The sequence below is a fragment of the Pseudonocardia adelaidensis genome, assembly GCF_039543345.1.
GTDB lineage: Bacteria > Actinomycetota > Actinomycetes > Mycobacteriales > Pseudonocardiaceae > Pseudonocardia > Pseudonocardia adelaidensis.
In genome coordinates this window covers 1-57,131 of sequence record NZ_BAABJO010000003.1, presented here as the reverse complement: position 1 = coordinate 57,131, position 57,131 = coordinate 1, and the positions used below count along the sequence as shown (strand labels likewise).

52 protein-coding genes and 1 pseudogene (1 of these 53 running past the window's edge) are annotated in these 57,131 nt (G+C 70.4%); 22 read left to right on the top strand and 31 right to left on the bottom strand.

What is annotated here, in order from left to right; genetic code table 11:
• Positions 1-927, top strand: the 3' portion of a protein-coding gene (locus tag ABEA81_RS03990; RefSeq protein WP_345603376.1) for a calcium/sodium antiporter. 126 nt of this gene lie to the left of the window's left edge; only the last 927 of its 1,053 coding nucleotides appear in the window; the start codon falls outside the window, past its left edge; its stop codon occupies positions 925-927.
• Here the strand turns inward: ABEA81_RS03990 and ABEA81_RS03985 are convergent.
• From ABEA81_RS03985 to ABEA81_RS03940, 10 genes are all read right to left on the bottom strand, one after another.
• On the bottom strand, positions 885-1,553 hold the full coding sequence (locus tag ABEA81_RS03985) for a copper chaperone PCu(A)C (protein ID WP_345603375.1): 669 nt from the start codon (positions 1,551-1,553) through the stop codon (positions 885-887). The genes ABEA81_RS03990 and ABEA81_RS03985 overlap by 43 nt on opposite strands.
• Before the next feature lie 64 nt (positions 1,554-1,617).
• Positions 1,618-3,114 (bottom strand): basic amino acid/polyamine antiporter, encoded by a 1,497-nt coding sequence (locus ABEA81_RS03980; protein WP_345603373.1) that lies wholly within the window; start codon positions 3,112-3,114, stop codon positions 1,618-1,620.
• A gap of 166 nt (positions 3,115-3,280) precedes the next feature.
• A complete protein-coding gene (locus ABEA81_RS03975; protein ID WP_345603372.1) occupies positions 3,281-3,460 on the bottom strand; it encodes a hypothetical protein in 180 nt (59 codons plus the stop codon).
• A 523-nt stretch (positions 3,461-3,983) separates the two neighbouring features.
• A complete protein-coding gene (locus ABEA81_RS03970) occupies positions 3,984-4,448 on the bottom strand; it encodes a copper chaperone PCu(A)C (protein ID WP_345603371.1) in 465 nt (154 codons plus the stop codon).
• A 482-nt stretch (positions 4,449-4,930) separates the two neighbouring features.
• Positions 4,931-6,058: a YhjD/YihY/BrkB family envelope integrity protein gene (locus ABEA81_RS03965; protein WP_345603370.1), complete on the bottom strand. Its 1,128-nt coding sequence runs from the start codon at positions 6,056-6,058 to the stop codon at positions 4,931-4,933.
• 324 nt (positions 6,059-6,382) lie between these two features.
• Positions 6,383-6,802: a hypothetical protein gene (locus tag ABEA81_RS03960; RefSeq protein ID WP_345603369.1), complete on the bottom strand. Its 420-nt coding sequence runs from the start codon at positions 6,800-6,802 to the stop codon at positions 6,383-6,385.
• 92 nt (positions 6,803-6,894) lie between these two features.
• Positions 6,895-7,932: a S1C family serine protease gene (locus ABEA81_RS03955; protein WP_345603368.1), complete on the bottom strand. Its 1,038-nt coding sequence runs from the start codon at positions 7,930-7,932 to the stop codon at positions 6,895-6,897.
• Entirely contained in the window at positions 7,916-9,178 is a 1,263-nt protein-coding gene (arcA, locus tag ABEA81_RS03950) for an arginine deiminase (protein ID WP_345603367.1), read from the bottom strand. The genes ABEA81_RS03955 and arcA overlap by 17 nt, the downstream gene beginning before the upstream one ends.
• 22 nt (positions 9,179-9,200) lie before the next feature.
• The gene (locus tag ABEA81_RS03945; RefSeq protein ID WP_345603366.1) at positions 9,201-9,551 is read right to left on the bottom strand and encodes a hypothetical protein; all 351 of its coding nucleotides are present in this window, start codon (positions 9,549-9,551) and stop codon (positions 9,201-9,203) included.
• A complete protein-coding gene (locus ABEA81_RS03940) occupies positions 9,548-9,886 on the bottom strand; it encodes a DUF308 domain-containing protein (RefSeq protein WP_345603365.1) in 339 nt (112 codons plus the stop codon). Before ABEA81_RS03940 ends, ABEA81_RS03945 begins: the two co-directional genes overlap by 4 nt.
• Before the next feature lie 737 nt (positions 9,887-10,623).
• Here ABEA81_RS03940 and ABEA81_RS03935 point away from each other — a divergent pair.
• Both ABEA81_RS03935 and ABEA81_RS03930 read left to right on the top strand, forming a co-directional pair.
• Positions 10,624-10,830, top strand: coding sequence for a hypothetical protein (locus ABEA81_RS03935; RefSeq protein ID WP_345603364.1), 207 nt, complete (start codon positions 10,624-10,626; stop codon positions 10,828-10,830).
• A gap of 1,117 nt (positions 10,831-11,947) precedes the next feature.
• Positions 11,948-13,069, top strand: coding sequence for a baeRF11 domain-containing protein (locus ABEA81_RS03930; protein ID WP_345603363.1), 1,122 nt, complete (start codon positions 11,948-11,950; stop codon positions 13,067-13,069).
• 5 nt (positions 13,070-13,074) lie between these two features.
• On the opposite strand, the gene ABEA81_RS03925 is transcribed toward ABEA81_RS03930, so the two are convergent.
• Positions 13,075-13,263 (bottom strand): hypothetical protein, encoded by a 189-nt coding sequence (locus ABEA81_RS03925; RefSeq protein ID WP_345603362.1) that lies wholly within the window; start codon positions 13,261-13,263, stop codon positions 13,075-13,077.
• A gap of 138 nt (positions 13,264-13,401) precedes the next feature.
• On the opposite strand from ABEA81_RS03925, the gene ABEA81_RS03920 reads away from it, so the two are divergent.
• From ABEA81_RS03920 to ABEA81_RS03905, 4 genes are all read left to right on the top strand, one after another.
• Positions 13,402-14,994, top strand: coding sequence for an L-lactate permease (locus ABEA81_RS03920; protein ID WP_345603714.1), 1,593 nt, complete (start codon positions 13,402-13,404; stop codon positions 14,992-14,994).
• Positions 14,995-15,008: 14 nt separating this feature from the next.
• Entirely contained in the window at positions 15,009-15,230 is a 222-nt protein-coding gene (locus tag ABEA81_RS03915) for a hypothetical protein (RefSeq protein WP_345603361.1), read from the top strand.
• 50 nt (positions 15,231-15,280) lie between these two features.
• Positions 15,281-16,939 carry a gamma-glutamyltransferase gene (gene ggt / locus ABEA81_RS03910; RefSeq protein WP_345603360.1) on the top strand — a complete coding sequence of 553 codons (1,659 nt, stop codon included), beginning with the start codon at positions 15,281-15,283 and terminating at the stop codon, positions 16,937-16,939.
• A gap of 74 nt (positions 16,940-17,013) precedes the next feature.
• Positions 17,014-18,819 (top strand): SLC13 family permease, encoded by a 1,806-nt coding sequence (locus tag ABEA81_RS03905; protein WP_345603359.1) that lies wholly within the window; start codon positions 17,014-17,016, stop codon positions 18,817-18,819.
• A 754-nt stretch (positions 18,820-19,573) separates the two neighbouring features.
• Here the strand turns inward: ABEA81_RS03905 and ABEA81_RS03900 are convergent.
• Complete coding sequence (locus ABEA81_RS03900; protein ID WP_345603357.1) at positions 19,574-19,771, bottom strand: hypothetical protein; 198 nt, start codon at positions 19,769-19,771, stop codon at positions 19,574-19,576.
• Positions 19,772-19,983: 212 nt separating this feature from the next.
• Between ABEA81_RS03900 and ABEA81_RS03895 the strand changes: the two genes are divergently transcribed.
• The 12 genes from ABEA81_RS03895 (at position 19,984) to ABEA81_RS03840 (ending at position 33,305) form a co-directional block, all read left to right on the top strand.
• Complete coding sequence (locus ABEA81_RS03895) at positions 19,984-20,838, top strand: IclR family transcriptional regulator (RefSeq protein WP_345603356.1); 855 nt, start codon at positions 19,984-19,986, stop codon at positions 20,836-20,838.
• A 43-nt stretch (positions 20,839-20,881) separates the two neighbouring features.
• Complete coding sequence (locus ABEA81_RS03890) at positions 20,882-21,238, top strand: DUF485 domain-containing protein (RefSeq protein ID WP_345603355.1); 357 nt, start codon at positions 20,882-20,884, stop codon at positions 21,236-21,238.
• The gene (locus ABEA81_RS03885; protein WP_345603354.1) at positions 21,238-22,845 is read left to right on the top strand and encodes a solute symporter family protein; all 1,608 of its coding nucleotides are present in this window, start codon (positions 21,238-21,240) and stop codon (positions 22,843-22,845) included. The genes ABEA81_RS03890 and ABEA81_RS03885 overlap by 1 nt, the downstream gene beginning before the upstream one ends.
• Before the next feature lie 30 nt (positions 22,846-22,875).
• On the top strand, positions 22,876-24,564 hold the full coding sequence (locus tag ABEA81_RS03880; RefSeq protein WP_345603353.1) for an amidohydrolase: 1,689 nt from the start codon (positions 22,876-22,878) through the stop codon (positions 24,562-24,564).
• Positions 24,554-25,735 carry an amidohydrolase gene (locus tag ABEA81_RS03875; RefSeq protein WP_345603352.1) on the top strand — a complete coding sequence of 394 codons (1,182 nt, stop codon included), beginning with the start codon at positions 24,554-24,556 and terminating at the stop codon, positions 25,733-25,735. Before ABEA81_RS03880 ends, ABEA81_RS03875 begins: the two co-directional genes overlap by 11 nt.
• A complete protein-coding gene (locus tag ABEA81_RS03870; RefSeq protein ID WP_345603351.1) occupies positions 25,732-26,652 on the top strand; it encodes a CobW family GTP-binding protein in 921 nt (306 codons plus the stop codon). Before ABEA81_RS03875 ends, ABEA81_RS03870 begins: the two co-directional genes overlap by 4 nt.
• Positions 26,640-27,161, top strand: coding sequence for a (2Fe-2S)-binding protein (locus ABEA81_RS03865; protein WP_345603350.1), 522 nt, complete (start codon positions 26,640-26,642; stop codon positions 27,159-27,161). The genes ABEA81_RS03870 and ABEA81_RS03865 overlap by 13 nt, the downstream gene beginning before the upstream one ends.
• Positions 27,158-30,505, top strand: coding sequence for a molybdopterin cofactor-binding domain-containing protein (locus ABEA81_RS03860; RefSeq protein WP_345603349.1), 3,348 nt, complete (start codon positions 27,158-27,160; stop codon positions 30,503-30,505). The genes ABEA81_RS03865 and ABEA81_RS03860 overlap by 4 nt, the downstream gene beginning before the upstream one ends.
• A 473-nt stretch (positions 30,506-30,978) precedes the next feature.
• Positions 30,979-31,587 carry a sulfite oxidase-like oxidoreductase gene (locus ABEA81_RS03855; protein WP_345603348.1) on the top strand — a complete coding sequence of 203 codons (609 nt, stop codon included), beginning with the start codon at positions 30,979-30,981 and terminating at the stop codon, positions 31,585-31,587.
• A complete protein-coding gene (locus tag ABEA81_RS03850) occupies positions 31,557-32,339 on the top strand; it encodes a ferredoxin reductase (RefSeq protein ID WP_345603346.1) in 783 nt (260 codons plus the stop codon). The genes ABEA81_RS03855 and ABEA81_RS03850 overlap by 31 nt, the downstream gene beginning before the upstream one ends.
• Positions 32,290-32,574, top strand: a complete 285-nt coding sequence (locus ABEA81_RS03845) for a DUF6510 family protein (protein ID WP_345603344.1) — start codon at positions 32,290-32,292, stop codon at positions 32,572-32,574. Before ABEA81_RS03850 ends, ABEA81_RS03845 begins: the two co-directional genes overlap by 50 nt.
• 80 nt (positions 32,575-32,654) lie before the next feature.
• Entirely contained in the window at positions 32,655-33,305 is a 651-nt protein-coding gene (locus tag ABEA81_RS03840; protein ID WP_345603342.1) for a hypothetical protein, read from the top strand.
• 137 nt (positions 33,306-33,442) lie between these two features.
• On the opposite strand, the gene ABEA81_RS03835 is transcribed toward ABEA81_RS03840, so the two are convergent.
• The 9 genes from ABEA81_RS03835 to ABEA81_RS03795 all read right to left on the bottom strand — a co-directional run bounded on the left by ABEA81_RS03835 (position 33,443) and on the right by ABEA81_RS03795 (position 40,165).
• Positions 33,443-33,595 carry a hypothetical protein gene (locus ABEA81_RS03835; RefSeq protein WP_345603340.1) on the bottom strand — a complete coding sequence of 51 codons (153 nt, stop codon included), beginning with the start codon at positions 33,593-33,595 and terminating at the stop codon, positions 33,443-33,445.
• Between the two features lie 147 nt (positions 33,596-33,742).
• Entirely contained in the window at positions 33,743-34,261 is a 519-nt protein-coding gene (locus ABEA81_RS03830) for a YkgB family protein (protein WP_345603338.1), read from the bottom strand.
• Between the two features lie 78 nt (positions 34,262-34,339).
• Entirely contained in the window at positions 34,340-34,561 is a 222-nt protein-coding gene (locus ABEA81_RS03825) for a hypothetical protein (RefSeq protein ID WP_345603336.1), read from the bottom strand.
• An 80-nt stretch (positions 34,562-34,641) separates the two neighbouring features.
• Positions 34,642-35,601, bottom strand: a complete 960-nt coding sequence (locus ABEA81_RS03820) for an alpha/beta hydrolase (protein ID WP_345603334.1) — start codon at positions 35,599-35,601, stop codon at positions 34,642-34,644.
• Complete coding sequence (locus ABEA81_RS03815) at positions 35,594-35,812, bottom strand: hypothetical protein (RefSeq protein WP_345603332.1); 219 nt, start codon at positions 35,810-35,812, stop codon at positions 35,594-35,596. The genes ABEA81_RS03820 and ABEA81_RS03815 overlap by 8 nt, the downstream gene beginning before the upstream one ends.
• A gap of 61 nt (positions 35,813-35,873) precedes the next feature.
• Positions 35,874-36,575, bottom strand: coding sequence for an alpha/beta fold hydrolase (locus tag ABEA81_RS03810; protein ID WP_345603330.1), 702 nt, complete (start codon positions 36,573-36,575; stop codon positions 35,874-35,876).
• Positions 36,576-36,753: 178 nt separating this feature from the next.
• A complete protein-coding gene (locus ABEA81_RS03805) occupies positions 36,754-37,740 on the bottom strand; it encodes a thioredoxin family protein (protein WP_345603328.1) in 987 nt (328 codons plus the stop codon).
• Positions 37,737-38,939: an epoxide hydrolase family protein gene (locus ABEA81_RS03800; RefSeq protein ID WP_345603326.1), complete on the bottom strand. Its 1,203-nt coding sequence runs from the start codon at positions 38,937-38,939 to the stop codon at positions 37,737-37,739. The genes ABEA81_RS03805 and ABEA81_RS03800 overlap by 4 nt, the downstream gene beginning before the upstream one ends.
• Positions 38,940-39,334: 395 nt before the next feature.
• The gene (locus ABEA81_RS03795; RefSeq protein WP_345603324.1) at positions 39,335-40,165 is read right to left on the bottom strand and encodes a class II glutamine amidotransferase; all 831 of its coding nucleotides are present in this window, start codon (positions 40,163-40,165) and stop codon (positions 39,335-39,337) included.
• A 321-nt stretch (positions 40,166-40,486) separates the two neighbouring features.
• On the opposite strand from ABEA81_RS03795, the gene ABEA81_RS03790 reads away from it, so the two are divergent.
• A complete protein-coding gene (locus tag ABEA81_RS03790; protein WP_345603322.1) occupies positions 40,487-40,735 on the top strand; it encodes a universal stress protein in 249 nt (82 codons plus the stop codon).
• A gap of 10 nt (positions 40,736-40,745) precedes the next feature.
• Here the strand turns inward: ABEA81_RS03790 and ABEA81_RS03785 are convergent, their stop codons facing one another.
• Together ABEA81_RS03785 and ABEA81_RS03780 are read right to left on the bottom strand one after the other, a co-directional pair.
• Positions 40,746-42,383, bottom strand: coding sequence for an MFS transporter (locus tag ABEA81_RS03785; protein WP_345603320.1), 1,638 nt, complete (start codon positions 42,381-42,383; stop codon positions 40,746-40,748).
• Positions 42,380-44,845, bottom strand: coding sequence for a Lon protease family protein (locus ABEA81_RS03780; protein ID WP_345603318.1), 2,466 nt, complete (start codon positions 44,843-44,845; stop codon positions 42,380-42,382). The genes ABEA81_RS03785 and ABEA81_RS03780 overlap by 4 nt, the downstream gene beginning before the upstream one ends.
• A gap of 1,169 nt (positions 44,846-46,014) precedes the next feature.
• Here ABEA81_RS03780 and ABEA81_RS03775 point away from each other — a divergent pair.
• Entirely contained in the window at positions 46,015-46,302 is a 288-nt protein-coding gene (locus ABEA81_RS03775; protein ID WP_345603316.1) for a hypothetical protein, read from the top strand.
• Between the two features lie 100 nt (positions 46,303-46,402).
• The gene (locus ABEA81_RS03770; protein WP_345603314.1) at positions 46,403-46,897 is read left to right on the top strand and encodes a hypothetical protein; all 495 of its coding nucleotides are present in this window, start codon (positions 46,403-46,405) and stop codon (positions 46,895-46,897) included.
• An 80-nt stretch (positions 46,898-46,977) separates the two neighbouring features.
• Here the strand turns inward: ABEA81_RS03770 and ABEA81_RS03765 are convergent, their stop codons facing one another.
• The 8 genes and pseudogenes from ABEA81_RS03765 to ABEA81_RS03730 form a co-directional block, all read right to left on the bottom strand.
• On the bottom strand, positions 46,978-47,835 hold the full coding sequence (locus tag ABEA81_RS03765) for a universal stress protein (protein ID WP_345603312.1): 858 nt from the start codon (positions 47,833-47,835) through the stop codon (positions 46,978-46,980).
• Between the two features lie 49 nt (positions 47,836-47,884).
• Positions 47,885-48,898 (bottom strand): C-terminal binding protein, encoded by a 1,014-nt coding sequence (locus tag ABEA81_RS03760; RefSeq protein WP_345603311.1) that lies wholly within the window; start codon positions 48,896-48,898, stop codon positions 47,885-47,887.
• 39 nt (positions 48,899-48,937) lie between these two features.
• Complete coding sequence (locus ABEA81_RS03755) at positions 48,938-49,243, bottom strand: hypothetical protein (RefSeq protein ID WP_345603310.1); 306 nt, start codon at positions 49,241-49,243, stop codon at positions 48,938-48,940.
• A gap of 55 nt (positions 49,244-49,298) precedes the next feature.
• Entirely contained in the window at positions 49,299-50,678 is a 1,380-nt protein-coding gene (locus ABEA81_RS03750) for a glucose-6-phosphate dehydrogenase (RefSeq protein ID WP_345603308.1), read from the bottom strand.
• Positions 50,675-52,504, bottom strand: a complete 1,830-nt coding sequence (locus ABEA81_RS03745; protein WP_345603306.1) for a glycoside hydrolase family 15 protein — start codon at positions 52,502-52,504, stop codon at positions 50,675-50,677. The genes ABEA81_RS03750 and ABEA81_RS03745 overlap by 4 nt, the downstream gene beginning before the upstream one ends.
• Positions 52,491-52,835 (bottom strand): DUF1269 domain-containing protein, encoded by a 345-nt coding sequence (locus tag ABEA81_RS03740; RefSeq protein ID WP_345603304.1) that lies wholly within the window; start codon positions 52,833-52,835, stop codon positions 52,491-52,493. Before ABEA81_RS03740 ends, ABEA81_RS03745 begins: the two co-directional genes overlap by 14 nt.
• A 372-nt stretch (positions 52,836-53,207) precedes the next feature.
• A complete protein-coding gene (locus ABEA81_RS03735) occupies positions 53,208-56,105 on the bottom strand; it encodes an arabinosyltransferase domain-containing protein (RefSeq protein ID WP_345603302.1) in 2,898 nt (965 codons plus the stop codon).
• A gap of 760 nt (positions 56,106-56,865) precedes the next feature.
• A pseudogene (locus ABEA81_RS03730) lies at positions 56,866-57,131 on the bottom strand (hypothetical protein); the annotation flags it as partial.

Here is a 57,131-nt window from a genome sequence, read left to right as displayed (position 1 = left end):
GTGGTCGGCGCCGAGATGGTGGTGCGTGAAGGATCCGCCCTCGCGGGCAGGTTCAACGTCAGCCCGCTCGTGGTGGGCATGACGATCGTCTCGCTCGGCACCAGCCTCCCCGAGCTGGCCATCGGCCTCAACGCCGCTCGACAGGGCAACGCCGGCCTGGCGGTCGGGAACATCGTGGGCACCAACCTGGTCAACATCCTGCTGATACTGGGCCTGAGCGCGCTCATCCGGCCGATCGCGTTCGAGGCCAGGACCGTGCGGCTGGACCTTCCGGCGATGACCGGCGCGGCGCTGCTGCTCTTCGTCCTGGCCGTCGACGGCGGTCTCGACACCGTCGACGGTGTCTGGTTGTGCCTGTACGGCGCCGGGTACCTGGCGCTGCTGGCCGTGCTCGCCCGCCGCGAGTCGCGACGCCCGGCCGTCCCCGCCGCCGGCGCCGACACCACCGATGCTCCGGTCCGGGACCGTCCGGTCGCGGTCCGGGCGCTGCTGCTCGTCCTCGGCCTCGCCGTCGTCGTCGTCGGATCGGAGTACCTGGTCGACGGGGCGGTGGAGATCGCTCGCGACCTCGGTGCCAGTGACGCGGTGATCGGCCTGACCATCGTGGCCGTCGGCACGTCGGCGCCGGAGCTCGTCACCACCATGGTCGCCACCGCGCGGGGCGACAGATCCATCGCCCTGGGGAACCTGATCGGCTCCAGCGTGTTCAACATCGCCCTCATCCTCGGGCCCACCGTGCTGGTCACGCCGGGGCCGGTGCCGGTGCCCGAGGACGTGCTGGCGCTGGACCTCGTCCTCATGGTGGCCGCCGCGGTCGTGTGCGTGCCCGTCTTCATCACCCGCCGACGACTGGGTCGGTTCGAGGGAGCGGTGTTCCTGACGACCTATGTCGCGTACATGGTCTGGCTGCTCGGCACCCGGCTGTGAGCCGGTCGGAGCGAGTCGCGCCGGGTCGGTACCAGGACGCAGCTCGACCGGCGGCACTCGGTGAGCGACTGCATGCCCGGGCCGACGAGTCGGGCAGGCTCCAGGTACTTGTCCGGTCGGACGTCGGTGTAGGTGCGGACCGGCACCTCGAGGGTCACCGAGCCGGCGTCGCGGAACTCGAAGGTGACCGGGATGCTGACGCCGCTGCGCAGCGGCTCTCGCAGTCCGGACAGCTCCAGGTGCGGTCCGGTCACCTCGCTGAGGACCGCGACCGAACCGGGGGGCACGGGCACGTCCACGCGAGGAACCGGCGAGGCATCGCCGTTCCGGAGGACGACCTGCTCGGCGAGATCCGCCCTGGTCCCGGTGAGCGCGTCCTCGGCCTTGCCATTGTTCGCGATGGTGAGGAGGAGTGCGGCGCTGTCTCCGGACATGTGCATGCTGCCTCGTCCACCGTGGGATGCGACGGCCACGCCGAGCAGCTGGAGCTGGCCCACCTGCCCGTCGACGCCGTCGAGCTCGATCCCGGCCCGTTCGGGGCTCGGTGAGCCTGCCTGCCCCGAGTCGCAGCCGGCGAGCACCAGCAGCGTGAGCATGATCGTCCCAACGACTCCGGTGCGGTTCATCTCGACTCCAAGGATCGGGCTCGAGTCAGGCTCGAGTCGGACACGGTGGGCTCCGGGAGCTGGCTCAGATGGCGATGAAGCCGGTCCACAGGCCGACGACGCCGGTGATCCCGCCGCCCACGATCAGGGCGCAGAGCGCGATCTCGGTCGGGGTGAACAGCCGGTGGCCTCGTTCGCTGCGTGCCTTGACGTACAGCAGGGTGGCGGGGGCGAGGATCACCGTGGACAGCAGCAGGAACTGCAGGCCTGCGGCGTCGAAGAGGAACAGCGTGTAGGCGGTCGCGATCCCCGCGATGATCACCTCCTTTCGGCGTGTCCTGGCGGCCACGTTCGCGTAGGACTCGCCCGTGAGGCCGAGCTTCAGCGCGTACGCGGCGGCGAGGAAGTAGGGGATCAGCGCAAGGCTGGTGCACAGATCGAGCATGAAGTTCAGTGCGTCGGTCAGGACGAGGGTCGCGGCGAGGAGTCCCTGGACCGCCAGCGAGGTGACGACGAGAGCGGTGATCGGCGTTGCCTTGTCGTTCTCCCTGCCGAGGAAGGCCGGGAAGTCCTCGTTGCGGGCCGGGATGTACATCACCTCGGCGGCCATCAGGGTCCAGGCGAGGTAGGCGCCGAGGACGGAGATGATGACGGCGGCGCTGATGAACCAGCGGCCCCAGTCGCCCACGACGTGCTCGAAGAGGCCGATCATCGAGGGTTGGCGGGTCGCGGCGATCTGCGGCTGGGTCATCACCGAGTAGCTCGACAGCGTCACCAGGGCGAAGAGCGACAGCACGCTCAGGAAGCCCAGGACGGTCGCCTTGCCGACGTCCTGGCGCTTCGTGGCGTAGCGGGAGTAGACGCTGGCGCCCTCGATACCGAGGAAGACGAACGTCGTGATGATCATGGTGTTGCGAACCTGCTCGTTGAGCGAGCCGAGGTCGCCGTAGCCCGTGGCGATCCAGTTGTCGGAGAAAACGCCTGCGTCGAAGGCGACGAACAGCACGACGATGAAGACGAGGATCGGAAGGATCTTGAAGACCGTCACGATCCGGTTGATCACGGCTGCGTCGCGGACTCCCCGCGCGATCAGGTAGTGGAACAGCCACACACCGACTGAGGAGAGCGCCACCGCGAGGACGGTGTCGCCGTCACCGAAGGCGGGGACGAACGCGCCGATCGTCGCGGTGATGAACACCCAGTAGAAGGTGTTCCCGGCGACCGCGCTGGCCCAGAAGCCGAACGCGGAGTTGAAGCCGACGTAGTCACCGAAGCCGGCCTTGGCGTAGATGAAGACCCCGGAGTCCAGGTCGGGCTTGCGGATGGCGAGGTTCTGGAACACGAAAGCGAGCATCAGCATCCCCGTCCCCGCCACCGCCCAGGCGATCAGCGACCCGAGGATGCCGGTCGCCACGCCGAACCGCGCCGGCAACGAGAACACGCCCGCGCCGACCATGCTGCCGACCACCATGGCGGTCAGGGTGGGCAGGCTCAACTTGCCCGGCGCCGAAACCGAGGTGTCGGCGCCCGAGGTGGTGGGCCCGACCGAGGTGTCGGCAACCGAGGGGACCGTGTCGGCCATGGTCAGCTCACTCCCGTCCTGGTGGCTGGTGGGGCCGCCACCCGCTCGACCTCCTCGATCTTGCGGTGACTCCGTGCAGCAGGCTCAGTGCCGGACTCATGACGCAGGAGACGGCGAACGGCGCGCGCCGACACGATGCAGAACGGCGCGGTGTCCTTTCCACGGTTCACCCTGACCAGTGGTTCTGGATCAGCGCCAACACCCCGAGCGGGCGGGATTCGCCGACGACGTCGCCGCAGATGGGTGGCTCGGCGGGAACGTCGATCATTTTCACGTCCGCGAACGCCGCCCGGGTCTCGTCGGACAGCCGCCCGGCCACCCGGAGCCCGTGGCGTCGAGCAGGCACGTCGCGACTCCTTTCCCCGGGGCCGCGTTCTGCGGTGCCGGATCGGGCGAGGTCACCGTGCCCAGTGGATGCTGCTGCGGGATCCTCCGTAGGGGATGAGTTCGGCGGCGAGCCCAGTCGTCTCGGACCGCTGGGTCCGGGCCTGGTGTCGCGGCGGGTTCGACGTGCTGGTGCCAACGCCGCGCCAGGCCGAGCTGCGGGTCCCGGTCGAGGTCATCGAGATGGCGATCGCGGCAGAGCGGGAGAACCCCGCCGGAGTCGGCACCAGGTCCGGCGCATCCTGCGCCAAGCTCGGCTGGGCGCCTGGCGAGCGCGATGGGCCGAGGGTCGCAGTCAGGCCCGGCTCGTGAGCGACGCTGGGCACATCTCACCCCATTCGGAGGAAGCCGCGCGGTGGCCGAGCACGGACGACGGTGGGGTGCCTGCCGGACGGATGCGGAGGACGCCGCTCGGGATCGTCCGCAGGGGAGCAATTCGGCCGTGCCTCCGGTCGGCTGGCTTTCCGGATCCGTAGCGCGCCTGCTCAGCGCGGTTCATTGGAGGTCTGGGCCGGCACCGAGAGCGTCACGCTCTCGCCCGTGTCGAGGGTGAACGTGACTGGGATGGTGAGCCCACCCCTGAGTCGCTCCGTGAGCCCCACGAGCGCCAGCTGTTCGGGGTCGTTCTCCTGCAACGACGCGGTCTGGCCCGGCTCCACCTGGATGCTGATCACGTCAGTTGTGCTGCCTGCGGCCTCGTGCACTACTCGGGTCGCGCGTGGGCTGCGGATTCCGGTCAGCGTGACCACCGAGGCGCCGTCGTTGGCGATCGTCATGTGCAACGGAACCGTGTCTCCCGGTTGCCAACCTTCCCGCGGCGGACTCGCCACATGCACGTGCAGCAGGCGCACGTCACCGATCTGGCCGTAGTTGCTGTCGCGGGTCTTGACGAACTCCGGCCGATCGGGCGATCCGCAGCCGACGAGCACGACGACGGCCGCGAGCAGCACGGGCAGCCATCGCGACCCGGCGGGAGGCGGGTGGATCGCCGTTGTGGGCGGTCGCGTTGTGCGGCATGTCGGCCTCCGCCATGTCATGGCTCCCCGCCTTCCGGTCGTCTGCCCGGCCGAGTGGTTCTCCGGCGAGACGCCTCGGCTCGGTCCACCGGGAATCGATGTCGACGAGGACCGCCGTCACGACCAGCGGGGGCGGACCCCGGAAGGCTCACTCTGTCTGCTCGGCGCATGAATCGAGTCGTCCGCGCGGGATGAGTTCGCGCTGTCCGTCGGGACTGGTGCACCGGCCCGACCGACGGGGCCGATCGTTGCGCACGGGCTGGGACCGGTGAGCGCCGTGCGCCACCGTCACCTGTCGCGGGCGAAGCCGGGCGGGCCCGGCAATGCGTCGGCCGCGGCAGGAACGGGACCCGCCAGGCCTTCGCACGCGTGGTCGACGGCGCTCGCCGCGGGACACCGGCGCACATGCTGGCGTCTCAGGTGGAACCGCGGCGGTTCCGGCGTAGCCGAGCACCCACCAGGACACCGACGAGCAACGATCCGATCATCGCGACTGCTGTGCCCATGCCCGGCTCAGAGCGTGGCGGAGCTGTTGATGGTGCTGTGATCGGAACGACGACCGGGACCGAAGCCACTGCGGGCTCCCGGTTGCCACGCGACGTGGCGGCCCACGCCGTCACGAGAAGTACGAACCGGGAGACGAGATAGGCGAACACCAAGAGCCCGAGCAACGAGCCGAAGATCGTCCCGCCCGGGGATCCGGTGATCCGTCCCAGGTAGATCGTCAGCCCTTGCTTCAGCACCTCGAGACCGATCGCACCGAGTAGAGCCGCCCGCCCGGCGCCGTGGATGTGTCGTCGCGTCCGGGGCAGACGGCTGATTATCCAGAAGAAGATCAGCCAGTCGGCCACGAGGCTCAGGAACAGACCCAAGCCCATGCGGGTGAGCTGTGACCAGCCGGCGCCCGGCCACCCGAGCGATCTGAGGATGTTCTCTCCCAGCTTCGTGCCCACAGCGCTCACCGTGAGTGAGCCGATCACAGCGATCCACAGGCCGGCGAGAGCGGCGACGTCGGAGAGCATGCGCCGCAGCGACGCCGGATTGCGCGGCGGTATCGCCCACTGCGCGGAGACTGCTTCGCGAAGGTTGAACATCCACCAGGTACCGGCCCACAGAGCGGCGAGCAGACCGATGCCCGCAACGGTGTTGCGTTGCTCGATCGCGGCATCGACGACCGGTTCGATGGTGCCGGACAACTCGGGTGGCACAGCGCGGGCGATGGCCGCATCGAGAGCGGCGAGCAGCGAGGGGTTGAGGGCGAGCACGTACCCGGCCGTTGCGTAGGCGATCATCAGCAGTGGAACCGAGTTGAGGATGCTGAAGAACGTGATCGCGGCAGCGAAGTGGTTCCCGCGCCGCTCGTGGTACCGGACGCCTGCGCACAGCAGGTGGTCGATCCACTCGTGCCGGGCTCGTAGCTCCATGACTACTGCCTGTAGCGACGCCGCGGCAGAAGAGCGGCTCGTCATGCTCCCGCCCCCATCTCGTTCACGCCGTTCGGTCGGCAGCGCGTTCAGGCACACCGATCGACGGTCCAGGTTCATGACCCGGGCGTTCCCGCTGCCGGCCCCCCTGCGGGCGTCGAAGGGCCGGTGACGACGTCGAGGGATTCTCGGCGACCCGGGAAAGGTGCCGCAAGGTGGATGCGGGTGGACCGGCCGGAGGAGTCGCCTCGGCGACGGTCCGGACCTGGAACCGGTGGACCTAGTGTCCCGAGTCGAAAGTCCACCACGTATCTCGACGGCCCAGCTCCACGCTGAGCGCACCGGCGAGCCGGCCGAGTACGCCCGGTACGAGGCCGGCTCGCCAGCGCACTCAGCGAGAACCTGGATCCGCCGATATACGCACCGAACTTCCGACTCGGGACACTAGCTGGTTTCGACGGGATCGGGCGTTCGTCGCCCGCGCCCGCGGCGGCGCCGCAGCAGGAGATAGCCCGACGCGGCCGCTGATGCGGTCACTCCGATTGCGAGCCCGCGGTGCTCCTGCACCGCTCCCTTCACCGCTGGAGCCTTGTCCGAGGCGAACTCCCGGGTGTACGTGGCACCGGCGTGGACGCTCTCGGTGGCGGCGGTGCGTCCGTCCCGCAGCGTGGCAGCAGCGCCCTTCTCGCGCAGTCGAGTCGGCACGGCGCTGCGGCGGGCCGGCTCCTCGGCCGAACCGGCCGCCCCGTCTGACGTCGCGGCCCCGTCTGGCGTCGCCGCCGTCGCCGGTGTCGCAGCCGTGGAGGTACCAGGTGGGGTGCGCTGTTGTGCAGAGGTTGCCTTGCTGGGTTTCGGGTCGGTCATCGGGACACCCCGCCTTTCGATTCGTGAGTGCGAGGTCGGGGGTCGGCCTACCCCCGGCGCTGTTGGAACCAACACCGACCGCCCGGTGGGGCTCACTGGCTGAAGGCGGGCCGGTCGGTGAGAGTGAGCTGGGTCGAGCGTTCACGGCCGTCAGGGCTGCGGACGGAAACGGCGATCGTGTCGCCTGGGGCACGGCGGCGCAGAGCGCCGAGGAAATCTTCGGGGCGTCGGGTCGGTTGGCCGTCGACGGCGAGGATGAGATCGCCGGGTTGCAGGCCGGCGATCGCGGCTGGACCGCCGGGGACGGTTGCCGCGACGATGACCCCGTCGGTGCCGGGGAGGTCGAGCTGGGCGGCGATCTGCGGAGTGATCTGGGTCGGTTCGAGCCCGGCGAAGGCGTGGCGGGCGCGACCGGTGGTGCGCAGCTGTTCGGCGACGTCGATGGCGGTGGCGGCGGGGATCGCGAAGCCGATGGAGACGGCACCGGCCTGTGGTGGGATGTAGGCCTCGCTGATCCCGATCACCTCGCCGCGAGCGTTGACGAGGGTGCCCCCGCTGTTACCCGGGCTGATCGGCGCGTCGGTCTGGATCAGGTCGACCAGAGCCTGGGTTTCCGCGGCGGTGCCGGGGATCTCGCGGTGGAGGCCGGACACGACTCCGGCGGTGACACTGTTCTCGAAGCCCAATGGGCTCCCGATGGCAATCGCGAGCTCGCCGATCACGGGTAACCCGGGTTGGAACCGGGCCACCGGCAGGTCGCGGCGCTCGGCCTGCACGAGCGCCAGATCGGTGACGACGTCGACTGCTTGGACCGTGCCGGCGTGGCGCTGGCCGTCGGCGAATCCGATCTGCACGGTCGGCGACCCGCGTACGACGTGTTCGTTGGTGAGGATGAGACCGTCGCCGGTGTAGATGACGCCGCTGCCGTTGCCACCGGTGGTGAGGATCTTGACGACGCTGGGTAGCAGCTGGGCCGACACCGTGGGCACGTCGGCCAGGCTGCCGCCCGGCGCGGCTGCCGAGGTGGGCGGCGGGGCTGGCGCCGGTGCCGTCGTCGGAGCCGCGGTGCAGGCGGCGACGAGGAGCAGCGTCACCAGCCCGGCGGCCCGGGCCTCAGTAGTCGACAGCATCACGCTGCAGTGGGCAGGTCATGCAGTGGCCGCCGCCGCGGCCGCGGCCGAGCTCGGCGCCGACGATGGTGATGACCTCGATGCCGGCCTTGCGCAGCAGTGAGTTGGTGTAGGTGTTGCGGTCGTAGGCGACCACGACGCCGGGTTCGAGGGCGACGAGGTTGTTGCCGCTGTCCCACTGGCCCCGCTCGGCGGCGTAGGCGTCGCCGCCGGTCTCGACCACCCGCAGCTTCGTCAGGTTGAGCGCGTCGGTCACGACGTTGATGAAGGAGAGCTTCTCCTCGGTGACCTCGACCGTCTCCTTGTCCCCTGGCCGGAGCGAGAACGTGTGGATGCCGTCGACGATGTCCGGGTAGACGGTGACGCAGTCGCGGTCGGCGAAGGTGAAGACCGTGTCCAGGTGCATGGCCGCGCGCAGCTTCGGCATGCCGGCCACGATCACCCGCTCCGCCGCGTTGTCGGCGAACAACCGGGCGGCGAGCTGCGTGATCGCCTGGCGGGAGGTGCGCTCGCTCATCCCGACCAGGACGAGCCCGTTGCCGGCGGGCATCACGTCGCCGCCCTCGAGCGTGGCCAGCCCCCATTCGCGCTCCGGATCACCCCACCAGATACGGGCCCCTGCGAAGTCGGGGTGGAACGTGTAGATCGCCTTCATCAGCAGCGTCTCGTCGTGACGAGCGGGCCAGTAGAGGGGGTTGAGCGTGACGCCGCCGTAGATCCAGCACGTCGTGTCGCGGGTGTAGAGCATGTTGGGCAGTGGCGGCATCAGGTACTCCGGAACGCCGCTGGACTCCCGGGCGAGCGCGACGTAGCCGGGCCGGAAGTCCCCGGGCAGGTCGGCGGTGGACAGCCCCCCGATCAAGTGCTCGGCCAGCTTCCGGTCGTCCAGGCTCTCGAGGTAGGCGCGGGTGTCCTCCACCAAGCCGAGCCCGACCTCGTTCGCCACGATCTTGCGATCGAGCAGCCACGCTTTGGCCTCCGGGATGGCGAGCGTCTCGGTCAGCACGTTGTGCAGCTCGACGACCTCGACCCCGCGCTCGCGCATCTTGCTCATGAAGTCGAAGTGGTCCCGGCGTGCGTTCTGCACCCACATCACGTCGTCGAACAGCAGCTTGTCGCAGTTCGATGGGGTCAGCCGCATGTGAGCGAGCCCCGGCGCGCAGACGAGCACCTTCCGCAGCGGGCCGACCTCGGAGTGCACCCCGTAGGCCGCGGCGGGGTTCGGGGTCGCGATCGGGTCGGTCATGGCGGTTCCTCCTAGACGACGATCAAGCCGGTGGCCGGCCCGACGATGCCCAGCTCGACGAGAACCACGGCAAGGACGAACAGGACCTGGACGTCCCGATCGGTGCGCCGACCGCGAGCAGGATGAAGACGGCGCTGGTGATCGACGACGAGGACCGCTGACCGCTGACCTGGAGCTCGTCCCACGGTTGCCGGTTCTTCAGCGCGACCAGCGCCGCCACCATCGCGCACGACACCAGCGCGACCTGGCGCGGGCCGTCCAACGCGTCCAAGCAGAACACCGGGAGTGAGCCACCGATCAGGACGACGAGCGTGACGAGTGGGATGACCGCGTCGACCACGGAGGGGTCGCGGACATGCTCGGTCCTCGTCATCGCGCGGGGTCCGCGGCCGCCTGTGCGCGTTCGTCGCTCCGCTCGCCGGTCACTGCGGCCACGATCGCGTCGACGCCGGCGATGATGAGGTAGATCCCGATCAGGTTCACCAGCAGGAGCAGTTCCCGCCCGGGCGAGCTGATCGCCCAGAGCCCGAGCCCGAGCTCCGCAACCCCGGCGAGCACGGCCACGGTCGCGAGCACGCCGGGACGCAGGCTCATCACCAGCAGCCCGTACCCGACGGTGAGCAGCCCGAACACCACCAAGCCCACCCGCCGGCACCGCGAGACGGGCGGCCGCGTCAGCCGCTCGCTCGGCGGCCGGATGGGCTCCACCCCCGGCTGCTCAGCAACCGCGGACCGGGCTCCGTCCGAGGCGGGCGGCGGCTGGGAGGAAGCCGGCGTGGGAGAGCTTTGCGGACCGGACACCGGGGCACTCCTCCGTCTGATTCATCGCGTACAGCGCCGTCGAGCGGGGATCCACCGTCGTCCCCGTTCAGCGCGCCCAACTTCCTCCGCAGGGGGTGAGATTGCCGGGCCTCTCACCCAGCCGGGCCGGGCTCGACCGCTGATCCCCGTCGGTCACGCGCGGGGAGCCGTCCTGACGGGCAGCCCGATCTCATCCCGTGCGGACGAGTCCCGGTGTGCGCCGAGCGGACAGGCTGCTCTCGGCGGGCCCCGATCTCTCGCTGCTCGTTGGCGGCCGTGACACCGCGTTCGACCCTGATCGGTCCGGGATCTGGTGCGAACCACGATCGACCGCTGCGCTGCCGGTCCCCCGCCAGCGCCTCATCGGCGGTCCGTGCACTCGGACAGCGCCGCTCCAGCGGCCAAGGCGCGGTTCCATGCCGTCGCCGCGCCGCTGATCGGGAGCATCGGGGTGGCGACCCTCCCGGTGGGCCGGGTCCACGTCCTCCCCCTGCAACGGAGCAGGTCCTCCGCCCTCAGCACGACATCTCATCCTGTCGGGACGATGGGGTGGGCGGCCCCTTCGACGACGCTCCGCCTCGATTCGGCCCTCTCGGCGGCCTCCCGGCGCCGTCCGAGATCGAGCCGCAGGAGGGAGCGGCGCCGTGCCATCGCGACGCTACGAGTTCCGGGTGGCCGGCCGGGTGTCGGAGCGAACCCGTGGAGCGTTCCCGGACATGACCGTCGTCGATGCCCCGCCGGAGACGATCATCGTCGGCGAGATCATCGACGAGTCCCACCTGCACGGCGTCCTGGCCTTGATCCAGAACCTCGGGCTCCGCGTCGTGGCCGTCAACCAGGTCCGCGAGTGAGCCACAGGGCGGTCGGGCTCGCGTCCGACCACAGCAGGCCGCATCGCCGCGCAGTGGCCACCGCGTCTCGCGGCCGCAGCACGTCCATCGTCTCCGTGGGATCGAGCGCGAGGTTCAGCTCCCGGCGGGCTCGCAGCCGGAGCTCAGCACGCAGCGCCGGCTGACACGTCAACACCCTGCCTCGACGAGGGTCCAGGGCAGCACCAGCGGAGCCGCACCGGCCACTGCCGATGAAGCCGGACAGGAACTGGTCAGGATCATCGGCCTCCCGCAGCGACTCCGCGGCTAGGCGCAGACCCGCCGCCCAGCCCTCGGTCTCCTCGACGAGCAGGCGCACTTGGTCAGGGCGAGCGGGAACATCCGCGGCGGCAAACATCCCTCCGGCCTCGGCTGGCGAGAAGCGCAACCGATCGGCCCGGTCTCGCACAGCTCCCGCCAGGCGCATCCGGGCCATTGGCAAGGCGGATCGGTGCGCCCGGACAAGACCACGCGTAGCCCCCGCGGCCGGTCCCGCACGAGCGAAGCCAACCCGCGCAATGGTCGGCCTCGGTCAGCTCGTGGACGTCGTCCAGGACGAGTCGTACCGGGCCGGGTACGGCCGTGATCGCATCGACGACCACGGCGAGAATTCCGGGTCGCGGCTGGGACAGGAGGGAAGTGCGAGTGCGTGGAGCGCATAATCTGCGGGTACCGCCGGACATGTGCCGAATGCAGCGAGAACCGCGGCCCAGAAGCGACGGTCCCAGTTGTCGTCCTCGTCGAGGGACACCGACGCTGTGAGCTCAGGGCACAGGGCCGCCCACTCGGCGAGCAGCAGGGTCTTCTTGCCGAACCCGGCCGGGCGCGCTCACGAGCGTGAGCCGCTCGTCGGCGGCCTGGCCCTGGCCCTGGCAAGAAGACAGCAGTGCCCTCCCGGCTGTCGTGCCGCGGATCGCGGTCATCACGAATCGTGGCGGCGAACCACGGTCGCGGCGACGGCACCTCACCCCCTCGGGGGGAGGTCCGGATCCCGGGAATGGGCGACCGTGGCCCGCAGGCGCACCAGCCGATGACCCTCAGGGTCGACCGCGACCCCGTCGACCGTGGCGGGGTCACGTCCTGAACCGACGGAGGCCCGATGACCCTCCACACCGACATCCCGTCGCGATCCGAGATCGAGCGGTTGCTCACTCAGCGTGCCGCGGGCTGTGTCTCGATCTACCTGCCGACGAGCGTGATCACGCAGGACGCCCAGGCCGACCGGATCGAGCTGAAGAACCTCGCGGCGACGGCGATCCGGCAGCTGGATGCTTCCGGCGCCGCGCCGAGCGTGATCGCGGGTGTGCGCGACGGGCTGGGCGATCTCATCGACGACGACGACTTCTGGACCACGCAGGCACGCAGCCTCGCTGTGTTCGCCTCGGCCGACGGGGTCCGGACGTTCCGCCTCCCGAACCGGTTGTCGAGCGTCGTCGAGGTGGCGGACCGCTTCTACGTCACACCGCTGCTGCGGGCCGTGACATTCCCGCAGGCGGCGTTCGTGCTGGCCCTCGCAGCGGGCTCGGTCAGGCTGGTGGAGGTGGCACCCGAGGGACCTCCGTACACCGTCGAGGTCCCCGGGATGCCCACGGATGCGGCGAGCGCGGCGGGCAAGGCGTCGATCACCGAACGTTCCCCGATCCGGCGGATCCAGGGCTCGGAGGGACAGAAGATCAGGCTGCGCCAGTTCGCCCGGAAGGTCGACCAGGCCGTGCGCGGTGTCCTGTCCGGGCTGGAACTGCCGCTCATCCTCGCCGCGTCCGAGCCCCTCGACTCGATGTACCGCTCGATCAACAGCTACCCGCACCTGGTCGAACCGGGAATCCGGGGGAATCCCGAGGCTGTGTCCGAGGAACGCCTCGCAGCGGCGGCACGACCGGTGCTGGACGACGTGTACGCGGACGAGCTGTCCGCTGTCAGAGACCTGTTCGAGCTGCGCTTCGAGCAGGGGCGCGCGTCGACCGACGTCGCGACGGTGGCCCGGGCCGCGGCCCGCGGCGCGATCGACACGCTGCTCGCCGACATCGACGCGAAACTGCCCGGCTTCGTAGACGACGACACGGGCGCCATCACCTTCGCCCAGGACGACGCCGCCAGCTACGGCATCGTCGACGAGATCGCCCGGCAGGCGCTGCTCGCCGGGGGACGCGTGCTCGCGGTGCGCACCGCGGACGTCCCCCACGGCGGACCGGTCGCGGCGATCCTGCGATACGCCCTGTGACCTTCTCAGGACGCCTGCGGGCCGAACGAGACCTCGAGGTCGTCCCCGGGCTGCACCACGACCGCCGAGCCCGGCGAGATCTCCCGCCACAACCCCGCCAGGTCGACCAGCGGCTCGGAAACGACCACCCGGGCCTCGTCGGAGAAGTGCTGCAGACGCTCGTTCTCGCGGTGGAGCAGCCGGATGTCGCGCACCGACGAGCTGAGGTTCCCCGTTGGCGATCGCGAGGCGGTGTGGTCATCGAAACGTGAACGACTCGCACCATCATTCACCGTCGAACTGGTGGAGGCCGCGTGGATACGTCGCAGGTTCCGGTCAACGTTCTGCACTGGATGCTGGCGGTCCTATCGATCATCGTGTTGCTCGTCCTTCTGGTGCCCTTGCGTTGGAGAGCGCCGGAGGCGGCGCCGATGGCGATGTTCACCGTGGCGATCGTTGCGCTCGCCGCGTTCCAGACGCCGTGGAACACGCTCGCGGTGGCGAGCGGGAAAGGTGTCTGGGATGCGATCTTCATCCTGTACGTCATCTGGCCGGCGCTGCTGCTCTACCAGGTCACGAAGCAGGCGGGCGCGTACGACGCCCTCCGGCAGGGGATCTCCAGGTTCAGCCGCAACGAGCTCTTCATCATCTTGGCGCTGAGCTGGGTTTTCTCCTCCTTCCTGCAGGGCATCGCCGGCTTCGGTGCCCCGGTCGCGGTCGTCGTGCCACTGTTGATCGCCGTCGGGGTCAGGCCGGTCTACGCGGTGGCGTTCGGCGTCCTGGCTCACGCCTGGGCCCGGTTCTTCGGCACCCTCGGCGTGGGCTGGCTGGCGACGGTTCGGGTGGCCGACCTCGACGAGGCCATCCAGACCCGCGCCGCCTTCGAGTCGGGGCTCCTGATCCTGATCTCCTGCTACCTCGGCGGCTTCCTGGTGGTGTGGCTCTACGGGCGCTGGCCAGCGGTCCGCCACGCCTGGCCGCTGGTGCTGATCCTCGGCACCATCCTGGGCGTCGGCCAGATGCTCGCCACGCTGTTCAGCCCCGAGCTCTCCACCTTCCTCGCCGCCGCCGTTGCGCTACTCGCGCTCTACCCGCTCTCGCGCTGGCGTCGCTACCGCGATCCGATCACCGGCATCCCGGTCCGTCCGGCCATGAGCGAGAGCCTGACCGACCAGCAGCACGACGAAGCTCCGATCATGAGCCTCGGCATGTCCTTCGTGCCCTATGTCGTGCTGCCGGTGGTGACCCTGACGGCGTTGTTGGTCGACCCGATCAACGCGCAGCTGAGTCGCTGGCAGCTCGGCATGTCCTTCCCCGAGGTGACGACAGGCTATGGCGTCACCAACGCTGCCGTGGAGAGGTACGCCCCGATCACGGTGCTGACGCACCCGGGCACGATGCTGCTGGTCACCACAGTGGTCGTCTGGATCGTCTACCGCTCCGGTGGCTACTACACCGCGTGGGCCGAACGGCACGTACCGGAGCGGATCTCCTCGGCGCTCCTCGCCGACGCCGTCCCGGCTTCGGTGCCCGTCATCGCGTTCCTGATCACGAGCCGCATCCTCGATCACAGTGGCCAGACGCTGACGATCGCGAACGGCATCGCAGACGTGTCTCCACCGGTGGTGTACGCCGGCATCGCGAGCGTCATCGGCGCTCTGGGTGCCTTCATGACCTCGAGCAGCACGGCGTCGAACGTCCTGTTCGCCGCGGTCCAGGCCGACGTCGCGCAGCAGCACGGCATCAGCACCACCGCGATCATCGCGGGGCAGGCGGCGGGGAGTGCCTACGGCAACGCGATCGCCCCGGCCAACATCGTGCTCGGCACGAGCATCGCCGGAATCAAGGGCAAAGAGGGTTCGGTCCTGCGGCTGACGATCGGGTGGACCGCCGCCGTCGCGGTGCTCACGGGTATCGCGACCATCATCCTCGTCCAGGTGGCGTGAAAAGGGGTCATGACATGGACAAGAAGCTGCAGCTGGAGACGCTCTCCTTCGTCCTGCTGATAGTCGCGTTCCCGGTGATCAGCCTCGGCGCGACCAACGACAACAGGGCAGTCTGGGTGATCGGCCTCATCGCGGTGGTCCTCGGCGGGCTGCTGCCGATCTGGACGCGGTACATGAGCCACGCCAACGACAAGCCCCGGGACACGGGCATGGAGTTCGACGAACGTGCCTCGTAGCGACATCGCGCAGGTTCGATCCACCGGTGGCAATAGCCAGGAGGTCGAAGATGAGTCACCCCAATGGCCCGCGTACGGGTCGTCCGCCCTTCCGCGCGCAGAACGGCGTCGTCTCGACGCCGCACTACCTGGCCAGCGCGGCCGGCGTCGCCGCGCTGCGGGAGGGCGGCAGCGCCGTCGACGCCGGCATCGCAGCGAACGCCGTGCTGTGCATCGCCTACCCGCACATGGCGGGCCTTGGCGGTGACGGTTTCTGGCTGATCGCCGGGCCCGGCATCCATGGCGTCGAGGCGATCGACGCCTGCGGCCCGGCGGCACAGGGCGCCACGCTCGACTCTTACCGCGAGCGTGCCGTCAACGGCGAGATCCCGGCGCGCACCGCCCTCGCCGCGCTCACGGTCCCGGGAGCCGTCGACGGCTGGCGGCTCGCACATGAGCGCTACGGCAAGCTGCCCTGGGCGTCGCTCCTCGAGGCAGCGATCGGCTACGCCCGCGACGGGGTCTCCGTCACCCGGTCGCTCGCCGACTGGACCGTGCAGGACGAGCCACTCCTGAAGGCCCAGCCGCGCACTGCCGCCATCTTCCTGCCCGGCGGTCGAGCGCCGCGCGAAGGCGAGCGACTCGTGCAGGGCGACCTGGCTCACTCCTTCGAGCAACTCGCCCAGGGCGCTCGCGCGGGCTTCTACGAGGGCAGCATCGCCGAGCGGATCTGTGCCTCGGTGCATGCGGAGGGGTCCCCACTGACGGTCGAGGACTTCGCCGCCTACCGAGCGCAGTGGGTGGAGTCGATTTCCACGACCTACCGCGGCTACGAGGTCTACGAGATGCCACCCAGCACGCAGGGCTTCACCGCCCTGCAGATCTTCAACCTGCTGGATGGGTTCGACGTCACGTCCTGGGGCGAGGGCACGGCCGACTACTACCACCACATGGCCGAGGCGGTGAAGATCGCATTCGCCGACCGCGACGAGTGGCTCACAGATCCCCGCCGTGTCGAGATCCCGGTCGAAAGATTCATCAGCAAGGAGTACGCCGACCAGCGACGTAGTCTCATCGATCCGGAGCGAGCCGCACCTGTCGGCTCGGTACAGCCAGGCATCGCGTATCCGCATTCGCACGAACTACGGATTCCCGACGGCGACACCTGCTACTTCTGCGCTGCCGACAAGGACGGCCTGGTGGTCTCGCTGATCTCGTCGATCTACCACGACTTCGGCAGCACCGTCGTGGGCGGCGATACCGGCATCATCCTGCAGAACCGCGGGGCCTTCTTCTCGCTCGACCAGAACCACCCCAACCGCCTCGAGCCGGGCAAGCGCACCTTCCACACCCTCGCGCCGGCGATGCTGCTCAAGGATGGCGAGCCGCATATCGCCTTCGGATCGATGGGTGGTGAGGGCCAGCCGCAGTCGCAGGCGGCCATGGTGACCCGCATCATCGACTTCGGCTTCGACGTACAACAGGCCATCGAGGCGCCGCGGTGGCTGATGGGACGCACCTGGGGCACGCCCTCGCGCAACCTGTCGCTGGAGGGCCGTATCTGCGACGAAGTGGTACGCGAACTCAAGCGGCGCGGCCAGCCGGTCCAGATGGTCACCGACTGGAACGACAACATGGGCCACGCCCAGGCGATCCGGATCGATCGTGAGCAGGGCTTCCTCGAGGGAGGCGCTGACCCGCGCGGTGACGGCGCTGCGCTCGGCTATTGACGCTCGGCTGCTGGCACTGAAATGCCGGCGGACGCCGGGCAGAGGCGACGGCGACCTTCGACAGGGAGAGTGTCATGAGTGACACCTGGATCACGTTGTTGATCATCGGCGTGGCCCTGGTGATGTTCGCCTGGAACGCCGTGCCAGCGGCCGTCGTCGCGATCGGAGCCGCCCTGGCGCTGTACTTCACCGGCGTTCTCACCATGAACGAGGCTGTGACCGGCTTCGGCGACCCCGTGGTGGTCCTGATCGCCGCCCTGCTCGCGATCGCCGTCGCGCTCGAGATCACCGGAGTCGGCGCCTGGGCAGGTCAGCTGCTGTTGCGCCTGAGCGGACGAAGCGACACCGCGCTCATCGTCGCGCTCATGATCGTCGCTGCGATCTTCAGCGCGCTGATCGGCATGAATGGGGCGGTCGCCGCCATGCTGCCGGTCACCGTGGTCATCGCGGTGCGCAGCGGCATTGCGTCCTCGTTGCTGATGATTCCGCTGGCACTCGCATGTCTGCAGGGCGCGAAGCTCACGCTGCTGGGCTCGCCGGTCAACGTCATCGCGGCCACCCAGGCCGACGAGGCCGGCGTCGGGCACATCGGCTTCTTCGAGTGGGCGTGGTTGGGTATCCCCCAGTTGCTCGGTTCGATCCTCATCGTCGTATTCCTCGGCAAGAAGTTCTTGCCCGAGCGGCACAGCGAGTCGATCCCCACCGACTTCAGCGGTCACGCGCACACCCTGGTGGAGCACTACAACCTCGCCGACAGCCTGCATCAGCTGTTCGTGCCAGGCACCTCCCCGCTCGTCGGCGCGGCGAGGAGCGCGATCGACCTCGGCGAGTACCGCGATGTACGCCTGGTCGCCTTCCTCGACCACGCGGACAACCAACCGCTCGAGCGCGAGAAGCTCGAGATGGGTGACCTCGTGCTCGTCCGCGGTGACGCCGACGAGGTCGGGCGCCTCGCGGCCGACCTGGGTCTGGAAGTCCACCAGCACAGCGAGGCGCTGGCCGACGTACTGATGGGCCGCGACTCCGGCCTGGCGGAGGTCGTCATTCCGCAGCGCTCCCCGATGATCGGCAAGACCTTCTTCCCCGGGATGACCACCGAGGAGGAGGACCTGATGGTGCTGGCGGTGCAGCGAGGCGGCGCCGAACTGGTCCGCCCTCGGCTGAGGCTACGGGCGGGCGACCACCTGCTGCTCCAGGGCAGCTGGCCGGCTCTCGAGCGCTATCTGTCGAATCCGCAGGTGCTGGTGGTCGACTCTCCCGAGCTGGTCAAGTCGCAGGCGGTCGCGCTCGGGCGAGGTGCACCGGTGGCGCTCGCGATCCTGGGGCTCCTGGTCTGCCTGCTCGTCTTCAACGTCACCCCCGCGCCGATCGCGGCTCTCGTCTGCGCGTGCCTGATGGTCGTCACCCGTGTGGTACGCCTACCCCAGATCTATCGCGGCATCGACTGGAACACCGTCATCCTGATCGGGGCGATGATCGCTCCGGCGACTGCGATGACCAAGAGCGGCGCCGCCCAGATGATCGGCGATCATGTCGTCGGTGTTCTCGGCGGCGCAGGTCCGACGGTGGTGCTCGCTGGCCTCTTCCTGGTGTCGACGGTGATCAGCCAGTTCATCTCCAACACCTCGACCGCCCTGGTGATGATGCCGATCGGCCTCGCCACCGCGAGCGACCTGGGCGTCTCAGCGCTGCCGATGATGATGGCCGTGGCGATGGGGGCCAGCGCCTCGTTCCTGACCCCGTTCGCCAACGGCGTCAGCCTGATGGTCTACGGGCCAGGTGGCTACAAGTTCGGTGACTTCTGGCGCCTCGGCCTGTGGGTACTGGCCTGGACCATGCTCGTCACGGTCGTGGTGACCCCGCTCGTCTGGAGGTTCTGACCGGCTGCTGTACCTGGGTGGCGTGACGGCGACTCCCCGCAGGTCCGCGAGCGCGGCCGCGTCGAGTCGGCGGTTGAACTCGACCTTGGTCTGCCTGCCCCCGGTGATGGTGTTCGGGCCGCGCGGCCGGGCGCGGTGGCTCCTCCTGACGGACATCGCACCGAGCGTCGGCGGCAGGGGGCCGGTTGCGCGTCACCCGAACCGGGTGACGTAGCTGCCGTTGCGGCGCGCATTCGACCTATCCGCGGTCCCTCAGCCCGTGGAGTGTCGGCTGGGGCGCCCGGCGTCACATGCCGCGCCGCGCGCCTCGGCGGCGCTGCCCGTCGCGGTGCGGCGACCGGAGGACGACCACATTGCTGGGTAATCCGTGCGGGGTGATGAATCCGGCCACGCGCGGCGCGACGATCGCGCCTCGGGATCTTGCAGAGGTGGGCGCACCACGGAGCGGAGGCAGGGCGTGTCCGAGCAACGACACGAGTTCGCGGTGGCCGGACGGCAGTCGGACGGGCCGCAGGAGGCCCTCGCCGACCGTGAAGCGCCGCGTGGATGATCATGGAGCTTCTCGTCGTCGTCGTACCGCCGCTACTCATCGCGTTCGCGCTCGCGATGGAAGCCCTGGAGGACCGGCTGCTCCGCCGCGAGCAGCCGGCACGCCGGGCCGGTACGCGGGCAGATCGACTGCGTGGTCCGCGCCGCGCCGAGAGGACGCCCTCGTCGGGCGGGACATCCGGCACATCACCCCCCGTGAAGCCGGTCATCGATTCGCCTGGAATCGTGAGAAGGCAGGCGGTGCACCCGCGCGATAGCCAGCTTGATCCTGCTGATCGTCCTGCTCGTCTTCGACATCGTTGATCGGGTCGATGATTCCGCCCGTGCGGGCCTTGACCAGGGGACGCCCCGTCGTGTGGGCCTCGCCTTTCGGATCACTACCGCCGACATCCTGGAGTAACACGGTGCCGCTCGCGCTGGTGTGCGCTGGCCGGCACGCCGCCGCCGTCCGCGAGACTCCTCGGAGCGGCGCGAGACCGCAATCGCGGGTGGCCTCGGTGCGCTTCGGGCGCCGCGGACTGCGGCTGATCGAAACGCTCCGACCAGAGCCCTGGCCGGGCGGGCCGACGATTCAGCTCTTGTGCTCCCCCTGCGCCGACCGTAACGTTCCACGCTATGCGCACCATCGATGCAGATAGTGCACCAGCCTCTCGGGCCGACTTCGTGGCGTCGCTCGCAGCCGGGCTCCGCGTGCTGTCCGCGTTCACCTCCGACCGCCCCGAACTGGGCGTGGGGGAACTCGCGCGGCTGCTCGAGATGGACAAGCGCCGCACCCAGCGCCTGGTCTCGACCCTGTTCGAGGTCGGGTACCTCGAACAGGACCCGGAGACTCGGCGCTACCGCCCCGGCGTTGCCGTGCTGACCCTGGGCTACGCAGCCCTGCAAAGCCTGGACCTGCGGCAGGTCGCCCGGCCACACCTCGTGTCGCTGCTCGACCGGTTCACCCAGAGCGTCAACCTCGCCGTCCGCGTCGCGGATCACATGGTCTTCGTCGACTGCCTGCGCGGTGACCGCTACCGCCTCGGGGTCAACGTGTACGTCGGAGACCGCGTGCCGATACACCTCTCTTCCCTCGGCAAGGCCGTTCTCTCGGCCCTGCCGCCCGACGAATGCGCGGCGGTCGTCGACCGGCTCGTCTTCGATGCCGTCACCCCCCACTCGGTGCGGTCGAGCGCCGAGTTGGAGGGCCAGTTGGAGCGCGCCCGTCGCCGCGGCTACGCGGCGATGGACCAGGAGACGACGATCGGCGTCCGCTCCGTCGCAGCGACGGTGCGGTCCACCGACGGCCGCCCGGTCGCCGCGGTCAACGTCGCCATGCCGAGCCCGTTGATGTCGATGGCCGAGCTGGAGGAGTCGGTGGCGCCCGCGGTCGTGCAAGTCGCCGCCCGGATCTCCCGGCTGCTCCCGCCCGACACCGCGGCCCGCCACGCCACGGCGGTGCTCGGCACCGGCGTGTCCGCTCAGACGTAGCCAGGCACCACCACAACGACGTGGAACGGACCCAGGAGTGCACATGACCCATCCGTCAGGCCAGGTCGATCACCACGACCCCGCGGGCACCTCCGACCACGTTCGGGATGTGCACGCGAGCCCCGAGTTCACCGAGTTGCGGCGCCGGTCGCGCACCTTCACGTTCGCCGTCGGCGCGTTCGTGCTCGCGTGGTTCCTGCTGCTGCTCTGGGCGGTGGGCTTCCAACCCGACCTGATGGCCACCGACCTCGGTGGCCACATCACCGTCGGGCTGCTCTTCGCCTGGTCGCAGGTGATCACCACCCTGGCCGTGGCCGCCCTGTTCGTACGCCATACACGAACCAACCGCGCGCTCGTCGAGACGCTGCGCGCGCGCCTCGACGAGGGAGCCGGCCGGTGATGACGTCGACCGTCCTGGCCGAGGGGGCGGCGAACGCCCACCCGGGTCTGACGCTGGGCCTGTTCGCCGTGGTCGTGCTGATCAGCCTCGGAGTCACGACGTGGGCCTCGCGGTTCCGCAAGACCCGCGACGAGTTCTTCACCGCGGGCCGAGGGCTCACCGGTCGCCAGAACGGGCTCGCGATGGCGGGCGACTCGCTCTCGGCCTCCGCCGTGCTCGGCAGCGTGGGACTGGTGTCGCTCTTCGGCTACGACGGCTTCATGTTCGGCATCGCGAACGTCGTCGCGTTCGCGCTCCTCCTGCTGCTGGCGGGCTTCCTGCGCAACAGCGGCCGGTTCACCGTCGCCGACGTGCTGTCGTTCCGGGTGCGTCAGCGGCCGGTGCGGATCGCGGGCGCGGTGTCATCACTGACCATCTCGATCTTCTACCTGATCGCGCAGATGGTGGGTTCGGGCGCGCTGCTGTCGCTGCTGATCGGTTCGACCTCTCCGGTGGTGCAGAACCTCTCGATCGCCGCAGTCGGCGTGCTGATGATCGTCTACGTGGTGTTCGGCGGCATGCGCGGCGCCAGCTGGGTGCAGATCATCAAGGCGTGTGTCCTCATGGGGATCGTCACGCTGATGGCGGTGCTCGTCCTCGTCCGGTTCGGGTTCAACCCGTCGGCCCTGCTGGAGGCGGCCGGGCAGGGCAGCGGCACCGGAGGTTCCTTCCTCGCCCCGGGCATGCAGTACAAGAACCCGATCGACCTGATCAGCCTCGGCGTCGGCGTCTCGCTGGCGTTCATCGGTCTCCCGCACATCTTCCAGCGCTTCTACACCGTGCGCGACGACCGCACGGCGGAGTCGTCCGCGCTGTGGCTGCTGGGCATCGAGGCCGTGTTCACGGTGATGGTGGTGCTCATCCTGGGCCTCGGCGCCGTGGCGCTGGTCGGCGCCACCGCGATCAAGGCGTCGGACCCGGGGGGCAACACCGCGGCGCTCCTGCTCGCCCAGGAGCTCGGGGGCGGCGCGGGCAGCCTCGGCGGCGACGTCTTCGTGGCGGTGTTCGCGGCGGTCGCGTTCGCGACGATCCTCGCGGTTGTCGCGGGCCTGATGGTCGCGGCCACCACGACCTTCGCCCACGACCTGTACGCGAACGTGCTGCGCCACGGCCGGGCCAGCGACGGCGAGGAGGTACGGATGGCGCGCATCGCCGCGGTCGTGCTCGGCCTCGTCGCGATCGTGCTGAGCCTGTTCGCGCGCCAGCTCAACATCGGGTTCATCGTCGGCCTCGCGATGTCGATCGCCGCGTCCGCGCACGTGCCGTCGTTGGTGCTCAACCTGTTCTGGCGGCGCTTCACCACTCGCGGCGCGCTGTGGGGCATCTACGGCGGCGTCGGCACGGCGCTGCTGCTGGTGATCTTCTCCCCCACCGTGTCGGGCAGCCCGAAGTCGCTGTTCACCGCCGTGGACTTCCACTGGTTCCCGCTGCAGAACCCCGGTCTGGTCTCGGTGCCCGCGGGCCTCCTGTTCGCCGTGCTGGGCACACTCAGCCGCCGCGAGCAGGCCTCCGAGGACCGCTACCCCGAACTGGAGACGCGCGCTATGACCGGCGCGGGCTCCCACTGACACCCCTCCCACCGACATCAAGGAGGCGTAGTGCCCATCGAGTTCGCTCCCGATCTGGTTCTGACGAACGGCCGGATCGTGACGGTCGACGGCGCGTTCTCGGTCGCCGAGGCGATCGCGGTGTACGACGGCAAGGTCGTGGCGGTCGGCGGCGGTGAGGAGGTCTCGGCGCTGGCGGGCCGCCGGACGGAGGTGGTCGACCTGCGGGGCCGCTGTGTCGTCCCCGGCCAGATGGACAACCACGTCCACTTCGTGCTGGCCGGGCTCGACGCGCTGGGCGACGGCGCGAAGGTCAACATCGCGACCCTGCAGTCGATCGACGAGATCCTGCGCGCCGTCAAGGCGCGGGTCGACGTCACGCCCGAGGGCGAGTGGGTGGGCACCTCGTGCATGTACCGGGGTGCGCTGCGGGACGGCCGCTTCCCGAACCGGCACGACCTGGACACGATCGCCCCGAACCACCCGGTCTACATCTTCCAGTCCGGCAAGAACGTCATCTGCAACAGCTACGCGCTGCGCCTCGCCGAGATCACCCGCGACACCCCCGACCCCACCGAACCCGAGGGCTGGATCGTCCGCGACGACGACGGCGAGCCCACCGGGCACCTCATCGCCGGAGCGGGCGACCTGGCCCGCAAGGCGTGGTGGCGCGCGACCGGCCAGCCGATCAAGAAGTGGGACTTCCTGTACTTCGACCAGGACGTACAGCTCGACGCCGTGCTGGCCCAGCAGCGGATCTACCACTCCTGCGGCATCGTCGGCGTCCGCGACATGGGCACCTCCGTCGACGAGCTCGACACGTTCGTCGCGGCCAGGCGCAGCGGGCAGCTCAAGATCCGCACCGACATCATCCTCGGGCTGCCCGCGCGCTACCTGCCCCAGGAGGAGATCCTCACCAAGATCGACCACTACTTCGGGCCGCGCCAGCACGTCGGCGACGACATGCTGCGGCTCAACGGGATCAAGCTGGTCGTCGTGAACGACGGCTGGTGGGCGCTGTCGGCGGAGAAGCTGCGGTTCCTGATCACGGAGTACAACCGGCGCGACTGGAACATGGCCATCCACATCAACACCGGGGGCGCCGACGACTCGACCGAGATCGTCATCGCGGCCCTGGAGGAGGCGGCCAAGGAGCGCCCGGTCGATGGCCGCCGCTTCAGCTTCGAGCACGGATTCGGCCTGCAGAACCCCGAGCACGTGTCGCGCGCGCTCAACCTCGGCGTCACGCTCGCGGCCAACCCGCTGCTGGCCTACTACGCCTCGGCCCGCTCGATGCGGATGAACGAGATCATGGAGCAGGTGCGCATCGCGAAGATGTCGGAGAGCGACCCCTGGAAGCGGACAGTCCGGGACTGGGGGATGCCGCTCAAGGACTGGTTCGACGCGGGCGCCACGGTCACGGGCGGCTCGGACAACCCTGCCGTCATCCACGACCCGGAGCACCCGTTCCTCAGCCAGTACTCGGCGTTGACCGGCGACACCCTCGCCGGGGTGCTCCTGCCCGGCCAGACCATCACCCGCGAGCAGATGCTGCGGATGTACACCATCAACAACGCCTACGCGTGCTGGCAGGAGAACGTCCGCGGCTCGATCGAGGTCGGCAAGCTCGCCGACCTCGCCGTGCTCGACCGCGACATACTCACCTGCCCCGACAAGGAGGTCGCGGAACTCAAGGTGTTGCAGACCTACGTCGGTGGGGAGCTCGTCCATGAGCGCTGACCCGGATCGGCTCAAGGAGCGCACGGCCGAGGCGGTCCGCCGCGGCCGGGACGCCACGATCGACCTCAGCCACCGCATCCACGCCAGGCCGGAGCTGGGGCACGAGGAGGTCGAGGCCAGCCGGTGGCTGGCCGAAGCGCTCACCGAGCAGGGCTACGAGGTCGAGGCGGGCGTCTGCGACCTGCCGACCGCGTTCCGGGCGCGGATCGGGTCGGGCAGCCTCGACGTCGGGCTCATGGCCGAGTACGACGCGCTGCCCGGCATCGGGCACGCGTGCGGGCACAACATGATCGCCTCGGCGGCGTACGCGACGGCGCGGGCGCTGGCCCCGCTCGCCGACGAGCTGGACCTGACGGTCACGGTGCTGGGCACGCCCGCGGAGGAGGTGCTCTCCCGCGGCGGCAAGATCATGATGCTGGAGCGCGGTGCCTTCGAGGGCGTGCAACTCGCGCTGATGATCCACCCCAGCCCGTACGAGCACCCGGCGCCACAGACGCTGGCGGCGACCACGCTCGACGTGGCGATGACGGGGCGGGCGGCGCACGCGTCGGCCGCACCGCAGGAAGGCGTCAACGCCGCGGACGCTCTGACCGTGGCGCAGGTCGCGATCGGGCTGCTGCGCCAGCACCTGCGTCCCGACGTGCGGGTCAGCGGCATCACCCGGTCCGCGGGCGAGGCCCCGAACATCATCCCGGACCGCGCACGGGCCGAGTACGTCGTGCGCGCGACCACGCTCGACGACCTCGCCGAGGTGCGATCCCGCGCGGAGGCGTGCTTCCAGGGCGGGGCCCTCGCCACCGGGTGCCGCGTCGAGCTCGGCAGCGGGATCGGTCCCTACGCCGAGCTGCGGCAGGACCCCGACCTCGCGGCGTCCTACCGGGAGAACGCCACCGCCGCCGGTCGCGAGTTCGCCCCGGACGAGGCGGTGGCGAGGTTCCTCGCGTCCACCGACGCGGGCAACGTCTCGCACGTGATCCCGACGCTGCACCCGTTCATCGGGCTGGACACGCTGCCGGTGGTCAACCACCAGGCCGACTTCGCGGCGGCGTGCGCCACGCCCGCAGCCGACGACGCCCTGCTCGCCGGCGCGGCGTTGCTGGCAGCGACGGTGGTGGACGCCGCGACCCGGCCCGAGCTGCGCGCGCGGCTGATCGGGGCGGGGCGGTCATGACCACGACACCCGTCACCCTGCTCACGGGGTTCCTGGGCAGCGGCAAGACGACATTGGTCAACCGGCTGCTCACCGAGCAGGTGGGGCAGCGGATCGCCGTCGTCGTCAACGAGTTCGGCGAGCTCGGCATCGACGCCGCGCTCATCGCGAGCCGAGACGGCGACGACGTCGTGGAGCTGGCCAACGGGTGCGTCTGCTGCGCCGGCCGGGGCGACCTCGTCAAGGCCGTCGAGACGCTGGTGTCGTCGGGACGCGACCTCGACCACGTCCTCGTCGAGGGCAGCGGGATGGCGGACCCCGGCCCGGTGGTCGAGTCGCTGGTCGGCCCGCCGCTGTCGGAGCGACTGGCCTATACCGGCACCGTCACGTGCGTGGACGCGGCGAACTTCGACGCGAACCTGGAGCACGCGGAGGCGGCCTACAACCAGCTCACCCACGCCGACCTGTTGATCATCAACAAGGCCGACCTGGTGACCCCGGAGGTGCTGGAGCTGATCGGGCAGGGGCTGCGGCGGCTCAACGCCGCGGCGGCCCAGGTGACGACGGTCCGCTGCGCGGTGCCCGCCGAGTCCGTGCTGACACCCATGCCTGCGGCCGACCACCGGGCGCCGGCGACGCACGGTCCGGAGTCGCACACGATGATCGGTGTGACGGTCGGCGCGGCGGGCGAGCTCGACGCCGAGCGGCTGCGGACCTGGCTCGCCGGGCTACCGCGCAGCGTCGTGCGCGCCAAGGGCATCGTGTACCTCGCCGGGTCCGACACGCCCCGCGTCGTGCAGGTGGTGTCCGGTGCGGTCGAGCTGGGAGAGCTGCCGGCCGGTTCCACGGTCCGCCCCGGACGCTCCGCGCTCGTGCTGATCGGCACCGGACTGGACGAGGACCGCCTGCGACGCGGGTTCACGGCGTGCGTCGCCTGATCGGGAGGCGGCAGCGCGGCGCCGCCGTCTCCCCCGCGAGCTCCGAGCTCGACGTCAACGGTGACGTCCGGCAGGTCGTGCACGCCCCGGACGCCACCCTGCTCACCCTGCTGCGCGATGATCTCGGATTGCGCGGCGCGAAACTCGGGTGCGGGAGCGGTGAGTGCGGGGCGTGCACGGTCCTGGTCGACGGGGTCCCTGTGATGGCGTGTGTGACGCTCGCGTCCCGCGTCCGCGGTCGCGTCGAGACCATCGAGGGACTGCGCGAGGAGACCGCGACGCTGCGCGCTGCGTTCGCCGTGGAGGGCGCATTCCAGTGCGGATTCTGCACCCCAGGACACGTCGTGCGGCTCGCCGCGATGCTGCGGGACGGCGACGTCCCGGCCGACGACGCGGAGCTGCGGCACCGCATGGCGGGCAACATCTGCCGGTGCACCGGCTACGCGGCGATCGTGCGGGCGGTCCGTGCGGCCGCGGGCGGGGAGCAGGACGGGGAGCAGCGCGGATGAGGATGCCCCACGTCCGGCACGCCGAGTGGCGGGCCCGGACCGACGGCAGCGCCCCGTACACCGGTGACGTGCAGCCCGAACACCCGCTGGTCGGCGCCGTGCTGCGCAGCCCGTACCCGCACGCACGGATCGTCGAGATCGACATCTCCTCGGCGGAGCGGAGCCCCGGCGTGCACGCCGTCGTGACCGCCGCCGACCTCCCCGACGTGCACTACGCCGACTACGGGACGCCGGACCGGCCGGCGCTCGCCCGCGGCACCGTCCGCTTCGTCGGGCACGAGGTGGCTGCGGTGGCCGCCGAGACCGCCGAGCAGGCCCGCGCGGCGGTCGCGGCCATCCGGGTCCGCTACGCGGCGCTGCCCCGGCTCCCCCGTTTCGAGGACGCGCTTCGACCCGGCGCGACGCCGCCCCGGCCCGGTGCGGCGGGCGTCGCGGTCACCTCCGACCGCACCTTTGGCGACACCGAAGCGGCGCGCGCCCGCGTCGCGCACACCGTGTCGGGCCGCTACCGGTTCGGCAGCCAGGCGCACGCCTGCATGGAGCCGCACACCACGCTCGCGAGCTGGGCGGACGGGCGGCTGCACGTCTGGACGCCCACGCAGGGACCGCGCACCCAGCAGCGGGAGATCGCGCGCATGGTCGGCCTGGAGACCGGGCAGGTGCGCGTCCACCGGATCGCCACGGGCGGCGACTTCGGCTCCCGGGTCCGGCCCGGCGACGTCGAGGTGCTCGCCGCCGCCCTCGCGATCAAGGCGGGGGGCGGGGTGCGGCTGACGCTCACCCGCGCCGACGAGTTCACCCACACCAAGCACCGCCACGACTTCGTCGTCGACCTGACCAGCACCGCCGATGACACCGGCCACCTCATCAGCCGCGAGGCCGACATCCTCGTCGAGGCGGGCGGGTTCACCCAGGCGGGCGGCAACGAGCTCAACTTCTGCGGCCTGGTCGTCGCCTCGCAGTACCGGCTCATGGCGGCGCACGTCACCGGCACGGTCTTCTACACCAACCGTCGCTCGGGCGGCGCGTTCCGCGGCGCGGGCGGACCCCAGGCCGTGTTCGCCGTCGAGTCCCAGCTCGACGAGCTCGCCGAGCAGCTCGGCGACGACCCGATCGACCTGCGCATCCGCAACGCCAACCGGACCGGCGACACGACGATCACGGGCTGGCAGATCGACTCGTCGCGACTGGTCGAGTGCCTGCAGACGGCCCGCGAGAAGATCGACTGGGACGCCAAGCGTGCGCTGCGCGGCAGCGGCCGCGGCGTCGGCATCGCCGCGGCCGTCCACGTTTCGGGCGCCATGAGCAACCCCTACGTCGCCTACTCGGAAGCCAGGGTCGAGCTGGGCGACGACGGCTCCGTGCGGGTCCGCACCGGATCCGGCGACCCCGGCACCGGCCAGCCGTTGGTCGCGGGCATCGTCGTCGCCGACCAGCTCGGCCTCACCGGCGAGGACGTCGAGATCGTCTACGGGGACACCGACCGGACGCCGTACGACCCCGGCGCCGGCGCGTCCAAGGGCACGTTCATGACCGGGAACGCGGCGCTGGGCGCGGGCCGGGCCGCCGCCGATCGCCTGCGCGGCCTGGCCGCGGAGAAGTTCGCCGTGCCGGCTGTGTCGGTGCGGCTCGAGGGCGGCCAGGTCCACGCGGGCGACGACTCCATCAGCATCGGCGACCTCGTCGCCGCCGCCCCGGACACGGTCGACGGCACGCTGAGCTTCGACCACCGCTACCAGGTCGGCCTGCCCTTCGCCGACCCGTCCGGGTTCGGGAACCTCTCGCCGACCTACGCCTTCGCCGCGCACGCCGTCGAGGTGGAGGTCGACCGCGCGACGGGCCAGGTCCACGTCGTGCGGGTGGTCGCGGTGCACGACTCCGGCACCATCCTCAACCCCACGGGCGCCCACGGGCAGGTCGTCGGCGGCGTCGCGATGGCGCTCGGCGCCGCCCTCGGCGAGGAACTCGTCTACTGCGAGGACCGCGTCGCCAACGCGAACTACAGCGACTACGCCCTGCCCCGCGCCGCCGACGTACCAGACATCGAAACGGTCTTCATCGAGTCCGACGATGGATGCGGTCCGATGGGGGCCAAGGGGCTGGCCGAGATCGCGCTCTCACCCGTGCCGGCCGCCGTCGCGAACGCAGTGGCGCACGCGGTCGGGGTGCGCGTGCGCGACCTGCCGATCACCCCGGACAAGCTGGTGTCCGCCCTGCACGCCGGCAGCCCCGCGCCGGTGCCGCCGCTGCGGCGACGGCTCGACCCGCACCGGCTGTGGATCTCGGCGATGCGCTGGGCGTACCCGCGCGGGCTGCACGCCGTCCTCCACCACGGCGGCACCCGCCTCGCCCGCCGCCACCGGCGACCGGAGCCGATCCGGCTGCGCACCCCCGACACGGTGGCGGCGGCGACCGCGGCCCTGGCCGCCGAGTGCGGCACCCGCCCGCTCGGCGGCGGCACCGATCTCCTGCTCACCCGCGAGCAGGGCGTGCGCTCCGAGCACGTGCTGGTCGACCTGACCGGTGTCGCCGAGCTGAGCCGGCTCGAACTCACCCCCGACGGCGACCTCCACATCGGCAGCGCCGTCACCCTCGACCGGCTCGCCGCATTCGCCCTCGACCACGACGCCCCCGCGCTCGCCGCGACCGTGGAGACGATCGCGTCACCGCAGATCCGGGCGGCCGCCACCGTCGCGGGCAACCTGTGCCAGGAGAAGCGCTGCCGCTACTTCCGCGGCGGCTTCGACTGCTACAAGCGCGGCGGGACCACCTGCCCGTGCTACGCCGTGCTCGGCGACCACCGGCACTACCACGCCGCGCTCGGCGCCCACCGCTGCCAGGCCACCACCCCGTCGGATCTGTCGACGACCCTCACCGCGCTCGACGCCGTCGTGCACGTCCGGGGCCGGTCGCGCGCCCGGGCCGTCCCGCTCGCCGACCTCTACCGCGGCCCAGGCGAGACCGTGTTGCGCAGCGATGAAGTGATCACCCACCTCGTCGTCCCCGCCGCCGCGCTGCGGCGCACGACCGTGTTCGAGAAGCTCCGGCTCTACGACGGCGGCTTCGCACTCGTCGCCGCGTGCGTCTCGCTGTCCACGGACGGCGGCACGATCACGCAATGCCGCGCGGTGCTCGGGGGGATCGCCCCGACCCCCTATCGAGCCGTCGCGACCGAGGAGCTCCTAGGCGGGGCATCGGTGCGCAACGAGCAGGTCGATCGAGCCGCCGAGGCGTGGACATTCGAGGCACACCCGTTGCCGGGCACCGTGTGGAAGGTACCCACCGCCTCGGCGATGCTCGCCCGCTGCATCCGCGCCGCCATCGCCACAGACCAAGACGGCTAGAACTCAAAAGAACACCCAGCTAGGGCAGCCGCGGCACCCGGCTGGCGGGTGAGCGGCGCTCATTCGGCGCCGGCTACGCCGTCGGGGCACACCATGACACCTGGTCCGGGGCCGTCCGGCGCAAGCACCGGCGCTGACGTGTGTCACCCGAGGGTCCCAACGAGTGCGGCTGGGCCAGTCTTGCAGGCTCCGCCGCGGCGTTCGCTGGTTGGTGCCGGGTGAGCCGACGTGGACACTGACCCGTCGCGGCGAGGTAGACGAGCGCGCGGGACCCGCCGAGCACCAAGAGCATCAGATGGTTCACCGAACCGAGGCGGCGACTGTGCGAACGGCAGCCCACGGTCCCGAACCGGAAATGGGGGGCCATTCCATACGGCTGTGATCGCAGGCGGGGTGGCGCAGGCGTCCGGCGCCGGGGCGGCATGTGAGCGACCACGGCCGTCGATGGCACCAGCAACCCAACGGAGGTAACGATGAGATTCGTCTCGCGGGGATTCGTCGGGCGGCCCGAGGCCCGCGAGGGCACGGAACTGCTGCCTCCGGGGCAGTACGACATCGCAGGGGGCTTCCCGGTGCTGTCCGCCGGTCCGACGCCGCGCACGTCCGTGGAGGACTGGGACTTCACGATCAGCGGCGAGGTCGATGAGCCCGAGCGGCTGACGTGGCAGGAGTTCCAGGATCTACCGCGCGAAGAGGTCACCGTCGACATCCACTGCGTGACGAAGTGGTCGAAGTTCGATACGACGTGGAGCGGCGTCTCCCTCGACACCCTGCTCGATCGCGTCGAGACGTCGGCGGACTACGTCCTGGCCTTCTGCGACGGCGGCTACACGACGAACCTTCCGCTCGAGGACGTCACCGGTGGCCGCGCCTGGGTAGTCGACCGGTACGACGGTGAGCCGCTGGAGGCACAGCACGGCGGCCCGGCCCGGCTGCTCGTGCCGCACCTGTACTTCTGGAAGTCCGCGAAGTGGGTGCGTGGCGTGGCGCTGTCGGGCGTCGAGGAACCCGGCTTCTGGGAGTCGCTGGGCTACCACATCTACGGTGACCCGTGGCGCGAACAGCGATACGCCGGCGACTGACCTGGCGGCTCGCGACCGTTGCGGCGAACGCCTCGGAGGCCCGCGCCGTCCACCGGTTGTCGCTGCAGATCGACGGCTGGGGCGGACACCTGCCGGGGCAGCACGTCGACGTCCGTCTGACTGCGCCCGATGGATACCAGGCGCAGCGCAGCTACTCCATCGCGTCCGCGCCCGAGAGCCCGACCGTGGACCTGGTGGTGCAACGGCTCGACGACGGCGAGGTCTCGCCGTATCTCACCGACGGCCTGCGAGCCGGCGACCAGTTGGAGCTGCGCGGACCGATCGGCGGCTACTTCGTGTGGCACGCCGAGCTCGACTCGCCGCTGCAGCTGGTGGCCGGTGGATCGGGAGTCGCACCGTTCCTGGCGATGCTGGATCACCACGCCGCCGCGGGGTCCGGCGCGCCGGTCCGGCTCCTGTACTCAGCACGAACCCTCGACGACGTGATCGGCCACGCGCGCCTGGAGCAGCACGCCGAACGCGGCGTCGGTGTCGCGATCGCCTTGACACGTGAGCAGCCGCCGGGTTGGACCGGTCTGAGCGGCCGACTCACACCGGAGATCATCCGCGAGCACGTCTGGCCCGTCGACCAACGCCCGAGCATCTTCGTCTGCGGTGCCACGACGTTCGTCGAGGCAGTGGCGGACAGCCTCGTCGAGGCAGGTCACCCAGCGATCGCCATCAGAATCGAACGATTTGGGGATGCGAAAGGAGCGCACCGTGACTCCGGAGTCCCGACGACTCGACGGTAACGCCGCCGCAGGCCGGCTGGCGGACGTTTTCGTCTTCGACGCCACCGCCGCACAGACCCGATGCGGAGGATGCGGCATGACAGCCCCGCTGGGGGTGTACCACGTGTACGCCGACGCGCCGGGCATGGTCGTGCGCTGCCCCACCTGTGAGGCGATGGTCATGCGGATCGCTCAGACGCCTGGCCACACGTGGCTGGACATGAGCGGCGTCGCCGCGCTCGACGTCAGCACCTGAACGCGTTCGCGCCGGGGCGACGGACGGAACACGGCTCCCCGCGCCTGTGCCGATGGTCAGATTCAAGAGAAGGTCAGGTCATGCTGATCCGAGTTGTCACGACGCGAGCAGACGTTCCCCGGACCGGGGAGGGCATCGCATTCGTTCATGGCGAGATCCAGCCGGCGGTTGCGGCGATGGACGGGAACACGGGCTTCGCGATGGCGGTGGATCATTCGTCCGGGCGCTACGTCAGCATCGCCGCATGGACCGACGCCGCGGCGCTGGAGGCCAGCGGACATGGTGCTCCAGGTCTGATCGCCGACCTGGCCCGGCGTCTTCACGGCACCGAGCCGTCAGTCGAAGTATTCGACCTGGTTCTCGCGCACGTGGTCAAGCCGGTGCGCCTTGGGTACTGGGGCCAACTGACACGAGTCGAGATGCCGGTGCAAGACCTTGCCCGAGCTACGCACAAATTCCAGCAAGTGGTACTGGCATGGTTCGAGCGCTATGCCGGACTGGCTGCCATCATCCTGTTCACCGACCGAGTTGAAGGAGTGCTCGGAAGCATACTCTGGTATGAGAGCTTGCATGTTCTGAGGGGCAGCGCGTCCCGTAGTCGAGAACTACGAGACCTGCTCGTCGCGGACATCCCGACCTTAAGGTTTGTCGAGGATTCCGAACTGGAAGCCGTCATCGCGGAAATGAATGAGCTGTCTGGTGTCGCAGCGCCTCCCCACACATGGAACTAGGAGTGTTCCACGAGCAGCGACCGTCCCGGTCCTCACCGGTGGTTCTCGGCGACCAGTACTCGATGCTGACGACGTGGTCCGGTCCGCCGGACTGACCCGTCCGCATCGGAATGGCCTCCTCCAGCGCCGGGACACCGTCAACCGAGCAGATCCTCGATGAGGTCGAGCAGGAGACGCAATGCATCGTCGCCGAGGTCATCGCCGAGGTCGGCGAGAGCGCCGCCCGTGTTCCCGTGCACCTGCAGACACTGGTGGGCACGCCGGCCGGCGTTCTCATCGATCGGGGACATGGGCGGACCTGCTCGTGCTGGGGCACCGCGGCCCTGGTGGCTTCGCCAGTGCCCTACCGGGGTTGGTCGGCATGCACTGCGTGCTGCACGCCAACTGCCCGGGGTACGGGCAAGGAACTTGGTCAGCGCCGGTCGCGGGCGCCCGCCCTACGGCCGGTCACGCGCGCGAGCGGCTCGCAGCGAGTCGGCAGCCGTCAGCAGGGAGGCGCCGAGCAGCACGCCGTCCTTCAACAGGGCCTCGCCCAGCAGCGACAGCTGCGGCATCCCCCGCCCGTGCTGCCACGCTTCCGGCGTCGTGGCCAGGAAGCTGAGCGTGCCGAGCATCATCCCCGCGGCCCCGAAGCTGCCGGCCGCGGAGGCTCGTGGCGCGAACGGCTTCGCCGCGATCAGAGAGCCCAAGGTGATCTGCGTGACCCCGATGAGTCGCGCGAGCTTCTGCGCGCCGAGCTCGTCGCGCAGCCGTGAGGTCAGCGGGCTCGCGGTGACCAGAGCCTCCGCGTTCTCGACCTCGTAGTCCTTGAACTTGAGTGCCCCGATCCACAAGAAGCACGTCGCCAGCCCGGCACGCGTGACCGAGAATCCCACGGAAGCCAGGCCGCCAACCGGTGTGTGTCGTATGCCCATGTTGCTCCTTGGTCGAAAGTCGCCATCCGGGGCTGCCACCATGCATCCAGTGCAGCACGGGTGAGCGGCCCAGCGGGCGGCATCTGCTGCTTCGGTCGTTCGCAGCGGGATGGGTAGCGGTCACCCGACTACTGGGTCCCAGCCGCGCAGGTGCCTGACGGACTGGCGGTACTCCCACTCGATGGCGTCTTCGAGCAGGTGGGCCAGCCGCCCGCCGGTGGTGATGCCGGCGATGTCGGCGACCCCGCGGCGGGTCCCGACCGATACGACGAACCCCTTGTCGTGGAAGGTGAACGCCTCCAACGGCCTGCCCCTCAGCTCCGCGTCCAGGTTTCGGGCCACCGTCTCGCCCTCTTCCGACGCGGCCGTTGTGGCCGGTCGGCAACGGCCATCCTGGTCGAGCGGTTGCGCTTGCAGGTGCCTCAACCGGTTCCGAGTCCGGCGCGCAGGAAGGCGATGGCCTGGTCGATAGCCGCTCGCGCGGCGCGGGTCTCACCGAGCGCATTGAGCAGCATGAAGTCGTGGATGGTGCCGTCGTAGCGCACCGTTGTAACGGGGACGCCGGCTGATCGGAGCTTGGCGGCGTAGGCTTCTCCCTCATCGCGCAGCACGTCGGCTTCGTCAACGCACAGATAGGTGGGCGGCAGCCCAGCGACCTGCTCGATGCTGGCCCGATTCGGCGACGCCGTGATCTGCGTGCGCTCTGCGGGGTCGGTGGTGTACGCGTCCCAGAACCACTCCATCGCCTTGCGGCTGAGGTAGTAGTCGGTGGCGAACTGCTCGTAGGAGGCGGTGTTCATGGCCGCGTCGGTCACCGGGTAGTACATCGACTGCTGCACGAAGCTGACATCGCCGCGTTCCTTGGCCATCAGCGCCAGCGCGGCCGTCATGTTGCCGCCGACGGATTCGCCGGCCACTGCCATGCGGCTGGCGTCCAGGCCCTTGGACGCCCCGTTGCGGGTGATCCACTGGGCGGTGGCGTAGCCCTGCTCGATCGCGGTCGGGTAGCGGGCTTCCGGCGAGTTCGGGTACTCCACGAACGCCAGGGCTGCGCGGGCGCCGACGGCGAGCTCGCGCACGAGCCGGTCGTGGGTCCGCGCATTGCCGAGGATCCAGCCACCACCGTGCATGTACACGATCACCGGCAGCATGCCGGTAGCGCCCGGCGGCTTGATGAGCCGTACCCGGGCATCTCCCACCGGGGCGGGGACCGTGATCCACTCCTCGTCCACCGGGAGCAGGCTGACCGGGGCGGACTGCGCGTCTTCGAGGACCTTCCGGGCGTCTACTGGCGCCATCTCGTACAAGAACGGCGGTTTCGAGAACGCGTCAGCAACCTGCTGTGCTGCAGCCTCGAGGACGATCGGGTTGGTGTCAGTCATGAGAATGCTCCTCACCCAAGGCTCGGACATAGATTTGACTTCGCCTCGGGTTCATCAATTTGTCGGTGACACGCAGCCGGTAGAATATGCGGAACTGCAGGACGTCGCGTGGCGCCCGCGGCGTCGTGATCACCACGGCCATATCGGCGCATCTTTGCGTCCGCGGTGATGCCGAGATACCGATTACCGGTGCCGCCAGGTCGGCGGCCACCGGTTCTGACGGAAGAGTGCTGAGCGCGTACTACGGGCGTCGTGTCACCGGCTGGCGAGCGTCAATTCGCGGGCTGGACGGCCTCGGCAGCGGTCTGGATGAGCTGCAGCACGTCATCGGGGTGGGAGACCATCGCCACGTGGTTCGTCGAGACTTCGACGGTCGTGGCGTTCATGCGGGCGGCGAACTGCCGCTGGGCATCAGGCGGGATGGTCTGGTCGCCCTCGGCGACCAGGAACCAGGACGGTTGCGACTTCCAGGCCGGGACACCCATCACCTCCTCGACAGCGGACCAGGCCAGCGGCTGCTGCACGGCGTGCATGACCCGCGCCCTGACCGGGTCGACGTCGGCCGCGAAGTGGTTCAAGAAATCGTCCTCGGGCATCCAGGCGAAGCCCTGCTCGTCGACGTCCAGGTGGGCGAGTGCCGGGCCCCCGGGAACCTGCGCCAGCAGTGTGCCGATCGATTCGCCCTCATCCAGCCCGAAGGCCGCGATGTAGACCAGGCCGACGACGTTCGGCGCATCCCCACCCAGAGCGGTGACGATCTGACCGCCGTAGGAGTGGCCGGCCAGGATGGTCGGGCCGTCCTGGCGCGCCAGCACCTCACGCAGGCGCGCAACGTCCGCCTCCAGCGCGGCCTCCGCGAACTGGGGAGCGCTGACGTGGTAGCCCTCTGCCTGCAGGCGCTCGATGACCGCGCTCCAGCTGGAGCCGTCGGCCCACGCGCCGTGGACGAGGACGATATTCGGTCGACCACTCATCAGTGGCTCCTTTCATCAGTGGCTCCTTCCCGGACAATCCCTTCCAGGACCGACCATCACTTTGCGCATGGCCGGCCGGGCGGGAGGAGGACGGCGCCATCCTCCGGGCCGGCATCGGCGTTGCCGACGCGACCAGCCCTCCCATATCGATCTGCGTGACGTTCATCCGGCCTCCCGACTAGCCGAAGGTGAACACGTAGGCCTGGGCGCCTGCGTCGAGGAAGGTGATCTCGAAGGTGCGCTCCATGATCGGGGCGTCCTGGCGGATCAGCTGGTAGAGCCGCTCCTCGCCGACGGTCCCGTTGCCCCGCTCGTCGATGTCGAGTCCGCGGGCGCCGTCCGGCGGCTCCCCATCGAGCAGCACCCGGAAGCCCGTCGGCCCGCCGCCCGCCCGGGAACCCAGCACGAGGTTGAGGTCCCGCCCGTGGAAGCGGTGCACGATGCGGCCGCCGGGCTCGTTCAGGGTCGTGATCTGCTCGCCCACCGTCCAGTCGCCGGCGAGAGCCCAGTGGTTGAGCTGGAGGCGCGACGGCTCGACATAGACCCGGCTGCGGTCGCGGGCGAGGCCGGCCGGTGATGCAAAGCCGGTGGCCCGGGCGTAGCCGACGTAGGTCTCCGGCGACCCCAGCGTGCCCCAGTCGGCGGCGAGGTAGACGCCGTCCGGCTCCACCGACACCAGGTCCTCGTCGACATCAGCGCTTCCCGCCTCGGTGAGCAGCCGCTGGATGACCCTCTCCGATCGCTCGTAGTCCTCCTCGCCGAAGTGGTGGTGCCGGATCCGTCCCTCGGGATCGATGAAGTAGAGGGCGGGCCAGTACGCGTTGTCGAAGGCCCGCCAGACCGCGAACTCGTTGTCCACCGCGACCGGATAGTCGACGCCCATCGGCTCGAGGGCAGACCGGATCTTCTCCAGGTCGTGCTCGAACGGGAACTCCGGCGAGTGGACGCCGATCACGACCAACCCGTCGTCGCGGTACTTCCGATCCCATGCCTTGACATGGGGCAGGGTGCGTAGCCAGTTGATGCACGAGAAGGTGCAGAACTGGACGATGACGACCTTGCCGCGTAGGCCTGCCGGCGTCAGCGGACCGGAGTGGAGCCAGGCGGTCGCGCCGCCGAGCTCCGGGAGCCGCCCCTCGATGCGCAACTTGTCCGTCGCGGTCACCGCAGTGACCTGAAGGTCGCCCGGATCTCCTCCGCGAAGGTCTGTGGCTGTTCCCAGGCGGCGAAGTGGCCGCCTTCGTCGACCTTGTTGAAGTGGATGAGCTTGGGATAGGCCCGCTCCGCCCAGCTCCGCGGTGCCGGGTACAGCTCGTCCGGGAAGACGGTCACACCCACCGGGATCTCCACACCCTTGGCGTCGAAGAAGGCCAGCTTGCTCTCCCAGTACAGACGCCCGGAGGAGACCGCCGTGTTCGTCAGCCAGTAGTGCGTGACGTTGTCCAGGACGTCGTCCCGCGACAGACCGCCGGGCTGCCCGGCGAAGGCGCGCGCGATCAGCTCGTAGCTGCGCACGTCGTGATCGAGCATCCACGCGGCCAGGCCGACCGGCGAGTCCGCGATGCCGTAGAGCGTCTGCGGCCGGTTCGCCATCTCGATCGCGTACCCGACGCCGGTGGCGAAGAAGTGGGCCAGCACCTCGTACGCCGTCTTCTCCTCGGCGGACAGCCCGGGCGGCGGCGGGTCGCCGATCCGGAGCGCCTTGGAGATGTCGGGGGGAACCGTCGCCGGCATGTTCGTGTGCATGCCGAGCAGCCCCGGGGGCTTCAACAGCGCCATCTGCTCCGTGACGGCGTTCCCCCAGTCGCCGCCCTGGGCGACGAACTCGGTGTAGCCGAGCCGGTTCATCAGCTCGACCCACGCGCGGGCGATGCGGATCGGGTCCCAGCCCGTCTCGGTCGGCTTTCCCGAGAACCCGTAGCCCGGCAACGAGGGGATCACGAGATGGAAGGCGTCCGATGCGCTCGCGCCGTGTGCCGTGGGGTCGGTGAGCGGATCGATGATCTTCAGCTGCTCGATCGTCGAGCCCGGCCATCCGTGCGTGACGATGAGCGGCAACGCGTCCTCGTGCTCGGACCGAACGTGAATGAAGTGAACGTCCACCCCGTCGATCTCGGTGACGAAGTGCGGGAGGGCCGCAAAGCGCGCCTCGAACGCGCGCCAGTCGTAATCCGTCGCCCAATAGGCGGCCAGTGCCTGGATCGTCTCGAGCCGTACGCCTTGGGTGGGGTCCGGTTCCCGGTCGGGCCAATTCGTCGCATTGATACGACGGCGCAGGTCGGCAATCTGTTCCTCGGGGACGTCGATCCTGAACGGGCGAACATCCTTCGCGGTCGCTGTCTTGGTCGAGGCCGTGGGATCCACCTACGTCTCCTGACGGTTGGAGTGTCACGCTGACGAGGCTCGTCGCCTGGTCCACGAGCGTGGTCATCTGGCGGAGCGACCGGACTGCGGCGCGCATCTCCTCGGCGATGACGTGGTCGTCACATGATTCCGGATTCCGTGCAGTGCGAGCCCATAAAGCCCGGGCAACACTCCTCCTGATCCAACATCAATACAAGGTGCGGACGGATGGGGATAGCTCGGTGCTCGTCCGAAGATCGCTACTCGTTACGGGTTGGCGAGTCAGGTGCGCAACGGGCGGACAGTAGAAATTCGATCCTTGCGCCGCCACAGCTAGCCCGATCTTTCGTCGTCTGGCCTGGGACGCGGCAGAGCTCCAGGATGGGGTGCAAGCTGCGATACGCCCTGTGACCTGCTCAGGACGCCTGCGGGCCGAACGGGACCTCGAGGTCGTCCCCGGGCTGCACCACGACCGCCGAGCCGGGCGGGATCTCCCGCCACAACCCGGGCAGGTCGACCAGCGGCTCGGAAACGACCACCCGGGCCTCGTCGGAGAAGTGCTGCAGACGCTCGTTCTCCGGGTAGAGCAGCCGGACGTCGCGCACCGACGAGCTGAGGAACAGCGTGTTCGCCTCCGGCCCGCTCGCGTACCGCGCCGCGTAGAGCCGCACGCCGTCGCTCAGCCCGACCGTCATCTGCAGCGGGTGCTGCACACCGGCCCGCCGCCCCACGGTCTCGACATACCCCGCCATCCGCTCCAGGCCGCCCAGCGGGTCCTCCACCAGCCCGAAGGTGAGCGCGAGGTAGAACATCAGCTCGGAGTCGGTGGACCCCCCGATCCCGGGGAACAGCGCCGGATCGACCGTCAGCAGCAGCTCGCGCCGCACCTGCTCGAAGGCCTCGATGAACCCGTTGTGCACGAACAACCACTCGCCGTACCGGAAGGGGTGGCAGTTCGTTTGCTGCACCGGCGTGCCGGTCGCCGCACGCACGTGGGCGAGGAACAGCGGCGAGCGCAGCTGAGCGCTGATCTCCCTGAGGTTGCTGTCGCCCCAGGCCGGCGAGGCGCTGCGGAACAGCCCCGGCCCCTGCGCCGTGCCGTACCAGCCGAGGCCGTAGCCGTCCCCGTTGGCGATCGCGACGTCGGGTGCATGGCTCTTGCTCTGCTCGATCAGCGATCGCGTGGGTTGGTAGAGCAGCTCCTCCGGACGGATGGGATCACCGGAGTAGCCCAGCCAGCGGCACATGGCTGCGACTCTCCCACCCGGTGGCTGCCGGCGCAGGCCATGCCGAGCCTCTCCATGCGGCGAAGCAGACGAAGGAGTGCGCCGTGGCCCGCCCGCAACCCTCTCCCACGTTGACCCCCTCCGGGACGCCGACGGCCCCGGACGGAGAACGGCCGGCTGTTGCTGACGGGGCGTCGGGCGCAGCCGGTCCGGCCACCGCGCCGGCAGCCGACACGGCAGCCGATCGTGGCGTGGCGCCGGACCTGCCAGGTCGTCTTCGGGCTGCTCGCTGTCGGGCACGCGCCGCTGGTGCCGAGCCTGCGCCCGGCTGCGCTCACCTCGGTGGCCCTGTTCGTCGGTGTCGGGCTGATCGTGGACGGCCTTGCCCAGCTCGGCGTGAGCGTGGACCACGTCGTGGTGGAAGGCCACGCCGCTCACGCGATCCTCGGTCAGGCGGAAGATGCGCAGCTGATCGTGGTCGGCACGCACGGCAAGGGCCTGATCCGCCGCATCCTGCTCGGGTCGGTGAGCCGGCAGGTCCTGAGCGATGCCGACCGGCCGGTCGCCGTCATCGATCTTCCCGACACCTGATCCCCGCCGGTCAGAGCGTCGCCTCCCGCACGATGTCCTCGGCTGACAACTCGCCCGGGGCGTACCTCGGCAACCTCGCGGCCGGGAAGATCGACAACAACGAGATGCCCGCCACGATCAGGAACGACGCCTGCAACGCACGTAGCCGGGCGTCCTCGTTGATCGCCACCGCTCGCTCCACCTGCTCCGGTGTCGCCGAGGTCGCACCGAGCACGCTGCTCAGCTCGTGGTTGGTCACGAAGTCGACCTGGTCGAAGAGGGCCGTCGTCTCGAGTTCCGGCGGCAGCTCGGACCGGGCGAAGGCCGACGCCAGGAGCATGCCCAACAGTCCGACCGCGATGACGCTGGCGAATGCCGCGCCGATCGCGTTCGAGACGTTGTTCGCCACGCCCCGCAGCGCGCCGACGTCGCCGGCCAGTCGCTTCGGAGACGCGGACACGAGCACGTTGAACAGCAGGGTGAGCAGCGTGCCCTCGCCGATGCCGACGAGGAGCAGACCCAGGATGACTGCGACGGTGCCCCAGTCGTTGCCCACGGTGAAAGCGACCACCACCAGACCGATCGCGATCAGGATGAAGGAGGCGACCCCGAGTCTGCGGGGCGAGAGGCGACCGTACAGCCGCACGGAGATGACGCCCGCAAGCGCGACTGCACCCGCGTACGGGAGGATGGCCACCGCCGAGAACATGGGCGTGCGGTCCTGGACGATCTGGACGTAGAGCGGGATGAGGAACCCGACCGCGAGACCGAGGCTGCCCGCCACGAGGAACGCGATGACGGCGCTCTTCTCCTCGTCGCTGTCCAGCACCTCCATCGCGAGCAACGGCTGCTCGTCGACCGCGATGCGCCTCTTCGACCACGCGAAGAACGCTTGACCCAGCACGATCCCCAAGAGGATGAGCAACGGCGCCGGCGACACGCCCAGGACGGAGAACGGCGCCGCCTCTTCCGCCACCAGCGGGCCCCACGTCTGGAGGTTGTTGAAGCCGAACAGGATGAGGGCGATCGCGGCAGCCGAGAGCGCGACCCCGACGACGTCGATGGTGATGCCGCGCTGGCGCGGGATGGGCGTGAGGCGATAGCTCAGGATGAGGACGACGACCGCAAGCAGGACGACCAGCCAGTACGAGTAACGCCAGCTCAACGCCGTGGCGAGGAACCCGGCGATGACGAAGGTGATCGCGCTGGCGACCGCGGGGATGCCCGCGAGCACGCCCAGCGCCGTTTCCTGCTGCCGGCCGTGGTAGTTCGCGGCGATCAGCACCACCAACGTCGGCACGATGGCGCTGGCGGCGAGCCCCGCGATCGCCTGGGCGGTGTTCATGGTGCCCGCATCGGTGCTGGTCGCCATCAGAGCCATCGCCCCGCCGTGCACGACGACGCCGGCCTGGAACACCAGACGCTCGCCGGCGAGCTTGCCGATCTTCGCTCCCAGCATGACGAACGCGGCGACGAACAGCGAGTAGAGCAGCAGGGCCGTCGCCGTGGCGGTCGCCGGCGCATCCAGGTCCTCGGAGATCGGCCCGAGCGACACCGGCAGGGCGCTGATGTTGATCGCCATCTGCAGTTGGGCGAGGACGATGACGACCAACGGCAACCACGGCCCGTGGCTCGGGCGCGGGACCCCGGCGTGGGACGCGGGCTTCACCCGGGGGCTCGGTCGGCAGGGCTCGACGCGCCGGCGAGAGCGGCGCCGGGACGGACATTGCCGAACTCGCGTACCTGCTCCGCGTACTCCCGCAGCCGATCCTGGACCAGCCGGTGCACGGTGCCCTCCGGGAAGGTCCCGTCAGCCGCCGGTTCGCCGGCCGACCGCTCCGTCAACAACTCGATCCCCTCGTCGATGTGGCTGACCGCCCAGACGTGGAACCGTCCGGCGCTGACCGCCTCGACGACATCGTCCCGCAGCATCAGGTTCTTGACGTTCGACGTCGGCACGAGCACCCCTTGCTCACCCGTCAGTCCCCGCTCGCTGCAGACGTCGAAGAAGCCTTCGATCTTGCGCGTCACGCCCCCGACCGCCTGCACCTCGCCGTGCTGGTTCACCGCGCCCGTCACGGCGATCCCCTGGTGCAGCGGCAGGTCGGAGAGGGCCGACAGCAAGGCGTAGAGCTCGGTCGTCGACGCCGAGTCGCCGTCGATGCCGCCGTACGACTGCTCGAAGGTGATCGTCGCCCCCAGCGAGAGCGGCCAATGCTGCGCGTACTGCGCCTGCAGGTACCCGGTCAGGGTCAGGAATCCCTTCGAGTGGATCGGGCCCGACTTCTCGATCTCCCGCTCGATGCTCTGCACCGTCCCCAGCCCGACCGAGACCCGTGCGGTCACCCGGGTCGGCCGCCCGAAGCTGTGGTCCCCGATGCCGAGCACCGCCAGCCCGTTGACCTGCCCCACCTGCGCGCCCTCGGTGTCGATCATGATGGTGCCGTCGAGGATCACGTCTCGGCTCCGCTCCTCGACCAGGTTGCGCCGCCGCTCCTGCTTGGCGATCGCCGCATCGACATCCTCTGCCAGCACGACGTCGTGCCCCGCCTCGCCCGCCCAGTGGCTCGACTCGACCGCGAGCCTGGCGACGTCGAGGAAGCGCGCGGTCAGCTTCCGCTGGTGATCGCGCAGCCGCGCTCCGTGCTCCACGATCCGGGCGACGGCCGAGCGGTCGAAGTGGCGCAGTTCGCGGTCCTGGACGAGCCGGCTGAGGAAGGCGGAGTAGCTCGCGAGATTCGCCTCGCTCCACTCCATGTCCGGCGCGAACTCCGCCTTCACCCCGAACAACTCCGGGAAGTCCACGTCGGCTTGGTGGAGGATGTCGTACACCGCGGACGGTCCGATCAGGATCACCTTCAGGTCGAGTGGAATCGGCTCCGGACGTGGCCGAGCCGTCGGCGCCGCCTGCTCGCCCGGGTTGTCGATCCGCACCTCGCCGGACACCAGGGCGCGCTCCAGCCCCTCCCAGGCGATGGGGTTGCGCATGACGTCGAGCGCGTGCACGACGAGGAAACCACCGTTGGCGCGGTGCAGTGCGCCCGGCTTGATCTGCCGGAAGTCGGTCACCATCGCCCCCAGCACGGCCCGGTAGTCCTGTCGGCCGGTCAGGTTGAAGTAGGTGGGGTTCCGCTCGACGACGACCGGGGCGCCGTCCACGTCGCTGTTGTCGATCAGCACGTTGACCTCGTACCGCGCCAGGCGCTCCTGCCGCTGGAGTCCGCGCATCGCGGCCGGGCCGTCCGCGTGCTCCGCTTGCCGGGTTTCGGTCGCCGGCAGGAAGTCGTGCAGGTGTCCCGGCAGGTTCTTCTCGATCTGCTCGATGAAGGTGAGGACATCCGGCTGCTCGCGGTACTCCTCGCGCAACTCCGCGATGAGCGGGCCGACGGCGTACAGCGCCACCTCGCGTTCGAGCGCACTCACGCGCTCCTGGGCCTCCTTCTCGATCTGCTGCATCTGACGCACGAACGCGCCGACCTCGCTCTGGACCTCCGCGCCCCGCCGCTCGAGCTCCGCCTTCCTCTCAGGTGGCAACTGCCCGAACACCTCTTGCGCCATCGGCTGGCCACCCTGCAGTGGGATCTTGCCGATACCGGTCGGCGTCATCTCCAGGGCGAAATCGCGTTCCTGCGCGAAGGCGCGCAGATCCGCTATCGCCGTGGCACGACGCGTATTCACCTCGGCCAGGGACTGCTCTTGCCGCCGCGCGTAATCCTCGCTCTCGAAGGCGCGGGGGATCTCCCGCTGCACCGCCTCGAGGAACGACGCCATCGCCGTCGCCAGTCTCCGGGCGTGGCCGGCCGACATCGAGAAGCTGCGTGGCCGGTCCGGCTCGGCGAAGTTGTGGACGTAGACCCAGTCAGGCGGCGTCGGCCGCGTCGCGGCGAAGGAGTGCACGGCCGCCAGGACGGTGCTCTCGCGCCCCGTGCCCGGCGGACCGGCGGCGTAGAGGTGGAAGCCGCGCACGCCGACCTCGAGCGCGAAGGCGATCGCCTCGGCCGCGCGCGGCTGCCCGATCGTCGTCTGGACCGGCGCCACCTCGGCCGTCGTCCGGAACGGCAGCACCGCCGGGTCGACCCGTCGCCGCAGGTCCTCCGGCTTCACCGCCAACCGCTGGCGCAGTGCCTCCATCACGCTCCTCCTCACGACTCGATGCAGGCTGGCACTCATGCCTTCGTGCGTACCGCGGGGTCCCGCGACGTCTCCCCCTCCGGGCAGGTCCTCGCGCCGGACCGCCGGCAACCGGGCGCCGGAGAGCCAGGCCCCGCCGGGCGATCTCGTCCACGACACCGCGCGATCCGCCGGATCCCGCACCTGTGAAGGTCACCTCACCCAGCTCGTCGACCTGGCCGGGGACGGTGGTGTCGATGTCGGCGAACGGGGTCTCCACGGCGCCGCGGGAAGCGAAGCGGGCCGGCGCGGCGACATCGGTCGAGGTGCGGCCCTGCTGCGAGCGGCCGGCAAAGGTCCGTTCTCCTCCTCCAGCCGATCGGCGTACCAGCCGTCGAGGATCGTCCGGGCCTCGGCGACCAGCTCGCCGTCGCCGCGGCCCTCCGGGTTGCCCGGCACGCTGTGCGCCCGGGAAGTCCTCGTCCTCCAAGACGGCGAGCTGCTCCGCCGGCCCCGCGAGATCCTCCTTGCGCACCTCCCCCAGCTGGGGCTGCGCCTCCCGAACCCCGTTCGGGTAGGCGATCCGCTCCGCCTCACCCGCCGACTCGGGCGTGGTCTGCAGGCAAATCGAGACGGCGGCCGGAGCGGCGGCCTGCCAGAGCGCGTCGATCTCGGACCGGGTCGGGATGTCGGTGTGGAGCGTCATGTGTCCTCCGCCGCGAGGCATCCGTCCACCCGTCACCCTGCCGCGCCTGCAGCAGGCGAGGAAGCGCCTGACCGGACCAACAGGTTGAAGCCGGCCAGTGGCCGTAGGCGATCAAGGCCGACTCCGACTCGAGTACGGTCGGAGTCGCCCCATCGTCCTATCGCTGCACAGCGGCTGTCCACACGCGTCGAGCAAGGATCTGTACGCCTGGAACCTGCTCCCGGTCGTCAGCCCGGCGATCGGCGGCCGTCGTCCGTCGCTCCGGAGGAGCTGACCCGGCAAGGTCACCGCGGCGCTGGTCTGCGCCCCGGGGTTCGGTGCACTTCCGGCTGACCCCCGCCACGTCGAGTTCGCCAACCGCGCGATCGCCGGGTCGAGGTCGTCGAGCTGCACGACCTGCTGGCCCCTGGCGCCCTCGTGCCCCGAGGACCATCCTCGACGGGCCGCGGCGTGTCCCTGCACCGCGGAACCCGGGGAGGCCGACATGGTCTACGTGGAGGTGGGTGCCTGGTCGGGACGGGCCCGTCCGCGAGGGGCAGTGGTGGTCGGCTACAACGGCAGGACGCACAGCCGTGTCGCCTTGAGGTGGGGTGCTGAGGAAGCGGTGCGGCTCGATGCGCCCCGGCTCGTGCTCTACGCCGCCAACTACCTCGGGATGACGGTCGCGCCCGGCCCGGGGCTTCTCCAGCGGATGGTGCTCGGCTCGGTCAGTCACGCCGTGATCCACGGCGCCGGGTGCGTCGTCACCCTTGCCGGGCAGGGCCACGAGTGATCCGCTCGCGCTCCGCGGCGGACGCGTTCGCCCCGCTCCGGCCCGTACACCAACAGCAGACCCGCCGTGGCGCGGTCGTGGAACCGGAGAGGAACTGGCGATGGGCGACGTCATGATCCAGGCGCAGCGCCTGCCGGGAGTCGGCTGGCGGTACTCCCTGCCCACCGCTCCCGACCGGCAATTGATGGTCGTGGTGGAGGATCGGGGGCCGCGGCATCTGGTGGTCCTCGATCCGTCGCTCGACGCCTCGCTCACGACAGTGCGGTTGAGCGAGACCGACGCCGGCGTCGTCGCGGCGCTGCTGGCCGGCGTGCGGTTCCACCTGGAGGTCCCCGACGAGGAGCCGGGGCAGCGCGCACCCGACGAAGCCGCCGTCTGGATGCTGACCGTCCAGCGCGGATCCCCTGCGGTGAGCCACCGCCCCGCGGAGGCGCTGCTGGCGCTCGGTCTCGATGTCGCCACCCTGCTCGACGTGGTACCCGAGCGGGTCGTCGGACCCGGAGAGGTCGATCACGAGCGACCGCTCGAGGCCGGGGACAAGCTCGTGGTCGCCGGGCGCCGCTCACAGCTGGAGGCGATCGGTACAACCATCTGATCCACAGGAACGCGCGATGGAGAAGACGATACAGCGACTCCGCGCACGCGGAAGGCACGCTGCGCCGGCGCCGGCGGCGGTCACCCTCGTTGCGGTCGCACGACGGCGACCGGGCACGCGGCCCGGTGCAGCATGGCGTTGCTGACCGAGTCGAGGATCAACCCTACGAGCTCTCCGTGCCCGCGCGACCCCACCACGACGAGCTGCGCATTCTCCGACAGCTCGAGCAGCCCACGTGCGGGCTGGCTGTGGATCACGATGCGCTGTACGCGCACGTCGGGGTACTTCTCGGTCCACCCGGCCAGGCGCTCCGCCAGCCGGCGCTTCGCTTGGTCTGCGAGTTCCATCCACTGCGCTGCGATCCGCACGTCGCCGGGTGGGTCCCCCCACGTGTGCACGGCCATGACGGGCACACCCCGCGACGCCGCGGCCTCGAACGCGAAGGCGATCGCGGCCCCCCCGACGGGCGACGCGTCCACACCGAGGATCACCGGGGTGGTGCTGTCGTGCACCTCTCCCCTCACCACGACCACCGGGCACGCCGCCTGGGTGCACACCCCGACCGCGACGGAGCCGGCCACCACGGCAGCGATCCGCCCGAACCCGCTCGCTCCGACCACCAGCAGCCCTGCGTGCTGCGACTCGGCGGCGAGCACGGCGACGGGGTGCCCCATCTCGACCTTCCGATCGACAGTCACCGCGGGAGCGACCTCGGCCGCGGCCGCGGCCGCATCCTCGTTGCCCTGCCTGGCCTGCTCGAGCATCGCGTCGACGGGAAAGCCCAGCACGGGACGATCGAGCCCGTCCACCGCGGTGACCAGGCGCAGTCCCGCCCGCCGCCGGGTCGCCTCTGCCCCAGCCCACCGGACGGCGTCCAGCGCTCGCGGTGAGCCGTCGACACCGACGACGATCCACCGTTGATCCTCTGGTGCGCTCATCGGATGCTCCTCTCTGCCGCGGGCGCGCTCGAACATCCGCTCGCGCGGCTCACGATGACGGGCCGGGGTGGACGATGGCGAGCTGGGCAGCGTTCACCGGCGACAGCGGCGGCTTCCCGGTCAGCACCCGCGCCACCTCGCGGGCGGCGAAGTCACGGACGGTGCGGATGGCCTCGTCGGAGTAGTAGGCCGCGTGCGGCGTGATGATCACGTTGTCCAGGCTGAACAGCGGGTTCACCGGTTCCCAGCTCCGCTGCTTTGCGGGTTCCTCCTCGATGTCGTCCAGTCCTGCGCCGGCGATCCAGCCTTCCTTCAGCGCCGTGTACAGCGCGGTGTCATTGACGATGGGCCCGCGGGCTGTGTTGATGAGGATCGACGTCGGCTTCATGCGGCGAAGTTCCGGCTCGCCGATGAGGTGGTGTGTCTCCTTGGTGAGCGGTGCCTGGATCACCAGGTAGTCCGCATGCTCGACCAGCTCGCTGAACGAAGTCGGCCGGGCGCCGTGAGCCGCCACGTCCTCCGGCGCCAGGTACGGATCGTGGGCGATGACGAGCATGCCGAACGCGTGTGCTCTGGCGGCGATGGCCTGCGCGATCGCGCCGAACGACAGCAGCCCGAGGGTGCGTCCCTGGATCCGGTGGATCGGCTCACCGGACTGCCACCGCCAGGTCCCGGCGCGGGTCGCACGGTCGTAGCCGCAGATCTTCCTGGCGGCGGCGAGGAGCAGGGCCATGGCGTGGTCGGCGACCTCGTTCTGGCACCAGTCGCTGGGGACGTTGGTCACCAGGATGCCGCGCTGGGTGGCCGTGTCCACGTCGACGATGTCGACCCCGGTGCCGTACCGCGCGATGACCTTGCACCGGGTGAAGGCGTTGATGGCCCTGGCCCCGACCGCGGCGTACTGGGCGATGACCGCGTCCGCGTCCCGGGCGGCCTCGATGACGTCGTCCTCGGTCTTGCAGTCGGCGGCGACCAGCCGGAGGCCGGCGTCCTCGATGATCGCCCGCTCGATGTCCACGTCACCGTAGTCGTAGTCGGCGATGACGACGGTCTGCTTCGTCATTTCCTGTCACCTTCACGAGGAGAACGGCCGCGGGCATTCCTAGGTGAGAGAGGCTCCGAGAGACGTGTCGCCGGCGACACGTGCGTACAAGGAGAGGATCCCGCTGCTGTGGCGTGGCTGCGGTGCCCGGTTCCCGCCGGCCTCATAGACGCCGTTGCTGACTTCCTCGATCAGCTCCCGGAAGTGGAACGTGCCCGGGTGGCCCATGCCGTAGGCGCTGTCCACCAGGACCTGCGGCTTGCCGAGATCCTCCTCGGTCCAGTTCATCCCGAGGCGGAGCGCGTCTCCCTGGTGGTTGACCATGCGCAGCCGCTGGCTGCGGAGCTGCGGTCCGGTTCGTGCCATCGTCCTTCCGTTCCTTCCGCCCAGCAGGTCGTGGAACGCCCAGCGAGCAGGTCGGTTAGCTGGTGCCCTCCCGCTGCCGGGGTCCAGGCCCATCCGAACCGGCGGGGTATTCCTCGAGCGGAACGAGGTCTTCGGACCATGCCGACAGCACGGGGGTGAGGACGCGCCAGGCTTCTTCGGCTTCGTCACCGCGGATGGACAGGGCTGCGTTCCCGTCCAGCACGTCCAGCAGCAGCCGGCCGTAGGCGGGCAATTCGGGCGGGTCGATCCGGGCGGTCAGCGTCAACGGGACGAAGGTGTGGGCGCGGGCGCCGATACCGATCAGGTCCAGGGTCATGGTCTCCGGGGAGAGCCCGAACCGCAGCAGGTTGGGCTGCGGTTCCCCGCTGTGGCCGAGGGGCAGGTGCGGCACGTGCCGGAAGCGCACGGCGACCTCCATGCGGTCCCGCCGGAGCGCCTTCCCGGTGCGGAGCCGGAAGACCGTTCCCGGCCAGCGCCAGTTGTCCAGCTCGAGTTCCACCTCGGCGAAGGTCTCGGTGCGGCGGGTGGGGTCCACCCCCGCCTCGGCGGTGTAGGCCGGGACGTCGCGGTCACCGAGCCGTCCGGCCGTGTAGCGGGCGCGGCGGGTGCGGCGGACGACGTCGGCGTCGGTGAGGGGCCGCACCGAGCGCAGGACGTCGAGCTTGTGGTCGCGCAGGTCACGGTCGCCCAGGGTGATCGGCGGCTCCATGGCGACGAGGCAGAGCAGCTGCAGCAGGTGGTTCTGCAGCATGTCCTTGAGCGCCCCGGCCCCGTCGTAGTAGCCGGCCCGGCCCTCCAGGGCCAGCGATTCCTCCCAGATGATGTCCACCTCGGCGATGTGCGCAGCGTTCCAGACGGGCTCCAACATGCGGTTGACCAACCGGGTGCCGAGCACGTTCTGGACCGTGGTCATGGCCAGGAAGTGGTCGACGCGGAACACCGCCTGCTCGGGCACGAGGTCGGCGAGCAAGCGGTTCAACTCCACCGCGCTGTCCAGGTCCTCGCCGAACGGCTTCTCCAGCACGACCCTGCTCCCCGGCGGCAGGTGCGCCTCGTGCAGCGCGGAGACCGCCGCGGGGAAGACCGCCGGAGGCAGCGCCAGGTAGGCGGCGACCGGCCCGTCACCGGCAACGACAGCCGCGACGGCGGCGGGGTCGGTGACGTCTGCCCGACAGTAGCCCGATGACGACACCACGGACTCCTTGGCGGAGGCCGGGAGCTCCTCGGCGTGCCGGCCGAGCTGGGCGCTCGCCCACCGCCGGAACTCGTCGCCGTCCCAGTCCTCCCGGCCGGCGCCGGTCAGCCGGAAGCCATCGCCGAGATGCCCCGCGGCCCGCAGCGCGGCGAGCCCGGGCAGCAGGTAGCGCGCGGTGAGGTCACCGGTCGCCCCGAAGATCGCCAGCCGTTCGATCATCTCGGTTCGCCCTTCCTGGCTCGCGCGAGCGTCACGCCGCTGGCGATCACGCCGATATGGCTGAACGCCTGCGGGAAGTTCCCGATGAACTCACCCGTCGACGGGTCGATCTGCTCCGGCAACAGGCCGAGCGGGCTGGCCCGGGCGCACAACGAGTCGTACAGCTCCTCCGCCTCGTCGAGCCGGCCCTGCATGGCCAGGTTGTCGGCCAGCCAGAAGCTGCAAAGCACGAAGGCGCCCTCATCACCGGCGATGCCGTCGGGTGAGTCGTGGTGCGAGTAGCGGTAGAGCAGGCCGTCGCCGGCCGACAGGCGCTCGGCCACGGCCGCGGCGGTCGCCGCCATGCGCGGGTGATCGGCGGGAACGACCCGCCGAAGCGGGAGTGCCAGCAGGCTGGCGTCCACGCTGCCGCCGCCGCCGAGATGCTCGCTCAGCGTCCGGTTCTCCTCGTCCCAGGACTCGTCCAGGATGATCTGGCGGAGCTTGGCTGCGGTGGCCCGCCAGGCCGGGAGCGGCCCGGGCAGGCGCAGCCGCTCACCGATGGCCACCGCCCGGTCCAGGGCCACCTGGCACATCGCGGCCGAGTATGTGAAGACCCGGCCCTCGCTGCGCACCTCCCAGATGCCCTGGTCGGGCTGGCGCCAGGCGTTCCCGGCGGCCCCGGCCAGGTTGGACAGCGCCGCCCACAGCGGCTGGTCGAGGTAGCCGCCGGCGCGGACCCACTGGTCGGCGCAGTCCAAGACCTCGCCGTAGACGTCGTGCTGGCGTTGGTCGGCCGCGCCGTTGCCCCACCGCACCGGAGCGGAGCGCCGGTAACCTTCGAGCTCGGCGTCCTCCCATTCCGCAGGTACCGGGCCACCGTCGAGGTCGTACATGATCCGCGGCAGCCGGCTCTGCTCGAAGGCGTCCAGTACCCAGCCCAGGAACGCCTCGGCCTCATCCGCGAACCCGATCCGGCGCATGGCGAACACGGTGAAGGCCGCGTCCCGGATCCAGGTGTAGCGGTAGTCCCAGTTCCGCACCCCGCCGACCGGCGCCGGCAACGACGATGTCGGCGCGGCGACGAGTGACCCGTTGACCCAGTGGTCGCACAGCTTCAAGGTGATGGCAGCCCGCCGGACCAGCGGCTCGGCTGGGCCGTCGTAGCTGAAGCGCGTCATCCACCTGCGCCACGCCTCCCCGGTGGCCTGCAACATCGCGTCCGCGTCGAACCGGTGGTGGCGATGAATGCGGCCCCACGACAGCACCAGGTCCAGCGAGTCGCCCTGCTCCAGGTCATAGCGGCCGTGCAGGCCGCTCAGCGGGCGGCTGGACCGCAGGTGCAACCGCAGGTCCGGGCGCCGCGCGGGCATGACCACCAGGCCGCTGGCGGCACGCCGCGCCTGGGCGCCGCCCCGGGGCTCCAGGTCCACCCGCAGCCGAACGCTCCCGTGCAGGACCACCACCGACCGCACCAGTTCGCCCCGGCCCGCGGGAACGTCATCAGTGAGGTCGGCGCCCGGGCGCAGCGCCAGCGCATCAGTGAGGCGAACCGTGCCGGTGGCACTGCGCAGCTCGGTGACCAGCACCCCGGTATCGGGCTCATAGCGATGCCGCGCTTCGGTCAGGCCATCCGGGGTGATGCTGAAATGACCGCCGTGATTCCGGTCCAGGATCCCGCAGAACAGCGGCTCGGAATCAAAGCGCGGAAGGCACAGCCAGCAAATATTCCCGTCCAGACCAGCCAGCGCCACGGTCGACCCGTCGCCGATCAACCCGAGATCTTCGAGTGGCGGGTAGCCGTCCCGGGCGCGGACCGGCCGGAAGGGAGGGTCAGGCTCGAGCATCGTCGCGAACCTCGCGACTGCCGTCGTCGGTGATTCCGAGGTCACGCATGGAATCGAAGGGCGCGCCGCCGGCCGCGCCGATCGCCATCCCGAGCAGCCGGGTGGGGAAGAGCAGACCGAACAGCATTCCCCAGAAACCGCCGCTGACCGCCCCCGTCCCGGTGGTGCCGAGCAGTTCGTGGGTCTTCGGCTTCTTCTGCCCGGCGCTCCGGCTGACCACCACGGCGTCGTGCAACCGGAGCAGCGCCTCGTCGTGCAGCTTGTTGACCTTCTTCAGCGCCTCGTCGGCGCCGTGGCGAGTCTCGGGCTCCCACCCGGTGAGCGTGAGCATCGCAACCTCCACGTGTCGACCGCACAGGCCCATCCGTCCTGGCACCCGGTCTAGCCGGACATCGCCGGCACCGCGTCACCCGCGGTGGATGACGCGGACAGACGATCACACGGGAAACGGCGGGCTGCCGCTGGTGACGGCCTTCAGCAAGGAGTTCCTCGACCTGCCTGGATCCGCGGTCAAGAAGATCGAGATCGGTTTTCCGGGACGGCCGACGCAGTACCGTTACACCGGTCTTCGACTCCTGTCAACGTCTACGACACCGCGTACATGCTCACCCGGTGCCCCGAGGAACAGTCACGCAGGACAACCCCCAGAGCGGCTGAACAAGGAGATCAACCCCGCCGCACCGCGCAGGCGCGTGAGCCCGGCTCAGCCGGGCACCGGGTCCACCTCGGGTACCCGGGTGTGCCCGTCCGCGCGCCAGCCGGGCACGCTCGTGGTCGTAACGTGTGGTGTCGGCTCCTCGAGTGGCACGACGGGGATCCAACGAAGCAGCTGTGCTGGCTCGCGCAACGGCTCCCCACGCAGGTAGGTGGCCATCCGCAGCTCCGTCACGAGCAGGCGCGGACCGGCGAAGGGGCCGCCGAATGCGGGCGTGTACGTGATCTCGGCGGAGGGATCTTCCGGGGGCGGAGCCACGCGCCAGCGCGGCAGCCCGGCCGTTCCGAGCGGCAGCGGCTCGGGGCGTAGGCAGGGGAAGAGGAACGCGACCGGCCAGTCCAGAACGGCGGTCGATCCGGGCGGCAGCACTGCGGTCATCGGTGTGAGACGGGGGACTCGTGGGAGCGACACAGCGGCTCGCCGGCCCGTCCCGGCTCCGGTCGTCGACTCCGGCGCGTTGATCGCGATCCGGACGGTGTCGGCGCCGGGTGGCGCCATCACTCGTTGGTCACGAGGCATCGTGGTGGCCGGCGCGAGCATGCTCCGGGCGACCACCTGGCCACCGCTGCCGAAGTCCAGGCCGATCGAGTCACCCGGCGCGGTCGCTCCGGCGAGCGTCACCACGACCGGCAGGACCGCCTCGCGCTGTGCCTCGTCCAGCACATACCAGGGCGTGACGCCCGTGCTGGGTATCGGCACGCCCGGCAGCACCGGCCCCCCGACGTCGACCGGGACGACCGGCATCGCGGGCTCGGCCGCCCCGGCCGGCCCGACCGCCTGAGGCAGCGTCCCGGCGGCGGGGTCGGTCTCGACCGACAGGTCGGACTGGAGGCCGCACGACGAGCCGGTCAGCGTGCGCACCGCGTCCGAGGCCAGCGTGTACGTGTCCGGGCGCGCTGCGCTGACCCGGACGAAACCGAGCACCTCCAGCGCCACGACGGCGATCACCAGCACCAGCGCCGGCCCTGCGGGGGCGGGCACCCAGCGCGGCAACGTCGGCTCCGGCCGGTCAGTCGCGCGCCGCCACACCACGGCGCCCGCCAGGCCCACCACGAGCACGGCACCGAGCCCGAGCACCGCCTCGGCCAGCCGGACGGGGCCCAGGTGCGGGCTGTTCGTGCTCCACGTCAGGCCGTAGTTCGAGACGTAGGCCCACGTGTTCAGGCCCCTCAACACGAGCGCGCCGACCACGGTCACTCCCGCCAGCCCGGCGATCGCCGGTCGACCTAGCCCGGACCGCGCGCGCAGGCCGGCGCGTGACCACGTCAGCACGGCCAGCACCAGAACACCGGCGCCGAGCCCGGCGAGGCCACCGAAGTGGTGGGTGAACTTCGTGGGGCTGAGTGTCATGGCTGCGAGCGCGAGCACGAACCCGACCACCAGACGCCGGGCCGGCCCGCCAGCCACATCACGGCGCTCGCGACGCGTCAGCGCCCAACTCGCGCCGGCGACGGCGAGCAGGGTCAGCAGCACCGGCGCCCGGCGGGCCAGCGAGCCCTGGATGTCATGGGGGTCGAGCAGCAGCGCGTACCGCTCGTATTCCGCGTACCACGCCGGCCTGCCGCTGATCACCGTGCGCACCCGGACCGACTCGAGCACGGCGGCCAGGCTCTGGTTGGCGAAGACCAGCAGGGTGGCCGAGGCGGGTGCGGCCAGCAACGCGACGGCCAGCGGCAGCCGGTGCAGGTCCGAGCGCTCGCGCAGCCGCCGCACCAGTGGCCCGGCGGCTGCCAGGATCGGTGCGAACGCGAGCAGTCCGGTCGGGGTGACGAGCGTCGTGACGCCGGCGAGCATCAGGGCGGCGGCCAGCGGGAGCACCCGGCCGGTGGCCACCGTGCGTTCCACCGTGACGTAGACGGCGAGCGCGCCCACTGCCACCCACGGCTCGGGTCGCAGGCCGAGGTTGAACGGCAACCACCACAACGCGAACACCGCGGCCGCGGTCCACCGCCCGCGGACGCCCGCGCACGGCCGGCCCAGGCGAGGTAACAGGTGGCGGGACAGCAGGGCCCAGCAGACCAGCCCGAGCAGGGTCGAGGGCAGCCGCATCCACACCGTCGACGGAGAAACCAGCGACCACCAGTAGTAGAGCTCGTAGAACCAGCTGAACGGTTCCTCCGGCGCGTTCAGCCACCGGTAGACGTTCCCGATGAAGCCGTTACTGCCGCGGCTGCGCACGATGCCGCTGATGTAACCGTCGTCGACCGTGATCGGCCCGATCACCCACCAGAGCCCGAGCACCGCGGCCAGCACGACGTCCACCGCGCCGGGTCGCCACCGCCGCTCTCCCGGCGCCCGCGGACCGGTCCGCCTCCCCCGGACCGCCCGATCCGTGTACGCCAACGCGACCAGCAGCACCAGCAGCGACGCCACACCGAGCACCGCGATCGACAGCTTGAGCGGGCCGATGGTCGTACTGAACCGGGTATCGGTCACCAGCCGCAGGTCCAACCCGGTGGCGTCCGGCAGCTCGGTGAACGCGCCAATCACGTTCGGCCGTAGGTCGCCCTCGCGGACCGCGAGAACCACCTCGGCCATCCGCAGCTCCGTGCGGTCGACCCCCGAGGTGAATGTCCACGAGCAGTCCGACCCGGCGGGGACCGGCCAGCTGCCGAGGTCGACTCCCGCGCTACTCACCGCGAGCCGCCCGTTCACCACGGCCACCCTCAGCCCTGGGAGGGGATGCGCGGACGGGTCGACGCGCAGCGGGGTCGTGGAGAGCAGCACGTGCTCGCCGGCGCCGCCCGCCTGCGCCAGCCGCCGGGCCGCGGAGCAGCTGACCGAGGCGGTCAGGCTGATCGGCTGGTAGGGCATGAGCGGGATCGCGGCGGCTTCGGGGTCGGTTGGCGACGAGGGCCAGTGGTAGGTGACGGTGGGCTGCACCACGGGCGCGAATGGGAACGCGAGCGCGGCCAATCCCGTCAGCAGCCCGGCCACGACCACGACAAGCCGCGCGACCCGCGCCGGTCGCGCTGGGTCTCCCGAAGAGGTTGGCCGAGCCGCCCGCGGGAGCGACGCCACCATCGCAACGCTAGCCCGCTGCTCTTGCCAGCGCGGCCGCTAGCGGGACGCTGAGGTGTGGTGCGGGCAGGGCAACGCGAGGGCCAAGCAGGCGCAGAAGGACCAGGCGCTGCGCCGTGCGCGCGCTGTTCCCGTGCCCGCGATGCAGTGTCCGGCTGCCGGCAGGCTGACGGGTGTGCACCAGCTGGACGAGCAAGTCCGCACGGCGTGCCGCCCGTGAACGTGGCAGGAGGGCGTTGAAGATCAGTTTGTGACGACCGGTGCCGCTTGCCCACGTCCACGCCGGCCCACGCCTTGTCCAGCACCGCCTCCGCACGCAGAACGCCGGTGCCGAGACGAGCTCGCCGGCAGTCGCTATGCAGCGACGATGCGCAACTCTCGATCAGCGGCCGAGTCGTCACAGGGCGGGCGGCCAGTCGTAGGAGGCCACCCACGGGCAGACCACTGAGAGCCACACCCCCGGCGGGACGTCCGAGCCGACCACCAGCCCCACCCTGACGCTCGATGAGCCCGACGTCGACACCGGAGCGGCTGCTCTCCGCCTGCTGACGAGCAGAAGCCGACCCGCGGGTAGCGGGGCCGGCTCCTGCTCTCACTGTCGCTCGTCGCGCCGGTAGGAAAACCATCAGACCTGGTGGAGTTCCTGATCGTGGACAGTCTCGGTAGTCGGCAAATGAACCCGAGTCGTCTCGGAGGCCGCCTTGGGTGCCCCTAGCAGGTTTCGGTGCAGGAGATGACGGTGGAGGAAGTCAACCTCGTCCGCCACGACGGCCTCGTACGGCGGTCCGTCATAGATGTCGAAGTGATCGATATCCGGATAGATCCGAAGCTCGCCCTCGGGTGCTCGCAGTGCGGCGTCGATCGCCGGCCCGGGCAGGGCAACCCTGTCGT

Coding starts and splice junctions, on each gene's coding strand:
- ABEA81_RS03895 (WP_345603356.1), top strand. CDS start 19,984: ATGCGCACCATCGATGCAGATAGTGCACCAGCCTCTCGGGCCGACTTC.
- ABEA81_RS03750 (WP_345603308.1), bottom strand. CDS start 50,678: ATGATCGAACGGCTGGCGATCTTCGGGGCGACCGGTGACCTCACCGCG.
- ABEA81_RS03835 (WP_345603340.1), bottom strand. CDS start 33,595: ATGTCCCCGATCGATGAGAACGCCGGCCGGCGTGCCCACCAGTGTCTG.
- ABEA81_RS03765 (WP_345603312.1), bottom strand. CDS start 47,835: ATGAGCGCACCAGAGGATCAACGGTGGATCGTCGTCGGTGTCGACGGC.
- ABEA81_RS03775 (WP_345603316.1), top strand. CDS start 46,015: ATGGTCTACGTGGAGGTGGGTGCCTGGTCGGGACGGGCCCGTCCGCGA.
- ABEA81_RS03810 (WP_345603330.1), bottom strand. CDS start 36,575: ATGAGTGGTCGACCGAATATCGTCCTCGTCCACGGCGCGTGGGCCGAC.
- ABEA81_RS03930 (WP_345603363.1), top strand. CDS start 11,948: ATGACCCTCCACACCGACATCCCGTCGCGATCCGAGATCGAGCGGTTG.
- ABEA81_RS03980 (WP_345603373.1), bottom strand. CDS start 3,114: ATGGCCGACACGGTCCCCTCGGTTGCCGACACCTCGGTCGGGCCCACC.
- ABEA81_RS03745 (WP_345603306.1), bottom strand. CDS start 52,504: ATGCTCGAGCCTGACCCTCCCTTCCGGCCGGTCCGCGCCCGGGACGGC.
- ABEA81_RS03830 (WP_345603338.1), bottom strand. CDS start 34,261: ATGGTGGCAGCCCCGGATGGCGACTTTCGACCAAGGAGCAACATGGGC.
- ABEA81_RS03740 (WP_345603304.1), bottom strand. CDS start 52,835: ATGCTCACGCTCACCGGGTGGGAGCCCGAGACTCGCCACGGCGCCGAC.
- ABEA81_RS03945 (WP_345603366.1), bottom strand. CDS start 9,551: ATGACGAGGACCGAGCATGTCCGCGACCCCTCCGTGGTCGACGCGGTC.
- ABEA81_RS03860 (WP_345603349.1), top strand. CDS start 27,158: ATGAGGATGCCCCACGTCCGGCACGCCGAGTGGCGGGCCCGGACCGAC.
- ABEA81_RS03820 (WP_345603334.1), bottom strand. CDS start 35,601: ATGACTGACACCAACCCGATCGTCCTCGAGGCTGCAGCACAGCAGGTT.
- ABEA81_RS03840 (WP_345603342.1), top strand. CDS start 32,655: ATGCTGATCCGAGTTGTCACGACGCGAGCAGACGTTCCCCGGACCGGG.
- ABEA81_RS03960 (WP_345603369.1), bottom strand. CDS start 6,802: ATGACCGACCCGAAACCCAGCAAGGCAACCTCTGCACAACAGCGCACC.
- ABEA81_RS03760 (WP_345603311.1), bottom strand. CDS start 48,898: ATGACGAAGCAGACCGTCGTCATCGCCGACTACGACTACGGTGACGTG.
- ABEA81_RS03915 (WP_345603361.1), top strand. CDS start 15,009: ATGGACAAGAAGCTGCAGCTGGAGACGCTCTCCTTCGTCCTGCTGATA.
- ABEA81_RS03855 (WP_345603348.1), top strand. CDS start 30,979: ATGAGATTCGTCTCGCGGGGATTCGTCGGGCGGCCCGAGGCCCGCGAG.
- ggt (WP_345603360.1), top strand. CDS start 15,281: ATGAGTCACCCCAATGGCCCGCGTACGGGTCGTCCGCCCTTCCGCGCG.
- ABEA81_RS03755 (WP_345603310.1), bottom strand. CDS start 49,243: ATGGCACGAACCGGACCGCAGCTCCGCAGCCAGCGGCTGCGCATGGTC.
- ABEA81_RS03845 (WP_345603344.1), top strand. CDS start 32,290: ATGCGAAAGGAGCGCACCGTGACTCCGGAGTCCCGACGACTCGACGGT.
- ABEA81_RS03955 (WP_345603368.1), bottom strand. CDS start 7,932: ATGCTGTCGACTACTGAGGCCCGGGCCGCCGGGCTGGTGACGCTGCTC.
- ABEA81_RS03870 (WP_345603351.1), top strand. CDS start 25,732: ATGACCACGACACCCGTCACCCTGCTCACGGGGTTCCTGGGCAGCGGC.
- ABEA81_RS03875 (WP_345603352.1), top strand. CDS start 24,554: ATGAGCGCTGACCCGGATCGGCTCAAGGAGCGCACGGCCGAGGCGGTC.
- ABEA81_RS03905 (WP_345603359.1), top strand. CDS start 17,014: ATGAGTGACACCTGGATCACGTTGTTGATCATCGGCGTGGCCCTGGTG.
- ABEA81_RS03920 (WP_345603714.1), top strand. CDS start 13,402: ATGCTGGCGGTCCTATCGATCATCGTGTTGCTCGTCCTTCTGGTGCCC.
- ABEA81_RS03780 (WP_345603318.1), bottom strand. CDS start 44,845: ATGGAGGCACTGCGCCAGCGGTTGGCGGTGAAGCCGGAGGACCTGCGG.
- arcA (WP_345603367.1), bottom strand. CDS start 9,178: ATGACCGACCCGATCGCGACCCCGAACCCCGCCGCGGCCTACGGGGTG.
- ABEA81_RS03770 (WP_345603314.1), top strand. CDS start 46,403: ATGGGCGACGTCATGATCCAGGCGCAGCGCCTGCCGGGAGTCGGCTGG.
- ABEA81_RS03890 (WP_345603355.1), top strand. CDS start 20,882: ATGACCCATCCGTCAGGCCAGGTCGATCACCACGACCCCGCGGGCACC.
- ABEA81_RS03985 (WP_345603375.1), bottom strand. CDS start 1,553: ATGAACCGCACCGGAGTCGTTGGGACGATCATGCTCACGCTGCTGGTG.
- ABEA81_RS03795 (WP_345603324.1), bottom strand. CDS start 40,165: ATGTGCCGCTGGCTGGGCTACTCCGGTGATCCCATCCGTCCGGAGGAG.
- ABEA81_RS03965 (WP_345603370.1), bottom strand. CDS start 6,058: ATGAACCTGGACCGTCGATCGGTGTGCCTGAACGCGCTGCCGACCGAA.
- ABEA81_RS03885 (WP_345603354.1), top strand. CDS start 21,238: ATGACGTCGACCGTCCTGGCCGAGGGGGCGGCGAACGCCCACCCGGGT.